This window comes from Maribacter vaceletii, from assembly GCF_003634105.1.
GTDB lineage: Bacteria > Bacteroidota > Bacteroidia > Flavobacteriales > Flavobacteriaceae > Maribacter_B > Maribacter_B vaceletii.
Genome location: NZ_RBIQ01000008.1, coordinates 691,660 through 749,330, shown reverse-complemented (window position 1 = coordinate 749,330; position 57,671 = coordinate 691,660). Strand labels below are relative to the sequence as shown.

Sequence of the window (57,671 nt, the reverse complement as noted above, 5' to 3'; positions counted from 1 at the left end):
AACATTTTAATGGCCATATTTAGCTCATCGTACTCTTGTTCTACGGCCATCATAAAAATCATTCCAATATTAGCACCTACAGAGAAATTTGCTGCTTGGTTACCAACTACTAAACCTTGAAAATCTTTTTCGGCTAAATCTATTCCTTTATTAAGGCCGGCTAAAACATCGCCGCCAATAGTATTCATCTTAGACTGGAATTCCACATTAAGAATACCATCTCCTAAATCTTCAATTACAACACCACTGTTTTTAAATACTTCTTTAGTTTTTCTAATGTTATCTAGAATGATAAAAGCATCTTGTCCAGGTACTTTTTTCATAGTTTTAGAAGGAATGTCGTAGAAATATGTAGCGCCGTCTTTTACAGAGTAAAAACTAGTTACTCCAGCAGCTTGCATATCTGTAATCCATGAGGCAATTTCTAAACCTTCTGCTTTTGCAAATTCTATTCCTTTTTCTAAAGTAACTGCATCCCAGATTTGGAAAGGACCATGTTCCCAACCAAAACCAGCTTTCATAGCATCATCTATCTTATAAAGTTCTTCTGTAATCTCAGGAATTCTATGCGAAACATAAGCAAATAAAGCTCCAAAGCTCTTTCTGTAAAATTCTCCAGCTTTATCTTTTCCTGCAGTAAGCACAGAAAACCTGTCTACTACTTTATCTATGGTCTTTGTAAGTTCTAGGGTAGCAAATTTTGCTCTTTTTTTAGCACGATAATCCATCGTGTCTAAATCTAAAGTCAGTATTTCACTTTTCCCTTTATCGCCTTTTACTTTTTTGTAAAACCCTTGGCCAGATTTACTTCCTAACCACTTGTTTTTCATCATGGTATCAATAAAATCTGGAAGTTTAAATAAATCTAAACGTTCATCTTCTTTACAATTTTCGTGTATACCATTAGCAACATGAACAAGGGTGTCTAAACCAACAACATCTACAGTTCTAAAAGTGGCAGATTTTGGTCTTCCTATTACTGGACCAGTTAATTTATCTACCTCTTCAACCGTCATCCCTAATTCTTTAACCGAATGGAATAAACTTTGAATACTAAAAATACCAATACGGTTACCAATAAAAGCAGGAGTATCTTTTGCTACTACGGATGTTTTTCCTAAAAATTGTTCTCCGTATCCGTTTAAGAAGTCTAATACTTCAGGGGAAGTTTTAGGTCCTGGAATTATTTCGAATAATTTTAAGTAACGTGCAGGATTAAAGAAGTGAGTTCCGCAGAAATGTTTTTGAAAATCATCACTACGGCCTTCACTCATAAACTTGATTGGAATACCTGAAGTGTTTGAAGATATTAAGGTTCCGGGGGTTCTATGCTTTTCGATATTCTCGAAAACCATTTTTTTAATATCTAAACGTTCTACAACAACTTCTATAATCCAATCTACCTTAGCAATTTTAGCAATATCATCTTCTAAGTTACCAGTAGTAATTCTACTAGCAAATTTCTGATTATATATAGGTGAAGGTTTCGATTTTAATGATGTAGTAAGCGAGTTATTTACCAAACGATTTCTTACTACTTTATCTTCTAGAGTAAGTCCTTTTGCTTTTTCTTTATCACTTAGTTCTCTAGGAACAATATCTAATAACAAAACTTCTACTCCAATATTGGCAAAATGGCATGCTATTCCGCTTCCCATTATACCAGAACCAATGACGGCAACTTTATTAATATGCTTGTTCATTAAATTACTATTATTTATTAATGTTATTATCTTTAGTATACACTTTTTTGTCTGCGATAAGCTTGTTAATGGTTTCTGTAACTTCAAAAAAGTTTTTTAACTGTTCCGGAGTAACATTTTTTTTAACAGCTTCGTTAAAAATTAATACTACGTTTTTTGAGTCTACTCTTTTTTCTAATCCAAACTCTGTTAAATGTATTAATACACCTCTACCATCATTTGGGTTTGGTTTGCGTTCTATGAGTCCTTTAACTTGCATACTTTTAAGTATTCTAGAAAGACTAGTGGCTTCCATACCCATTTTTGGACCTAAAGCTGTAGAAGGAGTTCCTGTTTTTGGATCTATACTTAATAAAGTAAAACCAATAGCCATAGTAGTTTCAAACTCTTTTGCTTCTTCATTATACATTCTTGCTACAGCTTGCCAAGTGGCTCTTAGAGCATAATCTATAGTAAGTTCCTTCATACATGGTTTCTTTGTGGTGGCAAACAAATATATGAAAAATTTACTATGCATGCATAGTAAATTGCAAAAAAATATAATATTTAAATTTATTTAGGTGTTTTTATTATCGCCCATATATGTCATTATATAAAGAAAGGTATTTTTCTTTAATAATTTTACGTTTAAGCTTAAGGGTAGGGGTTACATGGCCGCCATCTATACTCCATATTTCTGGCGTTAGTCTAAATTGTTTAACTTTTTCCCATTTAGCAAAATCTTCATTTGCTAAATCTACTTCTTCTTGAATTCTGGCAATAACTTTTGGGTTAGTAGCAATTTCTTGAGGGTTGCTTAGAGCCATACCTTGTCTTTTTCCCCATTCTTCTAAAAATTCAAAATTTGGTTGTATAAGTGCAGCAGGCATTTTTTCACCTTCGCCAACCACCATTATTTGTTCTATAAAGCGAGACTGCTTAAACCTGTTTTCTAATAATTGTGGCGCAACATATTTACCACCAGATGTTTTAAACATTTCTTTTTTACGGTCCGTAATTTTTAAAAATCCTTTTGTATCTATTTCTCCAATATCTCCAGTATGAAAATAGCCATCTTTAATTACAGTGTCTGTTTTTTCTTTGTCTTTATAATACCCCATCATTACTTGAGGGCCTTTAACACAAATTTCTCCGTCTTCTGCAATTTTAACTTCTGTTTGTGCTATTAATTTGCCTACAGTGCCTATTTTAAATCCTTTTTCACGCATATCGTTTACAGATACAACAGGAGAGGTTTCTGTTAAACCGTAGCCTTCCATAACACCAAATTCTGCAGCATTAAACACTCTAGATAACCTAGGTTGTAGTGCAGCACTACCAGACGCAATGAGAGATAAGTTGCCTCCTAAGGCTTCTTTCCACTTACTAAAAATTAGTTTTCTGGCTATTTTTAACTTTCTTTCATACCACCATCCGTTTTGTCCGTAAGGTTCGTATTTTAACCCTAAGTCTACAGCCCAGAAGAATAACTTCTTTTTAATACCTGTTAATTGTGTTCCTTTAGCTATTATGCCATCGTATACTTTTTCTAGTAATCTAGGAACAGCTGTCATTACATGTGGTTTAGCTTCTTTTAGATTATCACTAATCTTATCCATTGCTTCTGCATAATATATAGTTACACCTCTATATTGGTATAAATAAATAAGCATACGCTCGTACACATGGCATAAAGGTAAAAAGCTAAGAGAAACCGTATTACCATCTTCTATAGGGAATCTTTCAGAACTTGCTATAGCATTACTAACTAGATTATTATGCGATAACATTACACCTTTAGGTTGGCCAGTTGTACCAGAAGTATATATTAATGTTGCTAAATCTTCTGGTTTAACAATATTTTTTAAATCTTCTACTTCATTTTGGTTACTAGCGTCTTCTCCAAGCGATAAAACTTCATTCCAACTCTTACAATCTGATAAATCATCAAAAGAATACACTTCTTTTAAGTGTGGTGTATCTTTTTTAACAGCTTTAACTTTACTAAGTACTTCATCACAAGAAACAAAACAATATTTTGCTTCGGAATGATTTAAAACAAAGGCATAGTCTTCTTCAGAAATTGTTGGGTATATTGGAACATTTTGAGCGCCTAATTGTAATACACCTACATCTATAATATTCCACTCCGTTCTATTGGTCATAGATATTACGGCAATTTTGTCATTAGGTTTTATTCCTAAACGCAAAAGACCTCTACTAATGGCATTTGCTTTATCTATATAATCTTGAGTAGATGTAAAAATCCATTTTCCATTTTGTTTAGAAACTAAAGATTTTTTTAAATTAAATTTTTCTAATTGATAATAAGGAAAATCAAAGAGACGGGTAACTTTATGCATATAAAAATTTTGAGTGAGAATTTGCAAAATAAGAAAAGGAAGTTGTATTCTAAAATGAGATTGCTAAAATTAATGCTATTTTTTTAATAATTGTTAAATTTTAACATAGGTATTATACATTTAAATTTGTTTTTATCGAGTTTTTCCATTCATCTACAATAAAACGGTTTTAATCTAGTTATATACAACATTCATCTAAATGTAAGAAAAATCTTATATGTTTTTAAATACATTTATTTAAAATTGATTAACCCAAATCTTTTAAAATGGAAAAAAACTACTTCTCTAAATCTTTTACAAAGAATATAGCATTAATGCTGTTTACCTTATTATTAAGCTTTAATGCTCGTGCACAATCAGAACCTTTTTTATGTGATTTTAATGCTTATTTATTTCAGTATAATGATATATATGCATTAGACTTAGCATCTGGAAGTTCCTATTTAGTTGCCGAAAATGTAACACCAGGTAATGTTAATGGAGTGGGGTATAATTCTACAGATGGTTATATATGGGGGTATTTATCTAGTCCGCAAAAAACTATAGTTCGTATTGGAAAAGATTTTCAAGTACAACAATATACTTTCCCAGAATTAACTACAAATAATAAATATGTTGGAGATATTTCTATAGATGGTATTTATTACTTTAAAGGAGGCGGAACTTCCTTTTATAAAATAGATTTAAATCCAGATTCAGAAACATATCTACAATACCTAGGAGAATTTACGTTAAGTAAAAATCTATCAATAGCAGATTGGGCTTTTAATGCTGCAGATAATAAATTATATACTGTAGAAAGAAACTCTAATCACCTTTACCGTATTGATCCAGATACTGGTGTGGTTACAGATTTGGGTGAAGTGCCAATTCTTAAGGGTCTTAATTATGCTTTTGGTGCAGTTTATTTTGATGTAGATGGTAACTTTTACATCTCTGCAAACCAAACGGGTTCTGTATATAAAATAAATGAAGTTCAGAGTGTTGTTAATGGAATAATGTTTTCCAATATTTTTGCTTTTGGTCCTGCAGCATCTAGTAATGATGGTGCACGTTGCCCAACGGCTCCTGTGCCACAAGAAGATTGTATAAATGGTATTGACGATGATGGCGATGGCCTGGTAGATTGTGATGACCCTTCTTGTTCTGGCGTTAGTGCTTGTCCTGTAATTACAATAACTTCTGGAGGTAATACTGGTGGGTTAGAAAGTAATGATAGACTAGCAAATTTAATTATTAAGAGAAACTATAATAGAGCTAAAACAAATTATAAGTTTGATAAGTTGTTGGCTAAGAAGGTTAAGAAAACTATTAATTATAAAAAGAGTAGTAAAACTTCCCCTTCGGAAATACCATTAAATAGCTTAGTGCCATTAGGTATTGTTGGGGAGACGAGCACTATAGAGTCTTCTCCTGCAGATTTGCTAGAGTTAACAAATGCATCGGATATTTACTCTGTAGATTATTTAAAAGATACGGAGACAGTTAGTGCATTAATGGTTATTAAAACAGATAATAAAGTGTACGAGCACAGTAAATTTATTTGTGATCGTTTCTTAGGTGCTGAATTATTATCCGTATCTACTATTCAAATTAGAGAAAAGGATTTTATAAAATCTAGAATTAAACAAGCAGACGGAAACATAGAATTTGCATTAACTTTTTCTGCAAGATTAGATGAAAATCAAAAATTTGTAATAGAATCTCACTGGAATATAGATAAATATGAAGATAACACAATGTACTATAACTTCCAGGTTTGGTCTAATTCTATAGATGATTTAGTTTCCTTAGGAGAAGAAATATTAGACTTGTTAGAAGCAAATGCAGAAATCACAGATTATACTGGCTCTACACCGCCACCAGTGTTTGTAAAGTCTGCTAGTTATAAAAATGGAAAAATTAATATGCATGTTGTAAATAACAACAATACCAAGGAAATTTTTATGGATGGTGGTTTAAAAAGAACCGAAACAGGAGAAACTACTTCTATGAGTTTACAAGCTTCTATAGATGGTTATATAGATTCTGTAGCTGTAAATACAGGTTCTTTATTCGATTTTGGATTTAGAATAGAAAATAGTAACGGAGATACCCCAGATGATTTATTTGTAGCTGATGCTCCTTGGGGATTAGATGATTCTGGAAATGGAACAATGATGAATACTTACGAAGTGTTACAGAATGAAATTCCGTATACGGGTGATGGTTTTAGAGTAGAGAGAAATATAAAATTATCTGGTTCTACAAAAGACTATATAGGAGTGTATAGAGCGTTTAGTCCTAGGTTCCTTGCTGTAGATTTATCGGAATATAAAAACTTGTCTTTTGAAGCTTCTGGTACGGGAACTTTAGAAGTGAAATTACAAAAGGGTAATGGCGAAGAATATATTTCAGAAGTACAATTAGAAGAAGAAAGTCAAATATTTACAATGCCAGATGAGGTATTTAAAAATAGTTCTGGAGACGTTGCAGATTTTTCTAGCCTAAAAGTTTTAACTTTTATATTAAAAACTAATAATGGGAATACAGAGGAGAAATCTTTAAACCTTTCTAATTTAGATTTTAATAATGAGGAGTCTAAGTATGAGTATGTATTGGCCGATACTAAAAAGGCAGTTTTAATGCCTAACCCTATAGAAACAGAGGCTACACTTTATTTTTTCGAAGAAAAAGATGCGAAATATACTTTTGAAATTTATACTGTAGGGGGGCATTTATTATCATCACATACCTTAAAAGGAGATACGCAACAAGGGCAAAATGAAATAGTAGTTTATAAAAGAAACTTACCAACAGGAATTTATTTGTACAAGATTACAAGTACAAATGATAAAACGTGGAGCGGTAAAATGGTTATTAGATAATGGTTTTAGATTAGTGAATGTTGTAAATGGGTTCTAATTCTTGTGAGGAAATTAGAACCCTTTTTTTATATTATTTATGTGATACAGCCCAATTATAGGCATTCTCAAAAGCTTCTAACCAAGGAGAAACTTCATCTTGTCTATCAGTAGGGTAGTATGCCCAGTTCCATGGGAATGTAGAACGCTCAAAGTGCGGCATAGTTACTAAATGTCGTCCAGTAGCATCACACAGCATAGCCGTATTAAAATCACTTCCGTTAGGGTTAGCTGGATATCCTTCGTAACCATATTTTGCTACAATTTGATATTTATCTTCACCGTATGGTAAGTTAAATTTACCTTCTCCATGCGATATCCAAACGCCTAAAGTATTCCCGGCTAAAGAGGATAACATTATAGAGTTATTTTCTTGAATTTTAACGGATGTAAAGTTACTCTCGTGCTTATTAGAATCGTTATGTACCATTCTACCGTGCGTTTCATGTTCTGGATTAATTAAATCTAATTCCATAAATAATTGGCAACCATTACAAATGCCAACAGAAAGCGTATCTGGTCTAGCAAAGAAGTTCTTTATTACAGCATTTGCTTTTTCATTGTATTTAATAGCTCCTGCCCAACCTTTAGCACTTCCTAATACGTCTGAGTTAGAAAAGCCACCAACAGCTCCTAAGAATTGAATATCTTCTAAGGTTTCACGACCAGAGATAAGGTCAGTCATGTGTACATCTTTTACATCAAATCCAGCTAAATACATTGCATTTGCCATTTCTCGTTCCGAATTACTTCCTTTTTCCCTTAAAATAGCAGCTTTAGGCCTCATTTCGGCTCCGCTCAATGCGCCTCTATCTTTTAATTTTCCTGTGAAATTTTTAGGGAATGTATACTGTAACGCTTGATTTTTATAATTGTCGTAGCGATCTTTAGCTAAGTTATTTGCGGTTTGCTTATCATCCAGTAAATACGATGTTTTAAACCATGTATCTCTTAATGAACTAACATTTAATCCCATTTCCATGCCTCTGTTTTTAATCGTAAGTGTAGCTTCAGAAGAAACAGTTCCTATCTTTTTAAAATCGATTTTAGCATTACTTAAAACAGCCTCTATAGATGCATCTTTAGCTTGAAGTACAACACCAGCATTTTCAGAAAAAAGAAGTTTAATAGTGTCTTGTTCTCCTAAATTACTGAGGTCTAATTTAGCTCCCAGATTAACATCTGCAAAACATAATTCTAATAACGTAGTAATTAAACCACCAGAGGCAACATCGTGACCTGCAAGTATTTGTCCTTCTTTAATTAAAGTTTGAATGGTATTAAATACTGTTTTAACATAGGCAGCATCATGAACTGTTGGAGCTTCATTACCAATAGTATTTAATATTTGTGCAAAAGAAGAACCACCTAATTTAAAGTTGTCTTTAGATAGATTGATGTAGTAAATATCTCCACCATTTTTTTGTAAAACAGGCTCTACAACTTTTGTTATATCGTTACAATTACCAGCAGCAGAAATAATTACTGTACCAGGAGATATTACATCGCCATCGTTATATTTTTGCTTCATAGAAAGAGAATCTTTCCCTGTTGGTACGTTGATGCCTAATCCAATAGAGAATTCAGAAACCGCTTCTACAGCTTTGTATAAACGAGCATCTTCACCTTCATTTTTACAAGGCCACATCCAGTTAGCGGATAAAGAAACGGATTGTAGTCCATCTTTTAAAGGAGCCCAAATAATGTTTGTTAGGGCTTCTGTTATACTATTTTTACTACCTGCAGCAGGGTCTATTAAAGCAGAAATAGGAGAGTGGCCCATAGAGGTAGCAATTCCTTCTTTCCCTTTAAAATCTAGCGCCATAACACCACAATTGTTTAATGGTAGTTGTAAAGGTCCAGCACATTGCTGTTTTGCAACACGGCCACCAACACAACGGTCTACTTTATTTGTTAACCAATCTTTAGAAGCAACAGCCTCTAACTGTAAAACTTGCTCTAAATAATCGTGAAAATTTTCTAATTTATATTCTGGTGCATCGTAATTACGAGCAACTGTATTGTCTGTTAAAACTGTTTTAGGAGAGCTACCAAAAATATCAGAAAGTGCAACGTCCATAGGTTTTTCACCAGTAGTGCCCGATTCAAAAGTGAAACGGTCATCTGTTGTAACATCACCAACTTCGTACATAGGAGAACGCTCACGTTCCGCAATTTCTTTAAGTAAACTTGTATCTTCTTTACCAATAACTAAGCCCATACGTTCTTGAGATTCGTTACCTATAATTTCTTTTGCAGAAAGGGTAGGGTCACCAACTGGTAATTTATCTAAATCTATTTTTCCGCCAGTTTCTTCAACTAGTTCAGAAAGGCAATTTAAATGTCCACCAGCTCCATGATCATGGATAGATACAATAAGGTTAGCATCACTCTCTACCATACCTCGTATAGCATTTGCTGCACGTTTTTGCATTTCTGGATTAGAACGTTGTACTGCATTAAGTTCTATGGCAGAACTAAATTCACCTGTATCTGCACTAGAAACAGCTGCGCCACCCATACCAATACGGTAGTTGTCGCCACCAAGAATAACAATTTTGTCTCCTTCTTCTGGGGTTGCTTTAATAGCTTGTGACGCTTTCCCGTAACCAATACCACCAGCTTGCATAATAACTTTATCAAAACCTAAACGACGAGGATTATCGCTAGAATTAGCTTCTTCTTTATGTTCAAATGTAAGAACAGAACCATTAATTAATGGTTGTCCAAATTTATTCCCAAAGTCCGATGCTCCGTTCGATGCTTTTATTAAAATATCCATAGGAGTTTGGTATAACCATTTACGTTCTGCTAAACCTTTTTCCCATTTTCTATCTTTCTCTAATCGAGAATATGCGGTCATATATACCGCAGTTCCTGCTAATGGTAAGGAACCTTGCCCACCAGCTAAACGGTCTCTTATTTCTCCTCCAGCACCTGTTGCAGCACCATTAAAAGGTTCTACAGTGGTTGGGAAGTTATGTGTTTCTGCTTTTAAGGAAATTACAGAATCGAATTTCTCTTCTTGATAAAAATCGGGTTTATTTGCTGTTTTTGGTGCAAATTGTACCGCCTCAGGACCTTTTACAAAAGCAACATTATCTTTATAAGCAGAAACAATGTCGTTGTGGTTTTCTTGAGATGTTTTTTTAATTAATTTAAAAAGAGAAGTTGGCATTTGTACCCCATCAATAACAAAATCGCCATTAAATATTTTATGACGACAGTGTTCTGAGTTTACTTGACTAAAGCCAAAAACTTCAGAATCGGTTAATTTTCTTCCAATTTTCTGAGATACACTTTCTAAATAGGTTACTTCCTCATCACTAAGTGCTAAACCTTCTTGTGTATTATATGCCGCAATATCATCAATTTCCAGAATAGGTTCTGGGGTAATATCTATGGTAAACATTTCTTGATCTAGGCTTTCAAATTTGTGAGAAAGCATTGGGTCAAAATCTGTAAAATCTTTTGAAACGCTATAAAACTCTTCAATACGAATTACATCAGTAATTCCCATATTCTGAGTAATTTCTGTGGCATTAGTGCTCCAAGGAGTAATCATAGCAGCTCTTGGGCCAATAAAAAAGGCGTCTAGAGACGCCGCGTTTATTTTTGGTTGGTTACCAAATAACCATATTAATTTGTTTGTAGTTTCTTCCGAAAGTTCAGCGGTAGTTTGTACTGCAAAAACTTTGTTTGTTGCATCCCCGAAAAAATGAATCATTGTAGCTCTTTTGTTTAACAAGCGACAAATTTACACTTTTTAAGTGTAAATTTTTAGAAGAATAGTTAACAGTTTTTAGTACTAATTGTTAATTTCTTATTACTTAAAGTAGGGTATTTTATTTGCTAATTGTTCTATGGTTGTATTGCAACGTGATATAAATTTTGCAATAGCATATAAAATTATAAATTATGAAAAAAGTATATTTTTTATTGCCTGTATTTATTATGACAATATCTTATACAGTAAAGGCACAAGAAACGGAAACTTCAAAGGATAAAAAAATATCTTATTATGAGCAAAGAGCAAAAGAAGATGCTGCTTATGAACAGTCTACAAAAATTACTGTAGAAGAGGAAGAAGAGTTTTGGGAAGATCAAAAAGCTTATGAAAAAAACTTAAAGAAAAGAGACCGAAAAGCATATAGAGCTTATATGAGAGGAAAAAGAGATGCTTATGCTGAACATGCAGAATATTGCGATTCTCATTGCCACCACAGCCCTCATTATCATAGTCATGCAAGATTTTATTATAGTTCTCATTATAGAAGTGAACCAAGACGTACTACAGTTGTAAGAACTAATGTGGGAGTTAATGTCCCTAGTGTTAGAATAGGGTTGTAATTTTGAAATTGGTATATATAAAAAAATCGGCTTTACTAAAGCCGATTTTTTTTGTGCTAAACTATTGCATTATTTCTTTTTTAAGAGAGCCATGTAAAAACCATCAAAACCACTAGTAGAGGCAAATATTTTTTTGTCTTTTATGAGTTCAAAGTCTTTACCTTCTTCCGATGTTAAAAAGGACTTTACTTGGTCTATGTTTTCTTGTGGTAAAATAGAACATGTAGCATAAACCATTTGTCCTCCAGGTTTTACCATTTTGCTATAGCTTCGAATAATCTCTTTTTGAGTTGCTATAATTTTATCTACAAATTCTGGTTGTAATTTCCATTTAGCATCTGGGTTTCTTCGTAAAATTCCTAAACCAGTACAAGGAGCATCAATTAAAACACGGTCTGCTGATCCATACAGCTTTTTAATTACTTTGGTAGACTCTATATGTCTGGGTTCAATATTATGTGCTCCTGCGCGTTTTGCTCTACGCTTTAATTCTTTTAATTTATTGGCATAAATATCTAAGGCAATTAATTGCCCTTTATTTTCCATTAGAGCAGCTAAATGCAATGTTTTTCCTCCTGCGCCAGCACATGTATCTACAACACGCATTCCTGGTTTTACCTCTAAAAACTCTGATACCAGTTGCGAAGAAGCATCCTGAACCTCAAACCAACCATTTTTAAAGGCATCACTAGTAAATACATTTCCGCGTTCTGCTAATTTTAAAGCACTTGTGTATCCTTTTATGCCATCTGTATCAATGCCATTATCTAAAAGATTTTTACGTAATTTTTCTTTTGTAGTTTTAAGGGTGTTTGCTCTAAGAATAACATCAGCTTGCTGGTTTAAAGCAGCAGCCTCTTTATTCCATAGTTTTTCGCCTAAAGACTTTTCACAAAGCTCATCCATCCAATCTGGAATAGATTCTTTATATTTTCTTGTTTTAGAAAGTTCATCAAACCTTCCTTTAATTTTTCTTTCTGGTGTTGGTTCTAATTGTTTCCAATCTGGTAATTTTATACCTCTAAGAATAGCCCAAACCGCAAATAAACGGAATAAGTTGGGTCTAGAATACGGAGCTTTTACTTCCGCAATTTCAGAGTACAGGCGTTTCCAACGAACAATATCATACGTTGTTTCTGCAATAAAACCACGGTCTCGAGAACCCCAACGTTTATCAAACTTTAAAACTTTTTGTACTACTTTATCTGCATATTCGTCTTCATTAAAAATTAAATTTAACGCATCTATAACTGCAAAAACAAGATTTCTGTGTAATTTCATCACTTAAAAAATAAGGCTGCAAAGGTATTGCATTAGAAGTGAATAGACTTATTTTTGATAAAATTAATCTTCATGAAATTTTCTTTCCCAATTTTACTATTTGTTTCCCTTTTATTTGGCTGCAATCAAGAAAAGAAAAAAACGCCTTTTTCTTCTGTACAAGCAGCTATCATATATGAAGATTCTGTTAGTATAAGAGCTATTGAGGTTATGGGTACTAGTTTAGCTTTTGCTGCAGACAAAGGTGTTTTTGGTTCTGTAGATTTTGCGACAAATAAAGTACGATTAAATACAATAGACTTTGAAGGTAAGAAACCTCATTTTAGGTCTGTTGCACATACAAATTCCGATTTTTTTATGTTTTCTATAGCGAATCCAGCTTTGTTATATAAAACCGGTGATGCAGGGAAAATGGAATTAGTATATAAAGAAGTAGGAGAAGGTGTTTTTTATGATGCAATGACTTTTTGGAATGATAAAGAAGGAATTGCAGTAGGAGATAGTACTAATGGTTGTATTTCTATACTAATTACAAGAGATGGAGGAGAGAGTTGGTCTAGAATTCCTTGTGAAGATTTACCAGAGGGATTAAAAGGGGAAGGAGCTTTTGCTGCAAGTAATACCAATATTGAAGTTCAAGGAGATAAAGCTTGGATAGCTACCACAAATAGCAGGATTTATTATTCTGAAAATAAAGGAGTTAACTGGCGCGTTTTAACAACTCCCATTATAGATAAAAAGCCTACGCAAGGCATTTATTCTTTAGATTTTTATGATGATAAAATAGGATTTGCTATTGGTGGAGATTACACTAGCCCAGAGTCTAATACTAGTAACAAAGCAATAACAATAGATGGTGGTAAAACATGGAAATTAGTAGCCAATGATAAAGACCCTGGCTATAAAAGTTGTGTACAATTTGTTCCTAATTCTAATGGGAATGAAATTGTTGCTATAGGTTTTACAGGAATTTCTTATTCTAAAAATAGAGGAGAAAGTTGGCAACAACTATCTAATGAATCTTTTTACACACTTCGCTTTGTAAATGATTCTATTGCTTATGCTGCAGGGAAAAATAGAATCGCAAAATTAAGTTTTAAATAAAAAATGGAGCCAATTTGCTCCTTTTTTTATGTACGTTATTTATTTTCTGATTTATGTTTTTTTCTATATTGATGTAATAGTTTTCTTTTAAAGCCATATTCAGATTGTAGCATAATAAATGTTTTTTTGGCCGAGACTACTTTTCTAACATCTAGGATAAACTTTTCTTCTAATGCATGTTTTTTTTCATTTAAAGAAATTTCCAATTCTAAAAGCTTATTTAGCTCTTTTTCAGACAATTTATCTATTTCTCTTATTTTTTCATGAATTTCTGACCTTTGCTGCATTCTTATTTTCTCTACTTTTTCTTCATGCGCATTATATACAGGCCAAAATTTTTGCGCTTCATTGGTAGTTAAATCTAACTTCTCTGTTAAATAAGCAATTTTTAATGCTTTTATCTTTTCATGGTCGGGTTTGCGTTGTGCAACAATGCTAGTAGCAATTAATAGCACAGCAACAAATATTATTTTTTTAATAATCATAACTGTCTAAATTTAATTCGTTAAAACTATCTAGGTCATCTTCTAAATAGTCTATAATATTCTCTTCATTTATTCCAGCGTCTAATATATCCGTAATATCTAAATTATCTACAGGAACTACTTCAGCAATTTCATAACTAGAAAAGTTTAAATCTGTATATTCTATGTATGCATCTATATCAGAATTTGCTATATCTTCTATACTGTAATTTGTTGTTTTATTTAAGTTTATACCAACAAAGAGTAAAATTATAGCTGCCGCGGCAATAGCAGAGTAGTAGTACTTTTTATAGGATTTTAGAGGAATTACTTTTGTAGGGGTATCTTCTAACTTATCTGAAATATTTTTATGTAAAGTGTCAAAATAATCTTTGGGTACCGTAAAACCTTCTTTATTAGGTATTTTTATTTCTTCTTGTGAAGAAATTTTATCTAACAGAGAATCATTAAAATTTTCCAGATAATTTTTAGGAAGTTTAAATCCGCTATTTTTATTGACTTTTTTCATGTTACTTATAAGACTCCTTTTTTTTGTAAAGGTTTAATTTTCTTTTATATACGTTTCAATTTTTTTTGATGCAAGATGGTAAGAAGCTTTTAAAGCTCCTACAGAAGTTTCTAAAATTTCTGATATTTCTTCGTACTTCATTTCCTGAAAATATTTCATATTAAATACTAATTTTTGTTTTTCCGGTAATGTAGCAATTGCCTTTTGCAACTTTAATTGAATTTCATTACCCTCAAAATAAACATCAGATTCTAAATTATTTAGTAGTGTTTCTTGTAACTCTACGTTACTAACTCCCATTTTTTTTGATTTCGATTTTAAAAAAGATAAAGATTCATTCGTTGCAATTCTATACATCCAGGAGTAAAGCTTGCTTTCTCCTTTAAAATTAGTAATGTTTCTATAGACTTTAATAAAAGTATTCTGGAGAACATCATCTGCATCATCATGATTTAAAACAATACCACGGATATGCCAGTAAAGCCTTTCTTTATAGGTGTTTACGAGCGTTTCGAAAGCCCTTGTTTGGGTTTCGGTTTGCTTTAAATCTTCTAATAAGGTTTGTTCTTCTAGCAATAGTTTTTACTTACGATCTATACTATGACTATAAAGGTAGTAAATGGTTTAATTTGGTGGAGGAGTTTTTTTTAGTTTAAAAAAAGGAAAATACTATTTTTCTTAGAGCTCTGGATTTATTTTTTTAAAACAAACTCTACCATGAATTGATGTTCTTCTTCTAAAGTTAAGGTAGGGAAAGTTTTTCCTGCTTGTTGATACCAGTAACTAGCATTAAATGTATCCCCCTCTTTTCTATGTAAGTATGCGTGAATCCAACTTCCTATTTTGTTGTGCATATCTTGAGCAATATTATGTGAAGCTTCCCAATTGTCATTAGCATCGTACCAAAGAGATTTTAAGGATCCTGGCCAATCTTGATTAGGTTTTTTGTTTTTAAGGGTCTCTTTAAACTCTTCGTAGGAATTTATTTTAAGCATTTATAACAATTTTGAAGCCATTACGAGGCGGCTTTTTTTAGATTTAGAGGGATTATCCTAAAGATTGCATAGCAACAAGTTTATTGTATACTCCTTTTTTAGCAAGAAGTTCTTGATGCGTACCTTGCTCTACAATTTCTCCTTTTTGTAGCACCACAATTTTGTCTGCCTTTTGAATAGTGGAAAGTCGGTGTGCAATTACGATTGAAGTTCTGTTTTGCATCATTTTATCTAAAGCATCTTGAACTAAGCGTTCACTTTCGGTATCTAAGGCCGATGTAGCTTCATCTAGAACCATTATTGGCGGATTTTTTAATACCGCTCTTGCAATGGACAAACGTTGCTTTTGTCCACCACTGAGTTTGTTACCGCTATCTCCAATATTAGTTTCATATCCATTAGGGAGTTCTGAGATAAAATCATGTGCATTTGCAATTTTAGCGGCTGCTATAATTTCTTCTTCGGTAGCATTTTCTTTTCCTAGACCAATATTATTTTTAACAGTATCATTAAATAATATAGAATCTTGTGTGACCAATCCTAATAATCCACGAAGCGATTTTTTAGTTAGGTTTTTAATGTTTTCATCATCAATAGTAATAGCACCTTGATTAACATCATAAAAACGAGTAACTAGGTTTGCAATGGTACTTTTTCCACTACCAGATTGTCCTACTAATGCAACTGTTTCTCCTTTGTTTACAGTAAGGTTAAAGTCTTTAAGTACATATTCTTCTTCATACTTAAAAGAGATGTTATTTAACTGAATAGCAGTATTAAAATTTTCTTTAGTTATAGCATTTGGTATTTCAGAAATAGGATTTTTAGTTTCCAATATTTCTAATACTCTTTCTGCAGCAGCATTCCCTTTTTTAACACCATAAGATGCTTTGCTAATTGCTTTAGCTGGAGTAAGAATATTATATGCTAATCCCATATATGCAATAAATAATTCAGGTTTTAGTGTTTTTTCTACTAAAACCATTTGCCCACCAAACCAGAGTATAACACCAATTGCTGCAATACCAAAGAACTCACTTGTTGGGGAAGCTAAATTTTGCCTGTTTAATAAGGTGTTCGAAAAGTTAAAAAAACGTTTAGTAGAGTGTTTAAATATGTTAGAAAATTTTTCTTCCGCATTAAAAGCTTTAATAACCCGTAAACCACCTAAAGTTTCTTCTAGAATAGATAAAAAAGCTCCTTGTTCTTGTTGTACTTTGTCCGATTTTCTTTTTAAAGATTTTCCTAATAGTGAAATTAGAAAACCAGAAATAGGTAAAAAGATAAATACAAAAATGGTTAGTTTTACACTAATGGAAACCATTGCTATAATAGTAAATAGTATAGTTAATGGCTCTCTAATAATCAATTCTAATATGGAAAGAAAGGAGTGCTGAATCTCTAAAACATCTGTAGTAATTCTAGCAATTGTATCTCCTTTTCTTTTTTCAGAATAATAAGATAATGGTAATTCTACTGTTTTTTTGTACAACTCATTTCTAATGTCTTTTAAGACGCCATTCCTTAAGAAAGTAATAAAATACATGGCTAAGTAATTAAATAAGTTTTTAAGAAAAAACATAGAAATTACTAAGGCGACCATAAAAATTAAAGCGTCATTTTCTCCTTGACCAGCTTTTTGGGTAACAAAATAACTTAGATAATCAAAAAGATACTCCTTTGCATTAAATAAACCTTTCCAATGGGGTTTTGTATGTATGGCTTCTGTTTGTTTAAAAATAACAGATAACATTGGGAATAAGGAAACCATTGCCAAAGTAGCAAACAACGCATAAAAAATATTAGATATAATATTTAGTATTGCATAGCTCCTATAAGGTTTGGCAAAGCGGAGTATCTTTTTAAAATACTCCATTAACCTAAATTAAGTTCGCTAACTATACGATTAATTTTTGCTTCTAATTCTGCATCTACAGTCTTAAAGTCTTCTGCTTTGTTTAGAGTAGTATTAATACTAAAATAGAATTTTATTTTAGGTTCTGTTCCACTAGGTCTTGCTGCCATTTTTGTACCATCTTCTGTAATGTAAATTAATACATTAGAAGTAGGAATATCTATAGGTGTAACTTTTCCAGTTTCAAGATTGGTAGAAGTAGCGGTATTATAATCTTCTACCGTTACCACTTTAGAGCCATCTATTGTAGCTACAGGGTTTTCTTTAAAATCTACCATCATTTGTTTAATTTCTTCGGCACCAGAAATTCCTTTTTTGGTTAAAGAAATTAGTTTTTCTTTATAGAATCCAAAATCAACATAACAGTCAATTAAATCTTTGTAAAAAGAACTACCATTTGCTTTTGCATTAGAAGCAATTTCACAAGCTAATAGGGTAGAGGTAACGGCATCTTTATCACGAACAAAATCGCCAACCATAAATCCAAAACTTTCTTCACCACCACCAACAAAATCTTGATTAGGGAAATCTTTTATCATTTTGGCAATCCATTTAAAGCCAGTTAAACCAACTTTATATTCTACGCCATAACCTTCTGCTAGTTTTCCCATCATAGGAGTAGATACAATAGTAGAGCCAATAAACTCATTACCATTCATTCCTTTAGCTTTACGTTGGTCTAAAAGAAATTTGGTCATTAATATCATGGTTTGGTTACCATTTAAGATTTCCATTTTACCATCTAAATTACGAACGGCAATACCTAAACGGTCACTATCTGGGTCTGTCCCAACAACCATATCTGCACCTATTTCTTCGGCTTTTGCTATTGCCATTGATAAAGCTTCTGGCTCTTCTGGGTTAGGAGAAACTACCGTTGGGAAATTACCATCTGGTTTTGCTTGTTCTTCTATAATAGTTACGTTGCTATAACCAGCTCTTTTTAATACTTCTGGAATTGCAGTAATAGATGTTCCGTGTAACGAAGTAAAAACAATTTTAAAATCGTCTTTTCCTTTAGCATTAAAATTACCATTAGCTACAGATGCAGAAATAAAAGATTCATCTGCTTCTTTATCAATAAGTTCAATTAAATCTGGATTTGCATCAAACTTAATATCTTCAAAGTTTAAGTTATTAATTTCGCTTATAATGGCTCCATCTTGTGGAGGAACTATTTGTCCACCATCTGTCCAATATACTTTATAACCATTATATTCAGGAGGATTATGAGAAGCTGTTAAAACAATGCCTACATGGCAATCTAAATCACGAACAGCAAAAGAAAGCGCAGGAGTGGTCCTTAACTCAGAAAAAAGAAAAACTTTAATTCCATTAGCAGAAAAAACTTCAGCAACAGTTTTTGCAAGCGTATCACTATTATGTCTGCAATCGTAAGCTATAACTACTTTTAAATCTTCACCAGCATATACCTTTTTTAAGTAGTTAGATAAACCTTGGGTGTTTTTTCCTAAGGTGTATTTATTAATTCTATTGGTTCCTACGCCCATTACGCCACGCATACCACCAGTACCAAACTCTAAGTTTTTATAGAATCTATCTTTAAGTTCTTCGGTATTATTGTTTTGTAATTCTTCTATTTCTTTTCTTGTATCGGCATCAAAAAAATCTGACTGCCAAGTTTTTACCGTATTTAAATATGCATCCATAATTTGTAAGAATTTTATTTCAAAAACTTGATTTTCGGTTATTTATTGTTTTTTAGATTTACTTCTTCAGAAATATTGTATCTATTTTGGTTTGTTTTGGAACGAACAATTATTTCTCCAATAAACCCAGCTAAAAATAATTGTGTTCCTATTACCATAGCAATTAAGGAGATAAAAAATTGCGGTCTATCTGTAATTAATCTACCCGTTTTATTAATAAATAATTTATCTATTCCTAAATAAATAGCAAAGCTAAAACCTATTATAAACATAAGCACTCCTAAAGCGCCAAAAAAATGCATTGGTCTTTTTCCAAATTTAGATACAAACCAAATGGTTATTAGGTCTAAAAAGCCATTAATAAACCGTTCCATACCAAATTTTGTTTCTCCGTATTTACGAGCTTGATGTTGAACTATTTTTTCTCCTATATTTTTAAAACCAGCGTTTTTTGCTAGAACAGGAATATAGCGGTGCATTTCGCCAGATACTTTTATATTTTTTATTACCTCTTTTTTATAGGCTTTTAAACCGCAATTAAAGTCGTGCAGTTTTACGCCAGAGGTTCTTCTTGCTGCCCAATTAAACAATTTAGAGGGCATATTTTTTGCGATTATAGAATCGTATCTTTTTTTCTTCCAACCAGATATTAAGTCAAACCCATCATTTTGTATTAACTGGTATAGTTCTGGTATTTCTTCTGGACTGTCTTGTAAATCGGCATCCATGGTAATAATAACATCTCCATTAGCAGCATTAAAGCCTGCATGTAAAGCCTGCGATTTACCATAATTTTTAAAGAAACGTATGCCTTTTACATTTTGGTTTGTATTAGCTAATTTGGAAATAATATTCCAAGATTCATCAGAACTACCATCATCAATAAAAAGAATTTCATATAAAAAATGATTGGATTGCATAACAGTAACAATCCAATCATGAAGTTCTTTTAGCGATTCTTCTTCGTTAAGTAATGGTATAATAATAGATAATTGCATTCGCTATTTTAAAAATCTATCCCAAAAATACGAACTTAGTTCAGAATTTCTTCTTTTTTCAGAGCTAATGCAGGAATTAATGAAAAAACAAAGCCTAAAACAATACTAAATAATAAGCCAAATAATACTTGCATAGTAGGTGTGCTAAACTTTTTACCCATTTCTAATTGACTATCTACTTGCTCAGGTGTCATTTTTGTATTCGCTAATAATTCCCCTTTTTGAAACTCTAAAGCTTTTGTCATCATTTCAGGGTCAATAACATTAGACATTAATAAATTAAAAAGTATGCCTACGATACCACCTATTAATGAAATACCTACACCAACCTTAAGCCCTTGTCCAAAAGTTAAAAACCCATTATTTGCTTTTTTAAATTGATAAATTCCAAAAACAATTAGAATTAAAGTTATGGCCATGCTTACCACACCAACCATTACGCCGCCTTTATAATGGAGGTCTGCAGAATATAGCATTAATGCAAAAACTACACTAATTGCCCCTAGAATAAGACCGTATGTTAAGGCAAATGAACCCGTTTTAATTTTATTTTCTTCCATGTTTTAAATATTTTTGGTGGTTAATAATATATTAGTTGTGAATTTTGATAATTTGTTACAGGTTAAAGTAAAATAAATTATTTTTATTTTTTGATGATTTAGATTGTCAATTTCCAAAAAATAATTAAATTTGCAGCTCTTTAAGAGAAAAGTATTTAAAGTTATAAGTGATGAGAAAAGGTATACACCCTGAAAATTATAGATTAGTAGCGTTCAAAGACATGTCTAATGAAGAAGTGTTTTTAACAAAATCTACTGCAGATACAAAAGAAACTTTAGAAGTGGATGGCGTTGAATATCCTTTAGTAAAATTGGAAATTTCAAGAACATCTCACCCATTTTATACTGGTAAAGCTAAGTTCTTAGATACAGCTGGTCGAATTGACAAGTTCAAGAACAAGTATAAGAAGTTTTCAAAAGTTGAAAAGAAAGAAGAGGAATAGCATATTTCACTTTTATAATATACTAGCGCCCTCGGTAATTTTTATCGAGGGCGTTTATTTTTTAATTTTATTAAAATTAAACGCATGAATTTTATTCTTTTTGATGGAACGGTAAGAGAATCTTTATTTCCTTTTACGTTAACACGACCTGTTGCAGACATTCGTGTTGGGATTCTTACCATTAGAGAAAAATGGGAAAAATATTTAAATACAACAACAACTACCATAACCGAGGATTATTTGGAAGAAAAATATCCTATGGTAGAGATGGACGAGAATGTTTTATTAAATAGTTCTTTTATACCAAACAAAGAAATTGTGGCTTTAGTAAAAGAGTTAAAAGAAAACGAAGCTATTTTTTATAACGAAGATGTTATTGCTTTTTTTACCAAAGATTCTCAAGAAAATGTAGATTTTTCTAACTACAAGCATATAGAATATAAGGGAGATGTTTTACGTATAGAAAATACCTGGGATATTTTTTCTAAAAATGCAGATGCGCTGCAGGCCGATTTTGATTTTATTACGGAAGGAAGAGAAAGTGAACCAATATCAAAAACAAACAGGGCAATAAATCCGGAAAACATATTTTTAGAAGAAGGGGCAAAAGTAGAGTTTGCAATATTAAATGCTACAGATGGACCTATTTATGTGGGTAAAGATGCTGAAATTTGGGAAGGTAGTATAGTCCGTGGTGCTTTGGCTTTATGTGAGCATGCTACTATAAAGTTAGGAGCAAAAATTTACGGAGCTACAACGGTTGGGCCGTATAGTAAAATAGGAGGAGAGGTAAACAACTCTGTTATTTTTGGATATTCTAGTAAAGGGCATGATGGCTTTTTAGGAAATTCGGTTTTAGGAGAGTGGTGTAATTTAGGAGCAGATACTAATAACTCTAATCTTAAAAATAACTATGCTAAAGTAAAGCTTTGGAATTATGAGTCGGATAGTTTTGAACAAACCGGCCTTCAATTTTGCGGATTAATGATGGGGGACCACAGTAAAACGGCTATTAATACCATGTTTAATACAGGTACTGTAATAGGTGTAAATACAAATGTTTACGTTCCTGGATTCCCAAGAAATTTTGTACCAAGTTTTAGTTGGGGAGGAGCAAATGGTTTTACTAGCTATGCCCCAAAAAAAGCATTTGATGTTGCTAAAGTTGTAATGGCAAGAAGAGGTATTGAGTTTACAGAGGTAGATGCAAATATACTTACCAAAGTTTTTGAGCTCACTGCAAAATGGCGTAAATATTAATAATGAAAAAGAAAGTAGCTTTCTATACATTGGGTTGTAAATTAAATTTTTCTGAGACTTCTACTATCGCTAGAGATTTTACAAAAGAAGGTTTTGAACGTGTGGAGTTTTCTGAACCAGCAGATATGTATGTAATAAATACATGTTCTGTTACAGAAAATGCGGATAAGAAATTTAAAACAATAGTAAAGCAAGCACAAAAAGTTAATCCAGAAGCATTTGTTGTTGCAGTAGGTTGCTATGCGCAATTAAAACCAGAAGAACTAGCTGCTGTAAATGGAGTAGATTTAGTTTTGGGAGCAACAGAAAAATTTAAGATTACAGATTATATAAATGATCTTACTAAAAATGATTTTGGTGAGGTACATTCTTGTGAAATTCAGGAAGCAGATTTTTATGTTGGTAGTTATGCTATAGGAGATAGAACTAGAGCTTTTTTAAAAGTGCAAGATGGCTGCGATTATAAATGTACCTATTGTACAATACCTTTAGCAAGAGGTATCTCAAGGAGTGATTCTGTGGCTAATGTGTTAAAAAATGCAGCGGAAATATCGGCTAAAGGGATTAAAGAAATTGTACTTACAGGAGTTAATATAGGAGATTACGGAAAAGGAGAGTTTGGAAATAAAAAACACGAACACACCTTTTATGATTTAGTACAAGCGCTAGATACTGTTGAAGGAATACATAGATTAAGAATATCTTCTATAGAGCCAAATTTGCTTAAAAATGAGACTATAGATTTTGTTGCAAATAGTAATTCTTTTGTGCCTCATTTTCATATTCCATTGCAAAGCGGTAGTGATACATTGTTAAAACTTATGAAGCGAAGGTATTTAACAAATTTATATGTAGATAGAATAGCAAAAATTAAAGCTACAATGCCCAATGCGTGCATTGGAGTAGATGTAATTGTTGGTTTTCCTGGAGAAACAGAAGAATTGTTTTTAGAAACCTATAATTTCTTAGTTGGTTTAGATATATCTTATTTACATGTTTTTACGTACTCAGAAAGAGAAAATACCGAAGCTGCTTTAATGAAAAATGTGGTTCCTAAAAATGTTAGACATAAAAGAAGTAAAATGCTAAGAGGTTTATCTGTAAAAAAGAGAAGAGCTTTTTATGAAAATCAAATAGGGCAAGAGGTAACTGTGTTATTTGAAGGGGAAAATAAAGAAGGATATATTCATGGTTTTACAGAAAATTATGTAAAAGTAAAAGCCCCATGGAATCCAGAATTAGTAAACACATTACGTGCAGTCACTTTAACCGAGATTGATGAAGATGGTTTGGTAAGGTTTAATTTTAAGGAAAATAAAATTACAGCATAAAAAAAAGTCCCAATACTGCTATTGAGACTTTTTAATTTCTTAATCTAAAATTTAGATTCTAATACCTATAGGAAGCATTCCTTTGTATTGTCTGTTTTTTCTAAGAAAACCAGCAATTTCTGGACTTGTAGGAACAACTCTTAAATTCTTTTCTTGAATAGTGTTTAATACAGCCTTAATAAAATCTTCTTTAAAACCTTCTTTGGAAACCCCTTCAGGGATAACAAGCTTAGTTAAAAAAACTTTTCTTTCTTGGGAAGAATATTCAATTTTTGCTAAATGCCCCTGAACAGTAGTTTCAAATTGGCGCAAGAAACTGTTGTCATTAATTTCTACTTCATTCATATAGTTAGATTTTAATTTTTGGTATTTGTTAAAAATTACAATGTTCTTAAGTTGTAATTTTACATACATTTACAAGAAATAACACTTTGTGTAGTGTATTTAATGTGCAAGACTCAAAGTTACTAAAAAAAAAGCTAAAATCCTAGTTTATAGCTATTCAGATACCTATGGAAGATTCTTTAGTTCATGTTTATTTAATGCCAGGTATGGCGGCAAATCCGTCAATATTTAAAAGTATAAAATTGCCAGGAAATAAATTTAAAATACATTGGTTAGAGTGGTTTGTACCAAATAAAGGTATGTCTTTAAAAGCTTATGCAATTAAGATGTGTACTATGGTTAAACACCCTAAATCTGTCTTATTGGGTGTTTCTTTTGGCGGTATGTTAGTGCAGGAAATGGCATTACATAAAAATTTCAGAAAAATTATTATAGTTTCAAGTGTTAAGAGTAGAGCAGAGCTACCTAAAAAAATGTTATTTGCAAAATATACTAGAGTGCATAAATTGCTACCAACGGGTTTGGTTAATAATGTAGAATTGTTAGCTAAATATGCTTTTGGTGAAACTGCTACAAAACGTTTGGCTCTGTATGAAGAATACCTTTCTGTAAGAGATAAACGTTATATAGATTGGGCAATAGACCAAATAATAAATTTTAACCCTAAAAAAGAGGTTAAAGGTTTAATTCATATCCAAGGAGAAAAAGACCCAGTTTTTCCAATAAAAAACATTAAAAAATGTATTTCTGTAAAAAATGGGACGCATACCATGATAATTCATAGGGCAAAATGGTTTAATGAGCAACTACCTACAATTATTTTGGAATAAGAAAGTTGTATTAATACCTTTGGGTAACAAACTATAGATAATAATTATGAAGATTTTAAAAAATATACTAATGCTTTTGGGTGTTGTTTTTGTTGTTAGTACTTTAATATTTGCTGTACAAGATGAAAATAAAACTCAGGAACTTAAAAAAACTATTGAAGCAGAGGAGAGTGTAGATAAATCTTCTTATAGAATTACAGCTATAGATATACCTGCAGATTTAAATTTTGCGAAAGAGGTAGTACCGCAAAATGACCCTGAGATAATGGAGCGTGTAGATCGCGAATTTTTGGTAAATACCTACTGGCAGTCTAATGCTTTGCTTTTAATGAAAAGAGCAAATAAGTATTTTCCAGTTATAGAACCTATTTTGGCTAAAAACGGAATTCCTGATGATTTTAAGTATCTAGCAGTAGCAGAAAGTGCACTTACCAATGTGGTTTCGCATGCAGGTGCAACAGGTTTTTGGCAAATAATGAAAGGAACAGGAAAAGAGTATGGTTTAGAAATAAATTCTAATGTAGATGAAAGGTATCATTTAGAGAAATCTACGCAAGTAGCTTGTGATTATTTAAATAGATGGTATAAAAAATATGGAAGCTGGACACTTACTGCGGCAGCATATAACGCAGGTCCTGGTGCAATAAATAAGTACTTAGGAATACAAAAGGTAGACGATTATTATGATTTGTTATTGGGGCAAGAAACAGGAAGATATGTTTTTAGAATTATGGCAATAAAAGAAATATTATCTAATCCAGATAAATATGGTTTTGATATAGATAAAGATGATATGTATTCTGCAATACCAACTTTTAAAGTAGAGTTAAATGAACCAGTAACTAATTTTGCAGATTTTGCATCTAAATATGAGATTAATTATAAGATTTTAAAGCGTCATAATCCATGGTTAAGAGAGGCGCATTTAAATAATGCCTCTAGAAAAAAGTATGTATTAGAAATTCCTAATAAAGGATATTATAAAGCAATGTAAAACTGTGGTATAATCAAACAATAAGAGCCTTCATTTTGAAGGCTCTTATTGTTTCTATGAATATGTAAAGGAGTTAAATCTTTTTCATTTGCTGTTGCATCATTTTTATCTGATCCGCAAGCATTTTGTTTTTATCAAGTTTTTTTGCTTCACTTAATAGGGTGGTAGCTTCTCTTTTTCTTCTTTTTTGCATTGCTATACCGGCAAGGCTTAATTTGGCCATAGCCAAATCATAATCCATTGTTAGGCCTAGTTTAATTGCTTTTTTAAAGAATTTTTCTGCTTTAGTTAAATTGGTTTGCGAATTTATGATACCATGTAAGTAGTTAAAGTACCCTTGTTGCTTAACAGTTAGAGCAGCTTCAGGATTTTTTATTTTAGATAACCATTTTTCGGTACCTGCTAAATCTTGTTTACGCATTCTTAAAAAAGAAAGTAAAATAATCTCATTTCTAAAGTAAAGAAAAATAAAAATAGAAGAGAGTAGTAGCAAAGAAATGCCATTTCCAATGTTTCCTTCTATAAATTGATATACAGCATAAGCTATTATAAGAGCGGCAATTACAAGTTTTAAATTTTTGTTGAACATTATAGTTATATATTATTTACTTAAATTAGGTCTTTATATGCTATGTTCTTTGATGAAAAACAGCATTTTAAAAATATTCTGGCAAAAGTAATAAAAACAATCCTAAATATTTTTTTATTTAGATTTGTCAATGCAAAAACTCTTTGTATATTTGCGCCCAGATTTTACGGTTAGGATCGTAATTTTGAAAATAACAAAAAGGATTAAAAAATGCCAGGACAAAAAAGAACATATCAGCCATCTAAGCGTAAGAGAAAGAATAAACATGGTTTCAGAGAGCGTATGGCTTCTGTAAATGGAAGAAAAGTTCTTGCTAGAAGAAGAGCTAAAGGAAGAAAGAAATTGACTGTTTCATCTGAAACAAGACATAAGAAGTAATGATTTCATTATTTTAAAAATATTAAGGTGTTACTTTTTTAAGAGTAGCACCTTTTTTTTGACCAAATTTTTTAGAAACACAAATTATAGAATACACCCATGCCAAAAAGAAAAGATTTAAAATGCGTTTTATTAATAGGATCCGGACCTATAGTTATTGGACAAGCTTGTGAGTTTGATTATGCTGGTTCACAATCTCTTAGAAGTTTACGAGAAGAAGGGATTGAAACAATTTTGATTAATAGTAACCCAGCTACCATTATGACGGATCCCTCTATGGCGGATCACGTATACCTTAAGCCTTTAACAACAAAATCTATTATTGAGATTCTTAAAAATCATCCAAATATAGATGCTGTTTTACCTACAATGGGAGGTCAAACTGCATTAAATTTATGTATTGAGGCAGATGAAAAAGGAATTTGGGAAGATTTTAATGTAGAACTTATTGGTGTAGATATTGATGCTATTAATATAACGGAGGATAGAGAACAATTTCGTGAATTAATGCTTAAAATTGGGGTTGGTATGGCTCCACAAGCAACCGCTACATCTTTCCTAAAAGGAAAAGAAATAGCACAGGAATTTGGGTTTCCTTTAGTTATTAGAGCATCTTACACATTGGGTGGCGCAGGGGCATCTATAGTATATAAACCAGAAGATTTTGATGAATTGCTTAGTGTTGGTCTAGAAGTATCGCCAATTCATGAAGTAATGATTGATAAAGCCTTAATGGGCTGGAAAGAATACGAATTAGAATTATTACGTGATAAGAATGATAATGTAGTAATTATTTGTGCTATTGAAAATATGGATCCAATGGGAATCCATACTGGAGATTCTATCACTGTGGCACCAGCAATGACACTTTCAGATAGAACTTATCAAAAAATGCGTGATATGGCTATACATATGATGCGTAGTATTGGAGATTTTGCAGGAGGGTGTAATGTGCAATTTGCAGTAAGCCCAGATGAAAATGAAGATATAATTGCTATTGAGATTAACCCTAGAGTATCTCGTTCTTCCGCATTGGCTTCAAAAGCAACAGGGTATCCTATTGCCAAAATAGCTACTAAATTAGCTATTGGCTATCATTTAGATGAGTTAGATAATCAAATTACAAAATCTACTTCGGCATTATTTGAGCCTACATTAGATTATGTTATTGTAAAAATACCACGTTGGAACTTTGATAAGTTCGAAGGCTCTGATCGCACTTTAGGTCTACAAATGAAATCTGTTGGGGAGGTTATGGGTATAGGCCGTTCTTTCCAAGAAGCGTTGCATAAAGCAACACAGTCTTTAGAAATAAAGCGTAATGGCTTAGGAGCCGATGGTAAGGGATATAGAGATTATGAAAAAATAATTAGCAAATTAAAAATTCCAAGTTGGGATAGAGTTTTTGTTATTTATGACGCTATACAAATTGGAATTCCACTAAGTAGAATCCATGAGATTACAAAAATTGATATGTGGTTCTTAAAACAATATGAAGAATTGCACTTTTTAGAGAAAGAAATTTCTACTTATACAATAGCATCATTAAACAAAGATTTAATGTTAGAGGCTAAGCAAAAAGGTTTTGCAGATCGCCAAATAGCACATATGTTAGATTGTTATGAGAGCGAAGTTTATAACAAGAGAGTAGAAATGAATATTAACAGGGTGTACAAGCTTGTAGATACCTGTGCGGCAGAGTTTAAAGCAATGACGCCATATTACTATTCTACTTTTGAAGCAGAAATAGAAACTCCAGAAGGTGAACTTTATGTTGCAAATGACAGTGAAGTTACCGATAAAAAGAAAATTGTGGTTCTTGGTTCTGGTCCAAATAGGATAGGGCAGGGGATTGAGTTTGATTACTGTTGTGTGCATGGTGTTTTAGCAGCTGCAGAATGTGGTTATGAAACTATTATGATTAACTGTAATCCTGAAACGGTTTCTACCGATTTTGATACGGCAGATAAACTTTATTTTGAGCCAGTTTTCTGGGAACATATTTATGATATAATTCGTCATGAAAAACCGGAAGGTGTAATAGTTCAGTTAGGAGGGCAAACCGCCTTAAAACTAGCAGAGAAATTAGAAAAATACGGAGTTAAAATTATAGGAACTAGCTTTGACGCGTTAGATTTAGCGGAAGATAGAGGGCGTTTCTCAGATTTATTAACGGATTTAAAAATACCATTTCCAAAATTCGGAATTGCTGAAACAGCGGATGAGGCTTCTGCATTAGCAGACCAATTAGACTTTCCTTTATTAATAAGACCTTCTTATGTATTAGGTGGGCAAGGAATGAAAATTGTAATTAATAAAGAAGAGCTAGAAGAGCATGTTGTTAATTTATTAAAATCTATTCCAGGAAATAAACTTCTTTTGGATCATTATTTAGATGGCGCAATAGAAGCAGAGGCAGATGCTATCTGTGATGGGGAAGATGTTTACATTATTGGTATAATGGAGCATATAGAACCTTGTGGTGTACACTCTGGCGATAGTAATTCTACGTTACCTCCTTTTAATCTTGGAGAGTTTGTAATGCAACAAATTAAAGATCATACTAAGAAAATTGCTTTAGCTTTAAATACGGTGGGTCTTATTAACATACAGTTTGCTATTAAAGATGATACGGTTTATATCATAGAAGCTAACCCAAGAGCTTCTAGAACGGTTCCTTTTATTGCTAAGGCATATAAAGAACCTTATGTAAACTATGCAACTAAAGTGATGATAGGGGATAAGAAATTGAAGGATTTTAATTTTAACCCGCAGTTAGACGGTTATGCTATAAAACAACCTGTATTCTCTTTTAATAAATTCCCTAATGTAAATAAAAACTTAGGCCCTGAAATGAAAAGTACAGGGGAAAGTATATTATTTATAGATAGTTTAAAGGATGATGATTTTTACAATCTTTACTCTAGACGTAAAATGTACTTAAGCAAGTAATAGTCTTTTTTAGAGTAATTACTTAAGTGATAAAAAAACCTGAAGAATTTAACTCTTCAGGTTTTTTATTTATATGTACTTATATATTTATTTCCACTTTATCTTTTTTTGAAAAGAAAAATAATAAAGCAGAGGTCGGTAGATAGTTACCTAGATTACAGCTCAAATTTTTTGTAAATGTTAGGGGGAGCGAAGTCGAAGTCAATATAGAACTAACGAGTAGTTCTCGACTCCTCTCGAACTGACAACGTTAATCTTTTTAAAAGGCATAATTTCAATCCGTTGAAGATATCTACTGTTGCATATTTATCTACTGACCTCTATAGTAAAGAATTAAATACCCCATTTGATGAGCATCAAATGGGGTATTAATTGAATTAACTACTTAAACTACTAACTTAAGGTCTTAAAGCAACTTTTAAAACCTGAAAATCATCAATGTAAAGATCACTTATTGGAGCTGGAATACCTTGAAGTCTGAAAGAGAAATCACCTCCAGTTGCTACAGTAAAAGTAGCTTCTGTCTCAACCCATGTTCCTTTAGCTGAAGTTGCCCATCTATTGGTTAAAGTTGTTGTTATCTCTCCGACACCGCCATCAACAAATAATTTTTCGGCAGATGCATGCGCAGCGTTCAAATAAAAACTATACTTAACCATATAATCTCCAGGTTCTAGAGTTGTTGGGTTGTCTGAGCTTACCATATGGGTTTTTGTCCCTGCTGGATCATTCATATAAGCAACATTAGATGCTCCACTAGGAATAATAACAGGTGTAGGGTCTATAAAAGTAAGCATACTACCATCTGTTCTTACATTTTTCCAAAAACCAGCAGTATCAAAACTATTTACAGGGAATATATTTTCTCCATACGGTGTTACAGCTATGGCACTAAAATCATTAATAGCACCACCGCCTACAGATAATATTTCTCCTGGACCTGTATAAGCTACAGTAATAGTATCATCACTATAAACACTTTCTGCTAAACTAATCTCTAGCATGTTCGCATTATCTGCATTTACCGCAACATTAGAAACTGTACCAGCTCCTCCGTTTAATGTTACTGTAAATCCTGCAGTAGCATCCGTTGCTCCAGAAATAGAAGCAGGATCTATGTCTTGATCAAAAGGAATTAGTATTTTTTGATCTGAAGATCCAACTGCATCTCCTGTTTGTACCATTGGTGTAGGTACATAAACTTCTATTGCAGTATCAGGAAAAGCTTGTAAAGGTCTTAAATCTCGAGATGTAATACCACCTTGTCCGTCATACGAAACTGTTACCGTTTTAGAAGCATCTGTTGGTACTAAAGGAATGTCTAAAGTTAAATTAATTATTCCACCAACAACTTCTCCGCCACTAGTACGTGACGAAAAAGTAACCGATTCTACAGGGACTGATGTGCCATCTACTTTTACATCAAAATTAGCAGAAGGACTAGTTTCTGAAGGTGCTAAAGGAGAAGATACAAAAATAGCAATACGATCATCATCTCTTTCGGTAACAGGAAGGGAGCTATCTATGACTAAATCTTCAGCTAAAGGAATAACTGTAATAATAGTTGGGATTATATACTCATCTTCATTTACTCTTAATCTCTCTGTTCTTTCTCTAGTCGCTAGTAATTCTACTCTATAATCACCAAGTTCATCAAAAGTAATAGTATCTAGAACTCTTTCATCTAGCTCTAACCTAGTAGTATTGCTGGTATAAACACTAGTTCGGTCGTCTTCATTTTCTTCTGTAGTACGTACTCTCCATCTAGTAGTATTAGGACGAGAAGTATTCCCTACTATAAGACCACTTAAATCTTCAAAGATTAATTGATCCCCAAAATTTAAGGTTATTGAAGCTGTATTCTCATGATCAATAACGGTTTCATCTAAAGTTCTTACTTCTGGTGTGGCAACTACAGAATCGTAAACATCTATAGTGAATTCATATTCTGCAATCCATTGACCATTAATAAAATTGGTTTGTATAGTGTCTTCTACAGCTTCTCCTAAATCAGAATCCCAATAGGCAGGGAATCTAAAAGATGTAGAATCAGGGAATACACCGTAATATCCAACTTTTGTTAAAGTATCTCCTTCTGTCCACATTATATGAACTGTTTTATCTGTAGATACTGTCTCACCTGGATTAATTATGTATTCATCATGATTATCTAGGTTATTAGGAATAGGACCTTCCAAGAAAAATGCACTTTCTGGAATTCTCCATTCTTGTTCTATAGCCCCAGCAGATAAATCGCTAAAGGAGAAAAAGCCATTTACTGTAGACTCTCTTGTAGCAGAAGCTCCAGAGGTCATTGTTATAGATAAATCGACAAAAGACCCAGGTACTTCATATTCATCGTCATCACAGGCAATAAAAAATGCCAGAGAAAACAAAAACATGGCTTTAAATAAGTTTTTTATATTTTTCATATTTTTTATTCTTTAAATTATTGATCCCAGTTTAAGTTAGAATTAATCTCATCTTGAGGAACAGGAAGATAAGAGTGTAAATCTTCGTTAAAATTCTGTGATCCTAATAGGTGATCTTTTAAAAATGGTTCTTTAGTTCTTCGGTTTCCGTTTACTTGAATATTATTAGGAAGCCTAAAAGCGTATGGAGGCAGGTTAGGATCATCATAGGAAGGTTCTTCTCCAGCTGGCATAATAAAATTTCTCCATCTTGTAGGACTTTTTCCCATCGCATTGTTTTTGAAATGATATGCATCATATTCAAACTGAGAAATATAAGTTAATTGCTCTTTCCAAACTCCCCAACGTCTTAAATCTATAGGCCTTTGATCTTCTAAAGATAATTCTAGAGGTTTTTCTGTAAATCTTAAATGCTCCATTAGGTTAGCAATAGTTACTGCTTCTTCTCCATTTGAAGGGTCTAAATCAATATCATTCATATAAGTAGAAGTAGCTGTGGAATATTCTCCAACAGATGCATTTCCTAATAAATTAAGATGCGAACGTTTTCTTATTCTGTTAATATATCTAAGAGCTTCTGTTAAGTCTCCTTTTTCTAACATACATTCTGCATATAAAAGGTATACTTCAGCTAAACGCACAATAGGAATATTAATATCTGATCTTTGATCACGATCAGGGCTTTCATCTTCACCTATACCACCGTTATTTGTATTCCAAGACGTGAATTTTTTAATAAAATTAGGAAATTGTCTTGCATGTGGAGCAGCAGTTGTAGCTCTACCATACTCTGCCATCTCTACACCATACATTTTTGTATCTCTATCATCTACAGAAGAAACAGAATTAGCCATTCTTAGGCTATACATTCTTAAAACATTTTCTTGTATGCTATCTAAATCTCCATTAGCTAAGTAAATATTTCTATTGACTAAGTTGGCAGGATCAAGTTCATCTGGTTTTTCATTTCTATATTTTAAAGTAAGCCAAGATGTAAAATGAACTCTATTTCCATCATTTAAAAAACTAGCTATTCTTTGTGAAAGATTTTGTTCCTCTAAACCTAATGGGTTTGCATCATAGGAAAAGTTTATTTCAAATATAGATTCCGAATTAAATTCATCTATACCGGTAAAACATTTTGCTAAATCATCTACTAAAGCATAATCATAATTATCTATTAAATTTTTTAATATTGGTTCCGCATTACCAAAATCGTTTTCATTCATGTACGTTTTGGCTATTAAAGCTTCACAAAAACCTCCTGTAACACGTCCTAAATTACCAGTCCCCGCATCTTCTTGCCATGCATTATAAGTTGCAGGTAAATTCTCCATGCCAAATTGTAAATCGGCAATTAAGAAGGCTTTTACTTCTGCTGCTGAGGAAAAGGATATTTGAAATTCTTCAAATTCCACAGGAACAGTATCAAAAACAGGAACGGAACCTTGGTTGTAAGAACTATGTAGTACATAATAAAAATATCCTCTTAAAGCTCTTGCCTGTGCTAAAATATATGTGCCAGTTTGTTGCGCTTCCTCTGTTGTAAAAGTGCTTTCTAAATTGTTGTAAGCATCTATTACTTGGTTAGCTCTAAATATACCTCTAAAACATGCATCCCATCTATCTTGTACTTGATCCGTACTTAAATCAAAAGTCTGTTCATATATAGGGTTACCTGTTGCATTTTGTCTTTGAGAAGATGGTACAGCAATATCTGTACGAGTATAATCCCATAAGATACCTAGAACATTTTCATCCCTTAGGGAAGCGTATACGGTGTTTAAACCCGCATTTAAATCTCCAGAATTTTGCCAAAACGTATCAAGTGTCAACGCATTTGGGTTTACTTGATCTAATTCATCTGTACACGCCTGAAATAAAATAGCAAGCAGTGCCAAAGGAATTATTTTTGTTAGTAGTGTCTTTTTCATTTTTAAAATATATTTTAAGAATTGTATCTGTATATTTTTCATATTCAATTGATTTAGAATTAAAATTGAATTTGAAGTCCAGCTTTGTATTGAGAAGAAATAGGATATTTTCCTTGGTCAATACCACGTGTACTTAGTCCGTTACCACCTGCCTCTGGGTCGAAACCAGAATAGTCAGTAATTGTTAATGGGTTTTGTGCTTGTACATAAACTCTAAATTTGCTAAACCCAATACCTTCTAGCCATTTTTTAGGAAAAGAATATCCTAAAGATATATTTCTTAATCTAATAAAATCGCCATTTTCTAAAAAGTAGTCCGATCCACCACGATAAGATCTAGAATTGTTTCCATCATACCAAGGTATATCTGAATTAGTATTATTTTGTGTCCAAGAGTAAAACAAATCTTTATGTGTTCCAACTTGGTACGCATATGCTTTACTTCCATTTAATACCTCTGCTCCAAAAGAACCGTACCACTGCATGCTAAAATCAACCCCTTTATAATTTGCAGAAAAGTTTAATCCTGCTTCAAAATCAGGAGTTCCGCTACCTGCATAGACTTTATCATTATCATCTATACGACCATTACCAGCATCTGCAATTCCATCATTATCAGTATCTTCTGTTAGCTGGTCTACGTACATTAATTCTCCTATTTTAGCACTTGGATCTATTTCTCTGTATTCCTCTAACTGTTCTTCTGTTTTAATTACACCTGCAGTTTCTCTTAAGAAAAAAGATGCTGCTTCATATCCTTCTGTAATAACAGTAACCAATTCTTCTGTTCCTGCATTAGATATAAAACCTCGGTCTAAATAAATGATAGGGTTACTAACACTTGTTTTTGTAACTCGGTTTGTATTATTAGTATAGGTACCAGAAACGTTCCAGCTAAGTCCTTTTTTACTTCTATGGTTGTATTTAAAGGCGTATTCTACACCAGTGTTTTCCATGTTACCAATATTAAAAATGGTATTTCTAAATTCCCCAGATACCCCAGTAGAAGGAGGATTTACAACTTGGTATAATAAATCTTGTTTTTCATTGGTATAATAATCCGTACTAAACGTTAATTTGTTTTTGAAAAAAGCAAAATCCCAACCAATGTTACGTTCTACATTGGTTTCCCATTTTAAGTTTGGATTACCAAATTCTAATTGTGTGGTTCCTAGCGCAACTCCTTCAGAGGAAGGGTTGTTAAGGTCTCCAGATGGAGAGTTACTTCCGAAGGCGTAATCTCTACCAGTTTCTACAACTGTTTGGTTACTGTACGCAGCAAACCTGTCATTACCGGTAGTACCATAACCAGCTCTCATTCTAAAAGTATTAACGACTTCTTTTAAAGGTTCCCAAAATTTTTCATCCGAAATATTCCAACCAATAGAAACAGAAGGGAAGAATCCCCATTTTTGTCCGTCAGAAAATTGTGAAGACCCATCATAACGACCACTAGCGCTCAATATATATTTACCATCATAGTTATATTGTATTCTACCAATATTTCCTATAAGTGTTCTTTCAAAATCGAAACCACCAGATTCTACATCCCAGATTAATTCATAATTATCAACAACAGTTACAGAAGGGTGTAAATTGTTCCTTACTTCTAGTTGATAGCGTTCATTTTTTGATTTTTCAAAAGAAGTACCAGCTAAAAGACTTATGTTGTGTTTACCAAAACTATTTTTGTAGTTTAAAAATTGCTCCGATGTTATTTTAGACGACGTTATATCGGTAAGTTGGTTTGATGTAATATTATCAGGATTAGAAATTAATTCTCCTTCTGTATTAAAAATATCAAACCTTGGAATTATTTTCTCCCATTTCTGATCCGTATAGGTTGCTCCAAATCTAGCAGTTAAGGTTAAATTTTTAAGCATACTATAATCGAACTGAATATTACCAGTATAACTATTACTGTTTCTTTGATCATCTGTTTTTATAGTCCTAACTGCGTTTGCAAGTCTTCTTGCTTCATTAAGTTGCCAATCATTGGTTGGGTCATCTAAACTAACTTGAGAAATATTAGCTATAGCATCAGTATCTAAACTAATTTCTGGTTGAAAAGGACGGTATTGGTATATTCTATTTATCATTCCTGAAAAAGGAACCAATCTTTCATCTCTTTTTGCCGTTATACCAGTACTAATTTTCCATTTTCCTTTAATGAACTCTGTGTTAGAACGAATATTAAATCTTTTAGCATTAGAACTATAAAATCCACCTTCTTGTTCAAAAAAGTTACCATTAAAACTGTATGTTAGTCCATCTCTACCACCAGAAACGTTTACAGAATGGTTTTGAATAGGAGCATTATCATTCAAAAGAACATCTCCAATATTGGTGTTATTTGTAAAATAACTAGCATTTCTATGAATGTCACCATCTACACCGCCTTGTGGTTTATCGGTGTTTAATGCTCCTCTTAATAAGTGCAAGTAAGAATACTCTTCGCTGGTCATAGCATCAAAGTCAGATGTGATTTTTTGAATACCGTATTCAGAATTTAATCGAATACTCATTTGGCCTACTTTACCCTTTTTTGTTGTAATAAGGATAACACCACCAGCACCACGTGTACCATATATAGATGCAGATGCCGCATCTTTTAATACATCTATAGATTCTATCTCACTAATACTTAGTTGTGGGTCAGAATCAAAAGGAATACCATCAACAACATATAAAGGACCATTTTGCCCATCTATTAATGAGCTAAATCCACGTATTAGGATATTGGCTTCTTCACCAGGAGCACCAGAGGCAGATGTAATGTTTACACCGGCAATTTGTCCTTGAAGGGCAGCACCAATATCAGATGTTGTTGTTTTTGCTAATTCTTCATTTTTTACTGAAACTACAGCTCCAGTAACTTCTTTTTTCTTTTGAGTTCCGTATCCAATAACAACTACTTCTTCTAGCTGCGATACGTCTTCTACTAAAGATACATTTATTACAGTTTGGTTTTTAACATTAATTTCTTTGGAGGAAAAACCAATGTAACTAAAAACTAAAATATCACTGTCGTTTGCATTAATAGAATAATTACCATCAAAATCAGAAACAACACCATTAGATGTTCCTTTTACAAAAATACTTACACCAGGTAAAGGACCACTATTGTCACTTACAGTACCTTTTACATTTTTTTGTTGCGCTTGAAGAGTAATAAAACTAAAAATACATACGAATACAAGCAGCCATTGCTTGGTCTCGAAATGTAAATTTCTTTTTAAACTAAATTTCATATTAATTCTTTTTAAGTTAGAGTTACAAATGTTTGTTAAAATTGTAATTATATACCTTTCATATGTCTTAGATTTTAGAACATATGACTTATATGTTAAAAAGAGTTAAAATTTTTTAATTTGATATTTTATTAATGGTTTTTTTGATAAAAACCATGTTATTCTTCATTGTAAGTCCTATTTATAGGTCTTTGTGAAGGTTTTTATTTAATGAAAAAAAATAATTTTTTTAGTTGTACCTTAAAGAGCATATTTCTTAATTATGCGTGTTTTTTATTGAAATTAAAGCATTTTTGATCATATGTGTTAAAACTATAATCATACCATACAAAAAGGAAATATGTTTTCTCGAATTTTAAGATTATCAATAATTTAATAGTTTTAAACAAATTCTTTTAAAAATAAATTTAAGTAGTAATGGTTATGAAGAGGATATTTTTATTAATTGTTTTTTATTCTTTATTTAAAGCTAGTCTAGCGCAAGAATCTAATTATTTTGAACATATTAGCAATGACCAGGGTTTATCTCAAAGCGACATTAATGATATATACCAAGATAAATTAGGTTTTATGTGGTTTGCAACGCATGACGGGCTTAATAAATATGATGGTTATAATTTTGATGTATACAAACCAGAAATTCATGCAGATAATCACATATCTAGTAATCTAGTATTTGCAATAACAGGGGACAAAAAAGGGAATTTATGGGTAGGAACTACAGGTAGCGGTTTAAACTTTTACGATCGGGAAAAAGAAACTTTTAGAGTTTTTAAACATGATGCAAATGATAATAGTACTATAATTAGCAATCATGTTTCAGATGTTTTTTTGGATAGTAAGAATAGGTTATGGGTAGGAACTAAGGCTGGATTAAATATGGCCGATTTAAACAAGCCACTTGATAGTATAAAATTTAAAGTTTTTAGTTTTAATGAAAACAATGATTTTAGAAGAAATAAAAAAGGTATTTCTAGTGTTTTTGAAGATAAAACAGGTAATATTTGGGTAGGTGCAAATAATGGCTTATTTAAATTAGCCAGAGATGAAAATGGATTTATTTTTTTTACTAAAAAACCTATAAATAATATATCATGGATTTCTGTAAATGATATTACAGTAGATCATAATAACCGTTTAATTTTAGCAACTAGTAATGGCGTTTTTGTTGAGGAATTTGATGAAGAGGATAAATCTATATTTAAAAGAATTTATAAATCTAATTTTTCTTCCATTTTAGTAGATGAAAATTATATATATGCAGGGAATAATTTGGGGTTATATATATTCAATAACTCTATAAATTCCAAAGAATATGAGATTATAAACCATTTTGCTTATAACCCTAGTAGCCAAACCCAAGGATTAAGTAAAAATATTATAAAAACTCTTTATAGAGATAAAACTGGGATTATTTGGATAGGGACTAATGGAGGTGGGGTCAACAAATTTGATTCTAAAGGAAAATATTTTAAGCATTATAAAAAAACCCAAGATGATAATAGCTTAAGTTATGATAAAATACGGTCTATTTATGAAGATAGTAATAATACACTATGGATAGGTACCGAAGGTGGCGGATTAAACATGGCGAAGTTTAATCCAGAAACTAATAATTACGCAAACTTTATAAATTTTAATAAAATTTTAAAAATATTTGCTATTACTGAAGTTGATTTTTTCGGAGAAAAAACGTTGCTAATTGGCGGGGAAAGCATACCTGGCTTATTTAAAGTAGATATAAATTCTACAGAAGAAATTTCTGAAAAAAGTATAACTCCTTTAATGGAAATGAAAGGAAGTATATTTAAAATATTGCAAGATCATAAAAAAAATATTTGGATTGGAACTTATAATAAGGGTGTAATAAAATGGAAGCCTAACCAAAAGAAAAAAAAGTATGAAAAAATATTTTTTACAGAAAAAGACGGTTTACCCAATAGAATAATTAGAAATGTTTTTCAAGATTCTAATCAAGATATATGGTTTGCTACCGGAAATGGATTATCTAGATTAAAAAAAGAAGAAATAAATAAGGACAAACCATTTTTTGAGATATTTAAAAATGAGAAAAACAATCATCATTCTTTAAGTCATAACTATATTTTAAGCCTATATGAGAGTAAAAAAGGAGAATTTTGGGTTGGAACCTTCGGAGGCGGACTTAATAAATATATTCCTGGAGAAAATGGAGGGAAGTCAAAATTTATATCCTATACAGAGGAAGATGGTTTACCTAATAATGTAATTAAAGGTATTTTAGAAGATGAAAAAGGGAATTTATGGCTATCTACCAATCAAGGGCTTTCTAATTTTGATCCAGTAGCAAAAACTTTTAAAAATTATGATGTTAATGATGGTTTACAAAGTAATGAGTTTCAAGAATTAGCCTTTTTTAAACGAAAAGATGGTGAAATGTTATTTGGAGGAATTAATGGTTTTAATGCCTTTTATCCAAACCAAATCAAAGAAAATTCTTTTGAAGCAGAAACCATGATTACAGATTTTACAATATTTAATAAGCCTGTAAAACAAGGAGAGAAAATTAATGGCCACGTAATTCTAGAAAATTCAATTAATACTACAGAGAAAATAAAATTAAACTATAGTGAAAATAGTTTCTCTTTTGAGTTTGCAGCATTACATTATGCCTCCCCTTTAAAAAATCAGTTTGCATATAAGTTAGAAGGTTTTGATAAGGAATGGATAAATACCACCTCAAATAAAAGGTATGCTACTTACACAAATTTAGAGCCAGGAGACTATAATTTTGTTGTAAAGTCTTCTAATAATGATAATGTATGGGATTCATCTCCTGCAAAAATATATATCGAAATTACACCGCCTTTTTATAAAACTACTATGGCATACTTATTTTACGGAGTATTATTAGTAGGTTTTTTAATGACTTTTTGGCGATATACCATTATAAGTACTACAAAAAAGCATCAATTAGAATTAGATGTAATAGAAAAAGAAAAGTCGGAAGAATTACAACGTATTAAACTAGAGTTTTTTACCAATGTTTCTCATGAATTTAGAACACCATTAACTTTAATAAAAGGACCTTTAGAATATTTAAAAGAAAATGGAAAAAAGTTAAGTGAAAAAACTTTAAATGAGCAATATGATTTGATGTCAAAAAATACGTCTTACTTGTTAAGGTTAGTAAATCAACTACTAGATTTTCGAAAAATTAATCAAGGAAAAATGAGGCTTGTTATGCGTCATAGTAATGTATTGTCATTTATACAAGAAATTGGAGAGCCTTTTCAATTTTTAGCAAGAAAAAAGAACATAAACTTTTCTATAATATCTAAAGACAAAAAATTAAAATCTTGGTTTGATCATGAAGCATTAGAGAAAATAATGTTTAACCTATTATCTAATGCGTTTAAATTTACCCCAGATAAAGGAGATATTGAAGTAAGAATAACTACGGTACAAAAAACGTCCTATAATTACTCTTTAACCAAAAAGAGAGAAATTCCACATTTACAAATAGAAGTGAAAGATTCTGGTGAAGGAATAGAAAATAGTAAGAAGAATACAATTTTTGAACGTTTTTATACAGAAAAAGGTGAAAAACATAAGAATTCTGAAGGAGTTGGTATTGGTTTGTCTTTTACAAAAAGTTTAATAGAATTGCATAGAGGTAGTATAGATATTGATACAAGAGAAACCAAAGGAACTAATTTTATAGTTTATTTACCATTAGAAAGAGATGCCTATGAGAATATTCCTGAGATAAGTTGCAAAGAAGAAGTTGATAATGATTTTTTAGCCAGGTCATCAGAAACAGAATTATTTGCAATTGGTATTAATGATGAAATAGAAGATAGCCCCTTATCTAAATCTAGATCTAAATTTCCTATACTTCTTGTTGTAGATGACAATAAAGATATTAGAGCTTTTATTAAGCAGACTTTAAGTGATATTTATATAATTCATGAGGCAGAAAATGGGAAAGAAGGCCTTAAGCTGGCCAAAAAGCATGTTCCGAACATAATTTTAACAGATGTTGTTATGCCAATAATGGATGGTATACAAATGTGTGAATCTTTAAAATCTAATAAAACCACAAGTCATATTCCGGTGTTAATGCTAACAGCAAAATCATCTGAAGATAGCCAATTAAAGGGTTTAACAATGGGTGCAGATGATTATATTTCTAAACCGTTTTCTATGCAGTTACTTAAATTAAAATTAGCAAATATAATTAGTTCAAGAGAAGGGTTGCGTAATAAGTTTAATAAAGCAATAGATTTTAAACCAACAGAAGTAACCGTAACATCTGTAGATGAAAAATTCTTAAAACAAGCTGTTGAAGTTGTAGAAAAACATATGATGAATACCGATTTTAGTGTAGAAATGTTAGTGAAAGAAATGGGGATGAGTAGAAGTAACTTGTATCTTAAATTTAAAGAGATAACTGGTTTGTCTTCTAGTGAATTTATTAGGAATATACGTTTAAAAAGAGCAATACAGTTATTAGATACAAGTGGACTTTCTGTAAAAGAAATTATGTATATGACAGGGTTTAATACAGCGTCTTATTTTTCTAAATGTTTTAAGAAACAGTTTGGAGTTGTACCAAGACAATATGTTAGAAATTTAAGTAAAGAAGCAAAAGAAAATGCTTAAAGTTTTTTTAAATAGGTTTTAATTATACCAAACAGCATAACGCTTTCTTCGTAATTCTAAGGCTAAAGCTTCTTCCATTTTTAATGCAGCAGCTCTAGTTTCTAAAGGAGCAATATGCTGGTATAAACTGCCTCTTAAATACATGCCATATTTCTCTACAATAGAAGCCGATATTTTATAGCCCTTCTTGTTCCTATGTCCTGTTTTGTGTTGTTCAAAACGTTCTTTAGGGGTTTTACTTGTCATACCAACATATAAGCATTCTAAAACACCATTAAATTGCGGATTAGCTTCTCTAAACTTTCTATTTTCTGTATATACTTTTTTTGAAAGTTCAATTACATAAATATGATATTTTGCTTTTGGCATTGTGTATAAAAATACCTTTAATTACCACTCTGTATGAAAAATACCTTCTTTATCAGTTCTTTCATAGGTATGAGAACCAAAATGGTCTCTTTGCGCTTGTATTAAATTTAAAGGTAATCGGTTAGAGGTATAGGCATCAAAATAAGTTAAAGAATTAGATAGTCCTGGTAAAGGAATACCATTTACAGCTGCATAAGAAACTAACTCTCTAGCAGAACCTACGGTACTTTGTACTTTTTGTATAAAAGAAGGAGAAAGTAGTAAGTTAGGTAACTCCTTATCTAAGTTAAAAGCTTCTGTAATATCTGCTAATAAACCAGCTCTAATAATACATCCTGCACGCCAAATTTTGGCTATAGTTGCTATATCTAATTTATAACCATACTCTTTAGAGGCATCTGCTAATTGGTGTAAGCCTTGTGCATATGTTATAATGAAAGAAAAGTATAAAGCCTCTTCAGTAATTTTTTCTAGTTTTTCTTTGTCCATTAGAGTAACAGTAGGCCTATCATATAAAACATCGGCCTTAACGCGTTCTTCTTTTAAGGCAGAGATTTCTCGCATGCTTACCGCAACGTCTATAGATGGTACTGGTATACCTAAATCCATTGCATTTTGGCTAGTCCATTTTCCAGTACCTTTTTGCTTGGCTTTGTCCAAAATTTTATCCACTAAATCTCCATCTGCTAAATCATCTTTTTTATTTAAAATTTCGGAAGTAATTTCTACTAAGAAAGATTGAAGTCTGCCTGCATTCCATTTAGAATACGTTTGGTGTAATTCTGCATTGGTGTAATTACCACCTTTTTTAAGAATATCATAAATTTCGGAAGTCAATTGCATTAAGCCATATTCTATACCATTATGCACCATTTTTACATAATTTCCAGCAGATTTGGGTCCTAAATAAGCAACACAAGGTTCTCCTTTATATTTTGCAGAAACTGCTTCAAAAATAGGCTTAACGTGTTGGTAAGCTTCTTTATTACCTCCAGGCATAATACTAGGCCCTAAACGAGCACCTTTAGCGCCTCCAGAAACTCCAGAGCCAAAAAAATGGATTCCTTTTTCTGCTAAGTAAGCATCTCTACGGTCTGTATCTGTAAAGAAAGAGTTTCCACCATCTATAATAATATCTCCTTTATCTAAAAGAGGTATTAGACCTTCAATAACACTATCTACAATTTTTCCAGCAGGTACTAACAACATTATTTTTCTTGGAGAGGAAAGAGCATTTACAAAAGTTGCAGTATCTGTAGAAGCGTCAACTTTATTAGTATCGCCTCCTTCTTTTTGTAAAGCAGTTACTTTTTCGGTATCTAAATCGTGTCCAAAAGCAGAAAAACCATTATCTGCAACATTTAATATAAAGTTACGACCCATAACTCCTAATCCTACTAATCCAAAATCGTATGCTTTTCCCATTTGTTTTAATTTAATCTATGCCCTTAAATAAAATATTTTGTTTGTTGTGTTGCTATTTATCGTCTAAATAAATAGTAAAATCAAAAGTAATAGAAAAAAATTAGTTTTAATATTATTTACATTTTTGAAACTATTAAATTAATGTTGTTTTAAATAGTAAATAATGGAATTTATTTCAGCATTACGTATTTTATATTGCAGAATTATGATTAATTTTCGCAATGAAAATAAGAGCTTACCCTTATATTTTGATACAAAGATATTTGGGGTTTTTGAAAAGGAATAATTAGAATAAATTATATGAACAAGACAGAAAACCAGATGCTCATTATTTTTGGGGCTTCGGGAGATTTAACAGCTAGAAAATTAGTACCAGCACTTTTTAATCTTTTTAGAGACGGTCATGTTCCAGATAATTTTGTTGTTCTAGGAGTTAGTAGAAGTAATTTAACAGATGAAGCGTTTCGGAAAAAAGTTGTTTTAGAGAGTGAATATCTTAAAAACAAAGCCACAGTTAAAGACTTTGGCTTAATAGAGAATTTTTCTAAGAATTTGTTTTATGAAGATTTAGGAGAAAATTATGATACTAGTTATAGCAGCTTAGCAGAACGCATAGGAGATTTAAATATAGAGTTTAGCATAGGTAATAATTATATATTTTACTTATCTACACCACCTAGTTTGTTTGAAGCAATATCAAAAAACCTAACAGAACAAGGACTTAATGATGAAACAGAAGGTTTTAAACGTTTAATTGTAGAAAAACCTTTTGGCTACGATTTAGAAACTGCTAAAAACCTAAATAAAGGTATTCAAAAATATTTTAAAGAATCTCAGATTTATAGAATAGATCATTACTTAGGAAAAGAAACAGTACAAAATCTTTTGGTTACACGTTTTGCTAACAGCATTTTTGAACCTCTTTGGAATAGGAATTATATACACCATGTTGAAATTACAAATGCAGAAAGCAATGGTGTAGAATTACGTGGAGGATATTATGATAATTCTGGAGCATTAAGAGATATGTTTCAAAACCATTTATTACAAATAGTTTCTTTAATTGTAATGGAGCCTCCAATAGCAGCTAATGCGCAGGAGATTAGAAATGAAAAAGTAAAAGCGTTACGGTCTTTAAGAATTATGAAAGATGAGAAAACGCTTAATGAAAATACAATTAGAGCCCAGTATGTAAGTTCTAAAATTAACGGTGAAGTTGTAAAAGGATATAGAGAAGAAAAAGATGTTAATCCAGAATCTAAAACGGAAACGTATGCTGCAATTAAGTTTTTTGTAGATAATTGGAGGTGGAAAGATGTCCCTTTTTATGTTCGTACAGCTAAACGTATGCCAACTAAGGTTACAGAAGTAGTTATTCATTTTAAATCGCCTCACCATCAAATTTTTCAGGATTCAGGAATGCTTAATAAAGCTAATAAACTTATAATAAGAATACAGCCAGACGAAGGTATTTTAATAAAATTTGGTGTAAAAGTTCCAGGGCAAGGGTTTAAAGTAGAGCGCGCTAATTTAGATTTTTATTACTCTAGTTTGCAAGAAACTCATGTTATGGAAGCTTATGAAAGATTATTGTTAGATGCCATGCAAGGAGATGCCACTTTATATGCTAGAGCAGATGAGGTAGAGGCAGCCTGGGCTTTTGTAGACCCTATTTTAGATTATTGGAAAAATGGTAAGGATGTACGAGTACATGGATATTCTGCAGGTGCATGGGGGCCTAAAAATGCAGATGAACTCATAGAGGGAATAGGAACATGGCGTAACCCAAGTGAAAATTTGGCAGATGATCCTGGTTATTGTGTTATTTGTTAGTTATAGATTTTTAAAATTACAGAACAAGCATTAGAATGAAAAAATACATATACAATACTAAGCAAGAGGTAGCAATAAATTTCTCTAACTACCTTGCCACATTAATAAAAGAAAAAAATACCGCACATATAGCTTTATCTGGAGGAAGTACGCCAAAAATTGTTTTTGAGGAGCTAGCTTCTAATTTTTTAGATAAAATAGATTGGAGCGGTGTGCATTTATATTGGGGAGATGAGCGTTGCGTTGCCCCTACAGATTCTGAGAGTAATTATAAAATGACGGTAGATTACCTTATTTCCAAAATAAACATACCACTAGAAAATATACATAGAATAAAAGGGGAGGAGGTTCCTTCTAAAGAGGCGATTAGGTATAGCGAAGTTCTAAAAAAAGTAGTACCACAAGAAAATAACGTACCAAAATTTGATTTAGTAATTCTTGGTATGGGAGATGATGGACATACGGCATCTATTTTTCCTCATGAAATTAATTTATGGGATTCAAAGAATATTTGTGAAGTAGCAATACACCCAGATTCTGGTCAAAAAAGAATTTCTTTAACAGGAGCTGTTATTAATAATGCAGATACCGTTGCTTTTTTAGTTACAGGAGAAGGTAAAAAAGAAAAGGTAGATATAATTATAAACAAAAAAGGAGATTATAAGCAATATCCTGCAAGTCTTGTTGCTCCAAAATCTAATAATTTAATTTGGTTTTTGGATACAGCTGCAGCGCAAGAAATTTAAAAAATAGCCTATAAATCTATTTTTACATTTTCATTATTTAGCTCTTCTATATGTTCTTCTATTTTAAATTTAGAAGCTTTAAAGTTAGAGCTCCTTTTTATAGATTGTTCTTTACGTTTAATACTTCTAGAAAAACGACGTATACCTTGTTCTGTATCAATTACTAAACCAGGAATTGGAGCGTTTTCGCCATTAGGGCCTTTGGCAACCATTGTAAAATAAGAAGAATTGCAATGTTTTTTTACTCCTGTAGTAATGTTCTCGGACTCTACACGAACACCAACAACCATTGAGGTTCTTCCGGTATAATTTACAGAAGCTTTTAAAGTAACAAGCTCGCCAACCTCAATAGGGTTTAAAAAATCTACTTTGTTTACAGATGCTGTTACACAATAGTGTTGGGAATGTTTAGAAGCGCATGCAAAAGCAATTTGATCCATTAAATTTAAAATATGCCCTCCATGTACTTTTCCACTAAAATTAGAGTGTGCAGGTAGCATTAGTTCTGTAATAGATACTCTGGATTCTTTAGAACTTTTATAATTTTTCATTTGGCTGTTATACTAAAGTTGGTATTTTTTTTATTTTAATTTCCAAAATGAGGAGACTTTTCGGATGCTACCTCAGTAACAAAATATTTAGTATCTCCTAACCAAAAGAAAGTAGCGTAACGTTCTACATACTGGAGTTTTACATACTTTCCTTGGTATTCTTTTAGTTTAGAAATTACTTCTTTGTCTTTATCTAAAACCGAAAAAGAAAATATTTGTGCGCCAGATATTCCTTGGCTAATTTCTCCTTCCCATGTTTTAGCTATAACCCCTTTTCTGCTAATTTTAATAAGTTCTCCAGAGCGTACTCCTTCGCTGAAAGGAACATAATAAATAAAAGCATAGTAGGCAGCTAATACAACTACCACAGTTATAACTATTAGGCTTATAATTTTTTTCATTTTTAGTGTATTTTTTAAAATGGTTTTTAGTTTAGTTTAGGCGCTTCAAAATCGTCTTCTTGAGCACGTTTTAATAATGGCTCAGGAATAGATTTTTTAGCTTTTGCACCCATTTTTTTAAGCTTTTCAATACTTGTAATTATATTTCCACGGCCTTCTACAAGTTTGTTCATGGCTCCTTTGTATTCGCCTTTAGCTTCATCAATTTTTTTACCAACCTTTAATAAATCGTTAGTAAAACCTTCAAATTTATCATATAAAGCACCAGCCTGTCTTGCAATCTCAATTGCGTTACGTTGTTGTTTTTCATTATTCCACATACTATCTATAGTACGCAATGTAGCTAATAGGGTAGAAGGGGTAACAATTACTATGTTTTGTTCAAAGGCTTTATTATAAAGTGCATTGTCTGCATTTACAGCAATAGCAAAAGCTGGCTCTATAGGGACAAACATGAGTACAAAATCTGGACTTTCCATAGCATAAAGGTCTTCATACTTTTTGGCCGATAGTTGGTCTACATGTCTTTTTAAAGAGTTTAAATGGTCTTTTAAGAAGCGTTCTTTATCCTCTTCTTCTGCATTAATAAATCGTTCATAATCAGTTAAAGAAACTTTGGAATCTACTACCATTTTTTTACCGTCGGGTAAATTAATAATAACATCTGGTAACACTCTAGAACCGTCTTCTCTAGTAAAACTTTGTTGTACACTATACTCACGGTCTTTTTCTAATCCAGATTTTTCTAAAACGCGTTCTAAAACTAGTTCTCCCCAGTTTCCTTGCATTTTACTATCGCCTTTAAGTGCTTTAGTTAGGTTTTCTGCTTCTTGAGTTATTTTTAAATTCTGACTTTGTAGGTTAACAAGCTGTTCTTTTAGAGCAGAATGTATGCTAATGTTTTCTTTTTGGCTATCCTCAACTTTTTTCTCAAATAATTGTATTTTCTCTTGTAAAGGAGAAAGTATATTTTTTATGTTTTTCTGATTTTGCTCTGTAAACTTTAGGCTTTTTTCATCCAAAATTTTATTCGCTAAGTTTTCAAATTCTTTAGTAAATTTTTCTTGTAACTTCTCAACTTCAGCCTTTTGTTCTGTGTTTTTTTCTTGTAGATTTTCTATATCAGACTGGTAACGAACAATTTGATTACTCATTTGTTCTTTCTCTTGCTGTAAATGTCTCTTGTGTTCTATTTCATCAGCCAAGCTAGTTTCTAAAGAAGAAATATTATTTTGTAATTGCTTTTCTCTTTCTTCTAATGCACTATGGCTAGATTTTGTTTTAAGCAATTGTATGTAGTTGCCTAAAAAATAACCTATAGCAAGGCATATAATACCAATTAAAATGTAAATAAGATATGTGTTCATTTAAAATTTAAAATATACAAGTAAAGATAAAGGTTCTGCTTTTATTTTTAGCAAACTAATAAAGTTACTTTTTAACTCTAAAAGTAGCTGTAGTGGCATTAAACGTAACAGTATCCTCGGGGAAAAGACTATTAAAATGTTTTTGTTCAATTAATTCGTTTGGGCTACCATAAGGATTGTTAGTAGTATTAAGGAGTAACATTTTATCACACAGTTGAATACCTAATTCAATCTCATGAGTAGTAAAAATAATGGTTTTGTTAGTATTGTAAGTTATTGATTTTAAAAGTTTTAAAATGTTTGCTTTATGATAGAGGTCTAGGTGCGTGGTTGGCTCATCTAAAAGTATAATAGAAGTGTCTTGCGCTAATGCACGCGCAATCATAACACGTTGCATTTGCCCATCACTAAGTTCGTAGCATTTTTTATGTTTTAACTCTAGTAAATCTACTTTACTAATTGCAGTGTTAATAACTGTTTTATCTTTCTCTGTAAGATTACCAATCCAGTTGGTATATGGTTGTCTCCCTAAAGCAATCAGTTCTAATACCGTTAAGTTTTTAGAGGCTATCTTTTCTGTAAGAACTACACTTATTTCTAAGGCCAATTGTTGTGGCGTGTAGGTATTTGTATTTTTTTCTTTTATAAGAAGCTCTCCAGACAATTCTTTTTGTATAGCTCCTAAAGTTCGTAATAAAGTAGATTTTCCCGCACCGTTAACTCCAATAACAGCAATTAGTTCTCCAGAATTAGCAGAAAAACTAATAGGAGTACCTATTTGGGTTTGTTCCTTATTGGTTTGGTACCCAATACTAAGGTTTTTAGCAGATAGGACGGTATTTTTTTTAGGATTATAAATAGTCTTTTTTTTAGTTTTAAAATATCATTTTTCGTTTACGAACTAACAACCAAATAACAACTGGAGCTCCAACAATAGAGGTTATAGCATTAATTGGTAAAATGTTTGCCGAACTTGGTAATTGTGCAACAGTATCGCAAAGTAACATTAAAATAGCACCATAAATTAGAACAGCTGGTACTAGTATTTTATGATTGGTGGTATTAAAAATTTGTCGTGTTAAGTGCGGAACGGCTAAGCCTATAAAGGCAATAGGGCCAGCAAAAGCAGTTATACTACCCGCTAATATTCCTGCAGCGAGGATTATTAAATACCTCATTTTTTTTATGTTAATACCTAAAGTACGCGCATAGTTTTCTCCTAAAAGCATAGCATTTAGTGTTTTTATAGAAATAATACTTAAAATAACCCCTAACACACATATAACACATAGAATGGTAACTTGTTCCCAAGTTAAATTGCCAATACTGCCAAAGGACCAGTATACATATTGCTGTAGTTTTTCGGCATTTGTAAAATAAGATAACGTACTTACTATAGCAGCAGTAATACTGCCAAACATGAGTCCTATAATTAATAAAGCCATAGTATCTTTTACTCTAGATGCTACAATAATTACACAGAATAGTACCCCAAAACTACCAATGCTAGATATAATTGCTAACGATACATTACTCACTAAATTAATAGCAGCAATACTACTAAAAATTGAAGAACCCATAATAAGTAAAGCAACTCCTAAACTAGCACCAGAACTAATGCCTAAAACAAAAGGACCCGCTAAAGGGTTACGAAAAAGAGTTTGCATCAATAAGCCGCTTAGGGCAAGTCCGCTTCCTACTAAAATGGCAGTAAATGCTTTGGGTATTCTATAATTCCAAATAATATAACTCCAAGAGTTATTGGTAGTTTCTCCTCCAAAAACAGAACTTATGGTATCTGAAAATGGAATAGAAACAGAACCTAAACTAATATTTATTCCAAAGAATAATACTAAGAGCAAAGACAATGCTAAAAAGGGTTTTATGTATGTTTTGGTAGACTCCAAATTATTCTAAAGGTTTGTAAAAATAAGGTTTGTAGTTTGGTAAAACTTCAGGATGGAATATAGAAATTAAATCCCTTAGAACAATATCTGGTCTACTTGGAGCAAGTTCATAAAACAATAAACCACCTGTAGGCCCTTTAGTATTTGCAAAAGTGTAAATATTTTTATTTTTAAAAGCTTTAAATTGTGTATAATGAGGACTACTTTCTTTCATTTGTTCATAGGTTGTATACTGTGAGGGGGAAAGCCAATAATCCGCGTTTTGTGCTATATTTAAAACATTTTCCCAGCTTAAGGAAAGGCTTCCTGTTTCTTTATCATCTTTCCATAAATAGTTTGTGTTAGCATCATTTAAGTATTGCGCTGCCCAGCTTTTACCACCTGGTAAATACCAAACATCTTTAAACATAGCGCCAGATAAAACAGTATGCTTCGTATTTGCTTTAGCAGCAAGCTCTTTGACTTTATGGTATTCTTTTTCTATGGAATTAAAAATACTGTCTGCCTTTGTCTCTTTATGAAAGAAAGGAGCAAAAAACTTAATCCACTCTGCTTTTCCAAGCGGGGTTTGTTCTGCCCAATCACCATTGTAAGCAACAGGAATATTTGCATCTTCTAGGGTTTTATAGGCTTTATTTTGATTATCAATACCAAAGCCAATAACCACATTTGGTTGCAATTCTAGAGCAATCTCTGTATTTAAAGATTCGTTATTTCCTAATTCTTTAACTTGTTTGTTAGCTATTCTTTTTCTTGTTGCCATAGAAGAAATATAGTTGGTGTTGGGAAAACCAACCAAGGAAGTTTCTACACCTAAAGCTTCTAAAACTGGTATATGTGTAGTAGAAGTTACTATTATTTTTTTAACAGGAGTTGTTATAATAGCATCATAAGAATCTTTATTAAGGGTAAGGGCAGCCATTTTTTCTTCAGGGACTAATGCATATGAAAAACCTTTAGTTGCATTTGGCCAAGGTGCAGTAATTTTTATAATTGTGATACCAGTACTTTCTTTTTTTACTGTAAAACCTGTAGCATATTTAAGAGTAGAGGTAACTGTTTTGTCTAAATTAGTAGAGGCTTCTTCTTTTTTGTTTTTACAGGATAAAAAAAGAAATATTGTTAGGGATAATAAAATGCGATTCATTCTAAAAAAATAGGTTCTGACTTAATTAAATGTTTTTTGCAAGGTAAGGAATGTCATTTTTTAAATGTAAAACTTAAAAGAGAAAATAGTAGAAATTAGTTAATATGGTTTACTTTTGCAGTGAATTTGGTTTTTATTGCTTTTTTTAAGTGATAAAATTAAAAGGGAATCTGGTTAAATTCCAGAGCTGTTCCCGCAACTGTAAACTTAGTCTTTAAATTATTTTAAAGATGGTTGTTATTTCTTCTAAACCACTGCTTTAATTAAGCGGGAAGGTAAATAACAATACGTAAGTCAGGAGACCTGCCAGGTTTTTAACTAAAATAACAATAGACTTTCGGGTAAAAGGTCTTTGGTGTGATGAAACGTATAGTAGTATTTTTTTTATTTATAATTGGCATTAATTTGTCTTTTTCTCAGCAAGATTCTATTCTAAAGCTAGATGAGGTTGTTGTTTCTGATAGTAGGCTATTACAGTTCTCTAATGGAATTAAAATTACAACAATTACAGATTCTACTTTACAAAGAGTACCTGGCGGTTTAACTAATGCACTGCGCTATAATAGTTCGGTTTATTTTAAAGAGAATGGATATGGAATGGTTTCTTCCCCTTCTTTTAGAGGAACAGGGGCATCACAAACAGCAGTAATTTGGAACGGCATAAATGTAAATTCGCAACTAAACGGGCAAACGGATTTTAATACCATTCTCCCGCAAAGTTATGATAAGATAAGTATAAGAAGTGGAGGCGGAAGTACGCAATATGGAACAGGTGCCGTTGGTGGTAGTATACATTTAGAAAATAGTTTAAATTTTACACAACCTTGGACTAATGTACTAAACTTAGGATATGGTAGTTTTGGTACAAAAAACTTTAATTATAAGTCTAAATACGGTACAGATAAAACAGCTTTTAGTGTAGGTATAGGACATATATCTTCTGAAAATGATTATAAGTATCTAGGAACAGATAAGAGAAATGAAAACGGAGCTTTTAATAATAATACTATAGATTTAGGCTTTGGGTTATTATTTTCTACAACTAATTTGTTAAAACTGCAACACTCTACGTTTATTGGTGATCGTGACTTTTCAGGAACTTTAACAGCCCCATCTAATAGTAACTACAAAAACTATAATTCAAAGTCCTTATTAGAGTGGGTTAACTATAAAAGCAATAAAGTACAGCGCACAAAACTGGCATATTTATACGAGCGCTATAAGTATTTTGCTAATAAAGATTCTGATAGTTTTACAACAAGTAATGCTAAAACTATGCTATTTAATTACGATTTAAAGTATAGTATAAATAATATGTTGTTAAATGGTTTGGTAGACTATAACAATGTAAGAGGTGAGGGGAGTTCTATAGCTTCGGTTACTAGAAATCTAGTGGCAACAACCTTTTTGTTTTCTCATACTGCTAGCAAAAAACTTTCCTATGGTGTGAATCTTAGAAAAGATTGGGTTACAGATTACAACAGTCCTTTTGTATATGCATTAGATGGTAAATACCAACTAACTAAAAATTATGCAATAACACTAAATACTTCTAAAAATTTTAGAATACCAACTTTTAATGATTTGTATTGGGAAACAGGAGGTAATAAAGATTTAAAACCAGAAACTTCGCATCAGGTAGAGTTTGGACAAATTTTTAATAAAAAAGGCCTTAAGGCAGAACTGTACTCGTATTATACAACCAATAAAGATTTAATACAATGGCGCCCAAGTAGTGTATCTGGTGTTTGGTCTCCTATAAATGTTAAGAGTGTTTACCAATATGGAGTAGAATCTAGTTTAGCTGTTCATAAAAAAATTAAAGAAAACCCTATAGTAGCTACTATAACTTATGCCTATACTAAAGCTATAGATAAAGAATCTGGAAATCAATTAATGTATGTGCCTTTACACAAAGCTACAGGAAGCCTAGTGTATCATTATGGTAAGTATAAAATAGGTTTGCAAACATTATATAACGGATTAGTTTTTACCACAACAGACGAATCGCAAGAAGTAGATGCTTATTTTATTGGCAATGTTACTTTAGAATATGATGTATTAAATTTTTTAAATACCGATGTTATATTAGCTCTAAGTGTTAATAATATTTTGAACACCAATTACCAAAACGTGGCATTTAGACCAATGCCTAATAGAAACTTTAAATTACAATTAAACTTTAAATTTTAGAAAATGAAAATTAAACATGTAGTATTAGCAATAGCATTAGGCGCATTTTTTGCATCTTGTGAGAATGATGATAATGGAGGTGAGTCTTTACCGTTAGGAGCGTACGAAAATGGAATATTAGTGGTTAACGAAGGCCCTTTTCAAAACGGTTCTGGAACAATATCTTTTTTATCTGATGATTTAGAAACTAATGAAGCGGCAATATATAATAAAGTAAACAATAAAGATTTAGGAAATGTTATACAGTCTATTGGTTTTGCAGACAATACAGCTTACGTAATAGCAAATGTATCCAATACAATAGAGGTAATTAATAGAAATACCTTTGAAAGCGAAGGTACTATAGATGCGGACTTATCCAATCCAAGATATTTTGTAGCTGTAAATGGTAAAGGATATGTTACTAATTGGGGAGACACTTCTGATGAAACAGATGATTTTATTGCAGTAATTAATTTATCAACAAATACTGTAGAAAGTACAATTCCTGTAGCTCTTGGACCAGAGGCAATTGTAGCAAAAGGAAATACAATATATGTAGCTCATCAAGGAGCTTTTGGTACAAATAGTATTGTTTCTGTAATTGATGTTACATCAGAAGATATTACTAAAACACTAGAAGTTGGTAAAAGGCCAAATTCATTAGTTTTAGATGCTAATGATAATATATGGGTATTAGCATCTGGTGGTTCCTCATGGCCAGTACCGGAAGATGAAAGTGCAGGTGTTTTGTCAGAAATTAATACGAGTACTAATGAAGTGGTAACTACAATTAATTTTAACGGTGTTGAGCACCCTAGTTTTTTAAATATAGATGGAGAAAATTTATATTATAACTTGGGTAAAGATGTGTATACTTTAAAAACTACAGACGATACTCTCCCAACATCTTCTTATGTAACACATACTGCAACATCTTTATATGGGATGGATGTTTATAATGGTAAATTATATCTTGCAGATGCCTTAGATTATGCAAGTAATGGTTCATTAACTATATATGATTTAAATACACAAGCAGTAGATAAAACTTTTACAGTTGGTTTAAATCCAAATGGTGTTTATTTTAATGAATAAATATATTAGAAAAATAGAATAAAAAAGGCGCTACAATTGTAGCGCCTTTTTTTGTGTAAAAAATGTTTTTTTTTAGTTAGAAGATAATTTTAAAGGTTTATCTAAAAACATATTATCTTTTAATACCGTAAACATTTTAGAACTTGTCATAATTTTAGCAGGTATTTTAACAGTGAAATCTCTTTTACTAGATGCTCCAGTAATTTCTTGTATAGCTCTTGCTAATAAAGGCTCATTCTCATCTCCTAAAACACCAAGGTTTGCTAAGTCTTCTTCTAAATCTATATCTGGAACTAAGCCAGAAGTGTAGTCGTAAAAACCATCTGCATTTTCATTTCTACCAATTAATGGTTGTATAGCCCATTTATTCTTGCTGTTAATATTATTTATTCTTGTTGGATTGTAGATGTAATCATTCTCCTTATCATCAACCATAGTAACTGAGAATTCATTTTTTCCTCTTGTAGTTTCTCCTACATGTACAACATCTATATAAGGAGCAAGACCATTCATGACTAATTCACTAGAAGAGGCAGAACTGTTGGTTGCTAGAATATATACTTTAGATAAGTTTAAAGTATTAATAGCAGTACCTTCACTTGTTTTATCTCCAAAGTAGTCATTTAAATCAACATTTCTACTTTCTAAAAAAGATTGGTATTTTCCGTTATATCTGGCTTTTAAGAATACTTCTTCTGTATCAGTACTATATATCATACTAGATAATAAACGAGCAGTATTTACAGAACCACCCGGATTGTATCTTAAATCTAAAACCAAATGCTGTACGTTGGCAGCTTTAAAATTTCCAAAGACGTTATTTAAATCTTCATCATATTCATTGGTAAAAGCATTATAGACTAAATAGCCAATTTTTTCTCCATTTATATCAAAAGTTTTAGATAAAAAAACAGGATTTTCTGCTAAACCTTCCGCTTTAGTTAAAGAAACTTCTTTTTCGTTTTCAGTTACTTGATTGTTTTCAATAGAAGCCATGCCTAAAGTATAGGTGTCATTATCACCAAAAAGTAGGTCTATATAGTTACTTGTTGTAAGTGTGTTGCCATTTACTTTTGTAAATAATTCTCCACGACTAATATCTTTTGCGGCAGCATCAGAATTAGGAATTATATACCTAACATATCCAAAAATATTATCACTATCACTAAATTGAACCAAGCCAAATTCTAATCCGTTACTTTTAGAAACACCGGAAAGTGCTTGGGTAAGCTCTGTATAATCTTCAGAATAAAAACTAAAACGATCTTCTGAAAAGGATAATTTTTCATCAAAAAAATCTGCGGGGTTAGATTCACTTGCAAGAAAATCTATATATTCTTGAATACCTTCTTCTGTGTCAAGGAATTTATCATCTGCCAAATTAGGCACGTCTTCTTGCCAAAAGTACCAAGAATTCATTGCCTTCCACATAAAGTCTTGGACAAGAACTTCTTCAGAATCTATGGTTAAGCCTTTGGTGTCAATAAACCTATCGTCCTCACTCTTAGAACAGGAGGCAATTAATACTCCTATAGAGAGTAATGCTAGAACATATTTTTTCATAGTTACTACATTTTTTAATTAAAACGTCTTCAAATATTGTTCCAGTATATATGATGGGGGAAAATAAAGAAGAATATATTACTTACTTACGTAAATTTGTGTGTAAATAGTTGTCCAAAGTAAGGAGATATATAGAAATAAAAAATATTTTGTAACAAAACTCGATGAACATCGTCTTCCTTTTGTAGACCAATAATAAGGTTTACAAACAACCAACAAAAATGAAACAAACCGAATTTTTAAATCTGGTATTACCATTTAAAGATAAGTTATTTAGGCTTTCTAAAAGGTTGCTGGTTTCTACAGAAGAAGCCGAAGATGCAACGCAAGAAGTACTATTAAAGCTATGGTCTAAGAATAGTAAAATGAAAGAGTATAAAAACGTGGAGGCTTTTGCAATGACTATGACTAAGAATTTTTGCTTGGATAGATTAAAATCTAAACAAGCATCTAATTTAAAATTGGTGCATAGTAATTACGGAGATGATACTAACTCGCTTCAAAAAAATATAGAAGCTAAAGACAGTGTTAATTGGGTAGAGATAATAATGGATGAATTACCTGAGCAACAAAAAATGGTATTACAATTGCGAGATATTGAGCAGTACACATTTGAAGAAATAGAAGAATTGTTAGATATGAAACCTACTGCAATACGAGTGGCGTTATCTAGAGCTAGAAAAACAGTAAGAGAAAAATTAACGCAAAAGCATAATTATGGAATTGCATAACATAGAAAAATTATTAGAAAAGTATTTTGAAGCTACTGCAACAGTTGCCGAAGAAGAAACATTACGTACTTATTTTTCTCAAGATAATGTGGCTAAGCATTTGGAGACGTATAAGCCTATGTTTCAATATTTTTCTACAGCTAAAGAAGAACAGTTTACAAAGA

The 57,671-nt window shown here is 31.8% G+C and carries 44 protein-coding genes and 1 riboswitch (2 of these 45 only partly in view); of the genes, 17 read left to right on the top strand and 27 right to left on the bottom strand.

The window, feature by feature from the left end:
* The 3 genes from CLV91_RS10895 to CLV91_RS10885 form a co-directional block, all read right to left on the bottom strand.
* A protein-coding gene (locus CLV91_RS10895) for a 3-hydroxyacyl-CoA dehydrogenase/enoyl-CoA hydratase family protein (RefSeq protein ID WP_121067771.1) crosses the window boundary here: on the bottom strand, window positions 1-1,703 show its 5' portion. The gene continues 703 nt to the left of window position 1, outside the view; the window shows 1,703 of its 2,406 coding nt (coding positions 1-1,703); its start codon is at window positions 1,701-1,703; the stop codon falls past the left edge of the window.
* Window positions 1,704-1,713: 10 nt separating this feature from the next.
* Window positions 1,714-2,169: a MarR family winged helix-turn-helix transcriptional regulator gene (locus CLV91_RS10890; protein ID WP_121067768.1), complete on the bottom strand. Its 456-nt coding sequence runs from the start codon at window positions 2,167-2,169 to the stop codon at window positions 1,714-1,716.
* 103 nt (window positions 2,170-2,272) lie between these two features.
* Window positions 2,273-4,045, bottom strand: a complete 1,773-nt coding sequence (locus tag CLV91_RS10885) for an AMP-dependent synthetase/ligase (RefSeq protein ID WP_121067764.1) — start codon at window positions 4,043-4,045, stop codon at window positions 2,273-2,275.
* 266 nt (window positions 4,046-4,311) lie between these two features.
* Between CLV91_RS10885 and CLV91_RS10880 the strand changes: the two genes are divergently transcribed.
* Window positions 4,312-6,912: a T9SS type A sorting domain-containing protein gene (locus tag CLV91_RS10880; protein WP_121067762.1), complete on the top strand. Its 2,601-nt coding sequence runs from the start codon at window positions 4,312-4,314 to the stop codon at window positions 6,910-6,912.
* Between the two features lie 70 nt (window positions 6,913-6,982).
* Here the strand turns inward: CLV91_RS10880 and purL are convergent, their stop codons facing one another.
* On the bottom strand, window positions 6,983-10,675 hold the full coding sequence (gene purL, locus CLV91_RS10875) for a phosphoribosylformylglycinamidine synthase (protein ID WP_121067759.1): 3,693 nt from the start codon (window positions 10,673-10,675) through the stop codon (window positions 6,983-6,985).
* A gap of 191 nt (window positions 10,676-10,866) precedes the next feature.
* Between purL and CLV91_RS10870 the strand changes: the two genes are divergently transcribed.
* On the top strand, window positions 10,867-11,298 hold the full coding sequence (locus CLV91_RS10870) for a hypothetical protein (RefSeq protein WP_121067756.1): 432 nt from the start codon (window positions 10,867-10,869) through the stop codon (window positions 11,296-11,298).
* A gap of 69 nt (window positions 11,299-11,367) precedes the next feature.
* Here the strand turns inward: CLV91_RS10870 and CLV91_RS10865 are convergent, their stop codons facing one another.
* Complete coding sequence (locus tag CLV91_RS10865) at window positions 11,368-12,579, bottom strand: RsmB/NOP family class I SAM-dependent RNA methyltransferase (RefSeq protein WP_121067753.1); 1,212 nt, start codon at window positions 12,577-12,579, stop codon at window positions 11,368-11,370.
* Window positions 12,580-12,651: 72 nt separating this feature from the next.
* Here CLV91_RS10865 and CLV91_RS10860 point away from each other — a divergent pair, with 72 nt between their 5' ends.
* Window positions 12,652-13,683 carry a WD40/YVTN/BNR-like repeat-containing protein gene (locus CLV91_RS10860; RefSeq protein WP_121067750.1) on the top strand — a complete coding sequence of 344 codons (1,032 nt, stop codon included), beginning with the start codon at window positions 12,652-12,654 and terminating at the stop codon, window positions 13,681-13,683.
* Window positions 13,684-13,718: 35 nt separating this feature from the next.
* Here CLV91_RS10860 and CLV91_RS10855 read toward each other — a convergent pair whose 3' ends face one another.
* The 8 genes from CLV91_RS10855 to CLV91_RS10820 all read right to left on the bottom strand — a co-directional run bounded on the left by CLV91_RS10855 (window position 13,719) and on the right by CLV91_RS10820 (window position 20,814).
* Window positions 13,719-14,168, bottom strand: a complete 450-nt coding sequence (locus CLV91_RS10855; RefSeq protein ID WP_121067747.1) for a hypothetical protein — start codon at window positions 14,166-14,168, stop codon at window positions 13,719-13,721.
* Window positions 14,158-14,676, bottom strand: coding sequence for a hypothetical protein (locus tag CLV91_RS10850; RefSeq protein ID WP_121067744.1), 519 nt, complete (start codon window positions 14,674-14,676; stop codon window positions 14,158-14,160). Before CLV91_RS10850 ends, CLV91_RS10855 begins: the two co-directional genes overlap by 11 nt.
* A 33-nt stretch (window positions 14,677-14,709) precedes the next feature.
* Window positions 14,710-15,252 carry an RNA polymerase sigma factor gene (locus CLV91_RS10845; RefSeq protein WP_121067741.1) on the bottom strand — a complete coding sequence of 181 codons (543 nt, stop codon included), beginning with the start codon at window positions 15,250-15,252 and terminating at the stop codon, window positions 14,710-14,712.
* A 116-nt stretch (window positions 15,253-15,368) separates the two neighbouring features.
* Complete coding sequence (locus CLV91_RS10840) at window positions 15,369-15,671, bottom strand: hypothetical protein (RefSeq protein WP_121067738.1); 303 nt, start codon at window positions 15,669-15,671, stop codon at window positions 15,369-15,371.
* Window positions 15,672-15,723: 52 nt separating this feature from the next.
* Window positions 15,724-17,547: an ABC transporter ATP-binding protein gene (locus CLV91_RS10835; protein ID WP_121067735.1), complete on the bottom strand. Its 1,824-nt coding sequence runs from the start codon at window positions 17,545-17,547 to the stop codon at window positions 15,724-15,726.
* Window positions 17,547-19,256 (bottom strand): phospho-sugar mutase, encoded by a 1,710-nt coding sequence (locus tag CLV91_RS10830; RefSeq protein ID WP_121067732.1) that lies wholly within the window; start codon window positions 19,254-19,256, stop codon window positions 17,547-17,549. Before CLV91_RS10830 ends, CLV91_RS10835 begins: the two co-directional genes overlap by 1 nt.
* Window positions 19,257-19,294: 38 nt before the next feature.
* A complete protein-coding gene (locus CLV91_RS10825; RefSeq protein WP_121067730.1) occupies window positions 19,295-20,254 on the bottom strand; it encodes a glycosyltransferase family 2 protein in 960 nt (319 codons plus the stop codon).
* A gap of 35 nt (window positions 20,255-20,289) precedes the next feature.
* Entirely contained in the window at window positions 20,290-20,814 is a 525-nt protein-coding gene (locus CLV91_RS10820; protein ID WP_121067727.1) for a DUF4199 domain-containing protein, read from the bottom strand.
* A 170-nt stretch (window positions 20,815-20,984) separates the two neighbouring features.
* Here CLV91_RS10820 and CLV91_RS10815 point away from each other — a divergent pair, with 170 nt between their 5' ends.
* From CLV91_RS10815 to mtaB, 3 genes are all read left to right on the top strand, one after another.
* Complete coding sequence (locus CLV91_RS10815) at window positions 20,985-21,257, top strand: type B 50S ribosomal protein L31 (RefSeq protein WP_121067723.1); 273 nt, start codon at window positions 20,985-20,987, stop codon at window positions 21,255-21,257.
* An 84-nt stretch (window positions 21,258-21,341) separates the two neighbouring features.
* A complete protein-coding gene (locus tag CLV91_RS10810) occupies window positions 21,342-22,517 on the top strand; it encodes a GlmU family protein (protein WP_121067720.1) in 1,176 nt (391 codons plus the stop codon).
* Window positions 22,518-22,519: 2 nt separating this feature from the next.
* Window positions 22,520-23,848, top strand: coding sequence for a tRNA (N(6)-L-threonylcarbamoyladenosine(37)-C(2))-methylthiotransferase MtaB (mtaB, locus tag CLV91_RS10805; RefSeq protein WP_121067717.1), 1,329 nt, complete (start codon window positions 22,520-22,522; stop codon window positions 23,846-23,848).
* Between the two features lie 51 nt (window positions 23,849-23,899).
* Here the strand turns inward: mtaB and CLV91_RS10800 are convergent, their stop codons facing one another.
* Window positions 23,900-24,193, bottom strand: coding sequence for a GNAT family N-acetyltransferase (locus CLV91_RS10800; protein ID WP_121067893.1), 294 nt, complete (start codon window positions 24,191-24,193; stop codon window positions 23,900-23,902).
* A 167-nt stretch (window positions 24,194-24,360) separates the two neighbouring features.
* Here CLV91_RS10800 and CLV91_RS10795 point away from each other — a divergent pair, with 167 nt between their 5' ends.
* Window positions 24,361-25,023: an alpha/beta hydrolase family protein gene (locus tag CLV91_RS10795; protein ID WP_121067714.1), complete on the top strand. Its 663-nt coding sequence runs from the start codon at window positions 24,361-24,363 to the stop codon at window positions 25,021-25,023.
* Window positions 25,024-25,069: 46 nt separating this feature from the next.
* Window positions 25,070-26,017 carry a lytic transglycosylase domain-containing protein gene (locus tag CLV91_RS10790; protein WP_121067711.1) on the top strand — a complete coding sequence of 316 codons (948 nt, stop codon included), beginning with the start codon at window positions 25,070-25,072 and terminating at the stop codon, window positions 26,015-26,017.
* Window positions 26,018-26,090: 73 nt separating this feature from the next.
* Here CLV91_RS10790 and CLV91_RS10785 read toward each other — a convergent pair whose 3' ends face one another.
* On the bottom strand, window positions 26,091-26,606 hold the full coding sequence (locus tag CLV91_RS10785; protein ID WP_121067708.1) for a DUF2892 domain-containing protein: 516 nt from the start codon (window positions 26,604-26,606) through the stop codon (window positions 26,091-26,093).
* Between the two features lie 210 nt (window positions 26,607-26,816).
* Between CLV91_RS10785 and rpmH the strand changes: the two genes are divergently transcribed.
* Together rpmH and carB are read left to right on the top strand one after the other, a co-directional pair.
* Window positions 26,817-26,984 (top strand): 50S ribosomal protein L34, encoded by a 168-nt coding sequence (gene rpmH / locus CLV91_RS10780; RefSeq protein WP_027067351.1) that lies wholly within the window; start codon window positions 26,817-26,819, stop codon window positions 26,982-26,984.
* A gap of 99 nt (window positions 26,985-27,083) precedes the next feature.
* Window positions 27,084-29,936 (top strand): carbamoyl-phosphate synthase large subunit, encoded by a 2,853-nt coding sequence (gene carB / locus CLV91_RS10775; RefSeq protein ID WP_121067705.1) that lies wholly within the window; start codon window positions 27,084-27,086, stop codon window positions 29,934-29,936.
* Between the two features lie 398 nt (window positions 29,937-30,334).
* Here carB and CLV91_RS10770 read toward each other — a convergent pair whose 3' ends face one another.
* The 3 genes from CLV91_RS10770 to CLV91_RS10760 are packed head-to-tail and all read right to left on the bottom strand — an operon-like array spanning window position 30,335 to window position 37,553.
* The gene (locus CLV91_RS10770) at window positions 30,335-32,368 is read right to left on the bottom strand and encodes a SwmB domain-containing protein (protein ID WP_121067702.1); all 2,034 of its coding nucleotides are present in this window, start codon (window positions 32,366-32,368) and stop codon (window positions 30,335-30,337) included.
* Between the two features lie 17 nt (window positions 32,369-32,385).
* On the bottom strand, window positions 32,386-34,302 hold the full coding sequence (locus CLV91_RS10765; protein WP_170146738.1) for a RagB/SusD family nutrient uptake outer membrane protein: 1,917 nt from the start codon (window positions 34,300-34,302) through the stop codon (window positions 32,386-32,388).
* Window positions 34,303-34,361: 59 nt separating this feature from the next.
* Window positions 34,362-37,553 (bottom strand): SusC/RagA family TonB-linked outer membrane protein, encoded by a 3,192-nt coding sequence (locus CLV91_RS10760; RefSeq protein ID WP_121067696.1) that lies wholly within the window; start codon window positions 37,551-37,553, stop codon window positions 34,362-34,364.
* A 423-nt stretch (window positions 37,554-37,976) separates the two neighbouring features.
* Between CLV91_RS10760 and CLV91_RS10755 the strand changes: the two genes are divergently transcribed.
* Entirely contained in the window at window positions 37,977-42,197 is a 4,221-nt protein-coding gene (locus tag CLV91_RS10755) for a hybrid sensor histidine kinase/response regulator transcription factor (protein WP_245987175.1), read from the top strand.
* A gap of 18 nt (window positions 42,198-42,215) precedes the next feature.
* Here CLV91_RS10755 and CLV91_RS10750 read toward each other — a convergent pair whose 3' ends face one another.
* Window positions 42,216-42,566, bottom strand: coding sequence for a ribose-5-phosphate isomerase (locus CLV91_RS10750; RefSeq protein ID WP_121067691.1), 351 nt, complete (start codon window positions 42,564-42,566; stop codon window positions 42,216-42,218).
* A gap of 21 nt (window positions 42,567-42,587) precedes the next feature.
* Entirely contained in the window at window positions 42,588-43,991 is a 1,404-nt protein-coding gene (gndA, locus tag CLV91_RS10745) for an NADP-dependent phosphogluconate dehydrogenase (RefSeq protein ID WP_121067688.1), read from the bottom strand.
* Between the two features lie 300 nt (window positions 43,992-44,291).
* Between gndA and zwf the strand changes: the two genes are divergently transcribed.
* Together zwf and pgl are read left to right on the top strand one after the other, a co-directional pair.
* Complete coding sequence (gene zwf, locus CLV91_RS10740; protein WP_121067685.1) at window positions 44,292-45,824, top strand: glucose-6-phosphate dehydrogenase; 1,533 nt, start codon at window positions 44,292-44,294, stop codon at window positions 45,822-45,824.
* A gap of 35 nt (window positions 45,825-45,859) precedes the next feature.
* Window positions 45,860-46,570: a 6-phosphogluconolactonase gene (gene pgl, locus CLV91_RS10735; RefSeq protein WP_121067681.1), complete on the top strand. Its 711-nt coding sequence runs from the start codon at window positions 45,860-45,862 to the stop codon at window positions 46,568-46,570.
* A gap of 8 nt (window positions 46,571-46,578) precedes the next feature.
* On the opposite strand, the gene CLV91_RS10730 is transcribed toward pgl, so the two are convergent.
* From CLV91_RS10730 to CLV91_RS10705, 6 genes are all read right to left on the bottom strand, one after another.
* Window positions 46,579-47,121, bottom strand: coding sequence for an acyl-CoA thioesterase (locus CLV91_RS10730; protein WP_121067678.1), 543 nt, complete (start codon window positions 47,119-47,121; stop codon window positions 46,579-46,581).
* Between the two features lie 35 nt (window positions 47,122-47,156).
* Window positions 47,157-47,522, bottom strand: coding sequence for a 6-phosphogluconate dehydrogenase (locus tag CLV91_RS10725; protein WP_121067675.1), 366 nt, complete (start codon window positions 47,520-47,522; stop codon window positions 47,157-47,159).
* 26 nt (window positions 47,523-47,548) lie between these two features.
* Window positions 47,549-48,889: a DNA recombination protein RmuC gene (gene rmuC, locus CLV91_RS10720; RefSeq protein WP_121067672.1), complete on the bottom strand. Its 1,341-nt coding sequence runs from the start codon at window positions 48,887-48,889 to the stop codon at window positions 47,549-47,551.
* A 64-nt stretch (window positions 48,890-48,953) separates the two neighbouring features.
* Window positions 48,954-49,655 carry an ABC transporter ATP-binding protein gene (locus tag CLV91_RS10715; protein WP_317124774.1) on the bottom strand — a complete coding sequence of 234 codons (702 nt, stop codon included), beginning with the start codon at window positions 49,653-49,655 and terminating at the stop codon, window positions 48,954-48,956.
* 109 nt (window positions 49,656-49,764) lie between these two features.
* On the bottom strand, window positions 49,765-50,796 hold the full coding sequence (locus CLV91_RS10710; protein ID WP_121067666.1) for a FecCD family ABC transporter permease: 1,032 nt from the start codon (window positions 50,794-50,796) through the stop codon (window positions 49,765-49,767).
* A gap of 1 nt (window position 50,797) precedes the next feature.
* On the bottom strand, window positions 50,798-51,943 hold the full coding sequence (locus CLV91_RS10705; RefSeq protein ID WP_121067663.1) for an ABC transporter substrate-binding protein: 1,146 nt from the start codon (window positions 51,941-51,943) through the stop codon (window positions 50,798-50,800).
* Between the two features lie 110 nt (window positions 51,944-52,053).
* Window positions 52,054-52,268: riboswitch (cobalamin riboswitch) on the top strand.
* Between the two features lie 35 nt (window positions 52,269-52,303).
* On the opposite strand from CLV91_RS10705, the gene CLV91_RS10700 reads away from it, so the two are divergent.
* Together CLV91_RS10700 and CLV91_RS10695 are read left to right on the top strand one after the other, a co-directional pair.
* Window positions 52,304-54,136, top strand: coding sequence for a TonB-dependent receptor plug domain-containing protein (locus tag CLV91_RS10700; RefSeq protein WP_121067660.1), 1,833 nt, complete (start codon window positions 52,304-52,306; stop codon window positions 54,134-54,136).
* A 3-nt stretch (window positions 54,137-54,139) separates the two neighbouring features.
* Window positions 54,140-55,213, top strand: a complete 1,074-nt coding sequence (locus CLV91_RS10695) for a YncE family protein (RefSeq protein WP_121067657.1) — start codon at window positions 54,140-54,142, stop codon at window positions 55,211-55,213.
* 72 nt (window positions 55,214-55,285) lie between these two features.
* On the opposite strand, the gene CLV91_RS10690 is transcribed toward CLV91_RS10695, so the two are convergent.
* Entirely contained in the window at window positions 55,286-56,776 is a 1,491-nt protein-coding gene (locus CLV91_RS10690) for a S41 family peptidase (RefSeq protein WP_121067654.1), read from the bottom strand.
* Between the two features lie 221 nt (window positions 56,777-56,997).
* Here CLV91_RS10690 and CLV91_RS10685 point away from each other — a divergent pair, with 221 nt between their 5' ends.
* Complete coding sequence (locus CLV91_RS10685; protein WP_121067651.1) at window positions 56,998-57,507, top strand: RNA polymerase sigma factor; 510 nt, start codon at window positions 56,998-57,000, stop codon at window positions 57,505-57,507.
* Window positions 57,494-57,671, top strand: partial view of a hypothetical protein gene (locus CLV91_RS10680; protein ID WP_121067648.1) — the 5' portion only. The gene runs 254 nt beyond the window's last position; only the first 178 of its 432 coding nucleotides appear in the window; it begins with the start codon at window positions 57,494-57,496; its stop codon lies beyond the right edge, outside the window. The genes CLV91_RS10685 and CLV91_RS10680 overlap by 14 nt, the downstream gene beginning before the upstream one ends.

Excerpts from the sequence above, each read along its gene's own strand:
- CLV91_RS10890 (WP_121067768.1), bottom strand. The coding sequence starts at position 2,169 with ATGAAGGAACTTACTATAGATTATGCTCTAAGAGCCACTTGGCAAGCT.
- CLV91_RS10885 (WP_121067764.1), bottom strand. The coding sequence starts at position 4,045 with ATGCATAAAGTTACCCGTCTCTTTGATTTTCCTTATTATCAATTAGAA.
- CLV91_RS10880 (WP_121067762.1), top strand. The coding sequence starts at position 4,312 with ATGGAAAAAAACTACTTCTCTAAATCTTTTACAAAGAATATAGCATTA.
- purL (WP_121067759.1), bottom strand. The coding sequence starts at position 10,675 with ATGATTCATTTTTTCGGGGATGCAACAAACAAAGTTTTTGCAGTACAA.
- CLV91_RS10870 (WP_121067756.1), top strand. The coding sequence starts at position 10,867 with ATGAAAAAAGTATATTTTTTATTGCCTGTATTTATTATGACAATATCT.
- CLV91_RS10865 (WP_121067753.1), bottom strand. The coding sequence starts at position 12,579 with ATGAAATTACACAGAAATCTTGTTTTTGCAGTTATAGATGCGTTAAAT.
- CLV91_RS10860 (WP_121067750.1), top strand. The coding sequence starts at position 12,652 with ATGAAATTTTCTTTCCCAATTTTACTATTTGTTTCCCTTTTATTTGGC.
- CLV91_RS10855 (WP_121067747.1), bottom strand. The coding sequence starts at position 14,168 with ATGATTATTAAAAAAATAATATTTGTTGCTGTGCTATTAATTGCTACT.
- CLV91_RS10850 (WP_121067744.1), bottom strand. The coding sequence starts at position 14,676 with ATGAAAAAAGTCAATAAAAATAGCGGATTTAAACTTCCTAAAAATTAT.
- CLV91_RS10840 (WP_121067738.1), bottom strand. The coding sequence starts at position 15,671 with ATGCTTAAAATAAATTCCTACGAAGAGTTTAAAGAGACCCTTAAAAAC.
- CLV91_RS10835 (WP_121067735.1), bottom strand. The coding sequence starts at position 17,547 with ATGGAGTATTTTAAAAAGATACTCCGCTTTGCCAAACCTTATAGGAGC.
- CLV91_RS10830 (WP_121067732.1), bottom strand. The coding sequence starts at position 19,256 with ATGGATGCATATTTAAATACGGTAAAAACTTGGCAGTCAGATTTTTTT.
- CLV91_RS10825 (WP_121067730.1), bottom strand. The coding sequence starts at position 20,254 with ATGCAATTATCTATTATTATACCATTACTTAACGAAGAAGAATCGCTA.
- CLV91_RS10820 (WP_121067727.1), bottom strand. The coding sequence starts at position 20,814 with ATGGAAGAAAATAAAATTAAAACGGGTTCATTTGCCTTAACATACGGT.
- CLV91_RS10815 (WP_121067723.1), top strand. The coding sequence starts at position 20,985 with ATGAGAAAAGGTATACACCCTGAAAATTATAGATTAGTAGCGTTCAAA.
- CLV91_RS10810 (WP_121067720.1), top strand. The coding sequence starts at position 21,342 with ATGAATTTTATTCTTTTTGATGGAACGGTAAGAGAATCTTTATTTCCT.
- mtaB (WP_121067717.1), top strand. The coding sequence starts at position 22,520 with ATGAAAAAGAAAGTAGCTTTCTATACATTGGGTTGTAAATTAAATTTT.
- CLV91_RS10800 (WP_121067893.1), bottom strand. The coding sequence starts at position 24,193 with ATGAATGAAGTAGAAATTAATGACAACAGTTTCTTGCGCCAATTTGAA.
- CLV91_RS10795 (WP_121067714.1), top strand. The coding sequence starts at position 24,361 with ATGGAAGATTCTTTAGTTCATGTTTATTTAATGCCAGGTATGGCGGCA.
- CLV91_RS10790 (WP_121067711.1), top strand. The coding sequence starts at position 25,070 with ATGAAGATTTTAAAAAATATACTAATGCTTTTGGGTGTTGTTTTTGTT.
- CLV91_RS10785 (WP_121067708.1), bottom strand. The coding sequence starts at position 26,606 with ATGTTCAACAAAAATTTAAAACTTGTAATTGCCGCTCTTATAATAGCT.
- rpmH (WP_027067351.1), top strand. The coding sequence starts at position 26,817 with ATGCCAGGACAAAAAAGAACATATCAGCCATCTAAGCGTAAGAGAAAG.
- carB (WP_121067705.1), top strand. The coding sequence starts at position 27,084 with ATGCCAAAAAGAAAAGATTTAAAATGCGTTTTATTAATAGGATCCGGA.
- CLV91_RS10770 (WP_121067702.1), bottom strand. The coding sequence starts at position 32,368 with ATGAAAAATATAAAAAACTTATTTAAAGCCATGTTTTTGTTTTCTCTG.
- CLV91_RS10765 (WP_170146738.1), bottom strand. The coding sequence starts at position 34,302 with ATGAAAAAGACACTACTAACAAAAATAATTCCTTTGGCACTGCTTGCT.
- CLV91_RS10760 (WP_121067696.1), bottom strand. The coding sequence starts at position 37,553 with ATGAAATTTAGTTTAAAAAGAAATTTACATTTCGAGACCAAGCAATGG.
- CLV91_RS10755 (WP_245987175.1), top strand. The coding sequence starts at position 37,977 with ATGAAGAGGATATTTTTATTAATTGTTTTTTATTCTTTATTTAAAGCT.
- CLV91_RS10750 (WP_121067691.1), bottom strand. The coding sequence starts at position 42,566 with ATGCCAAAAGCAAAATATCATATTTATGTAATTGAACTTTCAAAAAAA.
- gndA (WP_121067688.1), bottom strand. The coding sequence starts at position 43,991 with ATGGGAAAAGCATACGATTTTGGATTAGTAGGATTAGGAGTTATGGGT.
- zwf (WP_121067685.1), top strand. The coding sequence starts at position 44,292 with ATGAACAAGACAGAAAACCAGATGCTCATTATTTTTGGGGCTTCGGGA.
- pgl (WP_121067681.1), top strand. The coding sequence starts at position 45,860 with ATGAAAAAATACATATACAATACTAAGCAAGAGGTAGCAATAAATTTC.
- CLV91_RS10730 (WP_121067678.1), bottom strand. The coding sequence starts at position 47,121 with ATGAAAAATTATAAAAGTTCTAAAGAATCCAGAGTATCTATTACAGAA.
- CLV91_RS10725 (WP_121067675.1), bottom strand. The coding sequence starts at position 47,522 with ATGAAAAAAATTATAAGCCTAATAGTTATAACTGTGGTAGTTGTATTA.
- rmuC (WP_121067672.1), bottom strand. The coding sequence starts at position 48,889 with ATGAACACATATCTTATTTACATTTTAATTGGTATTATATGCCTTGCT.
- CLV91_RS10705 (WP_121067663.1), bottom strand. The coding sequence starts at position 51,943 with ATGAATCGCATTTTATTATCCCTAACAATATTTCTTTTTTTATCCTGT.
- CLV91_RS10700 (WP_121067660.1), top strand. The coding sequence starts at position 52,304 with ATGAAACGTATAGTAGTATTTTTTTTATTTATAATTGGCATTAATTTG.
- CLV91_RS10695 (WP_121067657.1), top strand. The coding sequence starts at position 54,140 with ATGAAAATTAAACATGTAGTATTAGCAATAGCATTAGGCGCATTTTTT.
- CLV91_RS10690 (WP_121067654.1), bottom strand. The coding sequence starts at position 56,776 with ATGAAAAAATATGTTCTAGCATTACTCTCTATAGGAGTATTAATTGCC.
- CLV91_RS10685 (WP_121067651.1), top strand. The coding sequence starts at position 56,998 with ATGAAACAAACCGAATTTTTAAATCTGGTATTACCATTTAAAGATAAG.